The sequence below is a fragment of the Pedobacter sp. SAFR-022 genome (genome assembly GCF_051965375.1).
Classification (GTDB): Bacteria; Bacteroidota; Bacteroidia; order Sphingobacteriales; family Sphingobacteriaceae; genus Pedobacter.
Window position 1 is genome coordinate 1 of the sequence record NZ_JBQCME010000011.1, and the last position, 53,978, is coordinate 53,978.

Genomic DNA, 53,978 nt, shown 5'->3' on the forward strand with positions numbered 1-53,978 from the left:
ATAAGCGACTCTTCTAAATTCGACTTTGATACTTTCCAGATTTAAAAGAGAACTGCTTTTATTTATAGTTAGCATAACATAACACCCGCGCGTGTCCCCATCCTTTGGTTTTCCAACCGAGCCTAAATTGATTACATGCTTAGAAACACCGGCATTGCTTTCCATGATCCTGTGATAGGGTTTATGGGAATGTCCAACAAATAAAAGGTCAGCACTTGCTTCTTCCATCATTTCCAGCACATGTTTCTCCTCGGTGTCAAACAAGGTATATTCATCTACGCTCCGGGTACTTCCATGGGCCATTACGATATTTAGTTTTTCGCTATCTGATTTAAATTCCAGTCTGATGTGTGCAGGAAGTGTTAACAAGTATTCCCGATGATGTTGTTCAACTAAGTGATAAGCATACTTTTTACCTGACTCGGTTAAGCTCTGGGGCGTGGTAATTAGGTTTTCGACTTTTAAGTCATGGTTTCCGGCAAGGGTAGCAATACCTCGCCTACGAATTTCAGCAATGACTTCATTTGGCCACACGTTATAACCTATCAGGTCGCCAAGGCAGTATACAGCATCAGGGGCCTGCTTGTCCAGGTCTTCCAACATGGCTTTAAAAGCCGGTAGATTAGCATGTACATCTGAAAAAAGTGCAATTTTCATTATTGTATTATTTCCAATGTCTTAGAGGGATAGTATTTTTTTCTGAAGTAAAAAGCAAGGTTCACCAGGGCGATCAGTGCAGGAACTTCTACTAAAGGTCCAATCACTCCGGCAAATGCCTGACCTGAATTGATTCCAAATACGCCGATGGCTACTGCAATAGCAAGTTCAAAATTGTTTCCTGTCGCGGTAAAGGCAATAGAAGCGCTCTTGGAGTAATCTGCCCCAAAATAACGTCCGGCAAAAAAACTCATGACAAACATGATGGAAAAATAAATGACCAGTGGAATGGCAATTCTAACTACATCCATTGGGATGTCTACAATTAGTTCTCCTTTTAAACTGAACATGATCACAATGGTGAAAAGTAAAGCAATAAGGGTAATGGGCGAAATCATAGGTACGAAGACATTATTAAACCATTCTTTTCCCTTAAGACTGATCAGCGCATATCTTGAAAAAATTCCAAGCGCAAAAGGCAACCCTAAATAAATCGCAACACTTTTAGCTATTTCACTAATCGTAATATTAACCTCCAAGCCTTTCAATCCAAAATAAGGAGGCAATACCGTAATAAAGATATAGGCAAATACACTGTATAATAATACCTGGAAAATGCTATTCAATGCAATCAGGCCTGCTGCATATTCCCGGTTTCCTTCGGCAAGTTCATTCCAGACTACCACCATGGCAATACATCTGGCAAGGCCAATCAAGATCAGTCCCACCATATATTCCGGATAGTCTTTTAAGAAAATAATGGCTAGAAAAAACATCAGTATTGGCCCAACTACCCAATTTAATATCAGCGAAACGCTTAATACTTTAGTGTCTTTGAATACTTCACCCATTTTTTCATAACTCACCTTTGCAAGCGGAGGGTACATCATCAGGATCAGTCCAATGGCTAAAGGAATGTTTGTAGTGCCACTAGAAAAGGAATTGATAAAACCGGAGGATGTAGGCACGAAATATCCTATGCTCACCCCGAGAGCCATTGCAATAAATATCCATAAGGTTAAATACCGGTCAAGGAAACCAAGTTTTTTTCTTTCGGCCACAGGGGCACAATTATTTGCGCTCATTAAATCTTTTGGTTTATATGTTCGCTGATAAAGTCAGCCGAGTAAACTTTGATCAGGTCTCTTACCCTTCTGAATTCGTCCATGACTTCTTCCGCAGTTCCAGTCGCTTTTGCAGGATCCGGAAAGTTCTGATGAAAGCGCTCCACCTTGCCAGGAAAATAAGGACAGGCCTCGTTTGCATTATCACATACGGTGATCACTGCGTCGAAGGGAATAGATAGATATTCATCCACGTGGTTGGAGGTATGGGATGAAATGTCAATATGGTCTTCTGCCATCACCTGCACCGCTTTTGGATTTACACCATGGGTTTCTATTCCTGCACTATAGATATTGGCTTTACCTTCTGCATAATGACGCAGATAACCTTCAGCAAGCTGGCTTCTGCAGCTATTTCCTGTACACAGGACTAATATATTTTTCAATTTTCTTTAAATTATAGTTTGACTTCTTCTTTCTAATAGTACGGTATTCCGCCAAATGCCATGTTGTTTTCCTATCTTTTCCCTGACACCAAGAATCCTGAAACCAGCTTTTTCATGGATTTTTAAGCTTGCTGCATTTTCTGGAAAAATTCCAGCTTGCAACGTCCAGATGCCTTCCTGTTCACTTGCTTTGACCAACTCATGGAGTAGATTAGATCCAATACCTTTTCCACTGAATGCCGGATCAACGTACACACTCACTTCTGCAACCCCGGCATAAACGCATCTGGAAGAAACAGGAGTTAATGCTGCCCATCCACGCACAACACCATCATGATCATCAACAAAGCGACAGGTTTTTAAATGTGAATCGTCCCATTCCTTAAAGGACGGGGCCGTGGTTTGAAAAGTAGCATTACCGGTTGCAATGCCCTTTTCATAAATTGATTTAATCTGCTCCCAATCTGAAGGATATAAATTCCTAATACCCATATTCTTTTAGTTAGCAGCAGCCACCTCCTGGAGTGCATGTATTTGCAGCGCCTGCCAGGTTTACCATTTCAAGTTTTTCTTTTTTTTCTGGAATACCGCATTTGTCCATGGCAAGGCAAGCAGTGGTTTTAGAGATTAAAACAAAGTTATCTCCATCATAGGCTAAGTCATATTTACCAATGGTTTCCGATTGGTATTCTACTTCTATATCCAGATCTTCCATACCAATAACCTGCTCTGACAAGGAAATAATATTTAAAAGTTTTCCTGCTTTCAAACGGTGCTCATAGTCATTGGCGTCCCAAAGCTGGAAATTTGCTACTTTCTCATGGCGTACAGTACCGCCACAGTCGATAAAGTCTTTTGTGATCACACCAACTTCGGTAACATGAAAATGTTCAGGCACAACCTGCCCGTTCTCTAATTTAAAATTAACACTTTCTCTTTCAGCCAGGATTCCTTTAATTTCTGATAATTTCATAATGGTCTATTTAATATTGCAATTTAACGATTGATTTAGCCTTTAAAAAAACTAACAGCAGTCAGCTTCTTGTTTGTAAGCGCCTAAAAATGCGCCCATTTGGGTCTCTATTAGTTTCCAGGTTACCGGATTGATACAATAACATACACTGACCCCTTCAATGGTACCCTGAATAATTCCGGCATTCTTAAGCTCTTTTAAATGTTGAGATATAGTTGCCTGAGCAAGACCGAGTTCTTCTACCAGGTCGCCACAGATGCAGGTATTAGAAGCAAGAATCCTCTGCAAAATTGCAATACGGGCAGGGTGGGCCAATGCTTTTAATAACGTCGCCAATTGGTTTTGTTCGGTGCTGAATATTTCTGTTTTAGTAAGTCCCATAACTATGTATTGCAATATTACGATATATAAATTAAAGCCTGCAAGTAATTTCTAATTATGCCATATGAACCATTCTCATTATATCCTCGTTTTTCGATAATCTATCTTAAGCATAAACCGATGCCCTTAAACAAATCAAACCTATCCTCATTAACCCTGAAATATCTTTTCTCTTTTTGCAGATTATCATAAACCCATTCCATTAATCAAAATGATTTTTCTATTTTTGATAATGAGTTTTTGATAATAAAAATAACATGAAAATAGGCTACGCAAGAGTAAGTACCGCAGACCAAAATTTAGATCTTCAATTCAATGCGCTGACAGATTATGGATGCACGACAATATACCAGGAAAAGATATCCGGCAAGAATACAGACAGACCCGAACTAAAAAATCTTTTGGCGACTCTTCGTAAGGGTGATCGGGTGGTCGTTTGGAAATTGGATCGTCTTGGTCGTTCTCTTCGTGACCTGGTAGATCTGGTTGCTGTGTTCAATGAAAAAGGAGTTAATTTTGTTAGCCTATATGATCACATTGATACTACAACAGCTACAGGTAGATTTACATTTAATATTTTTGCTTCATTAGCAGAGTTTGAAAGGGAAATTATCCGGGAACGTACTAAAGCGGGGCTCGTTGCAGCAAGAGCAAGAGGTAAAAAGGGAGGCCGTCCTTCAGGCTTATCCCCTGAAAAGCTTCAGTTGGCAATGACTGCTTTGGATCTTCATGATACGGGGAAATATTCCATTTTGGAAATATCCAAAAGGCTACAGATACCCATCGCTACCTGCTATCGATACATTAAATATGCGAGAATGGACACGGTTAATTGATTTTCACGCAAAAACATGCACAAGATCGCGGACTAGAACCTATCTTATAATTATGAAAAGTATAATCTTTATTCTGCTTATTTTGACTTGTAACGTTAACCGCGTTAAAAGTCAGAATATTATTCCTGAGACCCCAACACAGGTTAGTGTCTTTCCTCCAACCAAGCAAATTGACTATAGAATTCCAATCATCAAAGCTCTTGGAAAGCATATGGATATTGATCGTCTTTTAAAAAGTCCGAAAAATCATGCACATGTGTTTTCTATTAGCCTTGCGTTTAATGCAGAAGGGAAAATTGACTCTATATACTTCAATGAAAACATGTCTAGCAATTTAAAAGAAATTATTAATTCAGGTTCAAACCTTTATAACCTCTCCAAAGCACTCAATTCCATAAAATTTAACAATGAATTTACTAATAAGATAGCTTTATTGCCTATCGTGCTTAAAAGATGGGAAGACCAGGAAATTGACAATGCAGGTGAATTTTTAAGTGATTTATCAGCATTATGGCCTAGATTAAAATTAAAAGACAAATCCAAGCAGGTAGTTTTCCTTGAACCATTCGTTAATCATTATTCGACGATTAATTAGCATTACACTCGTTTGAGTAGAGACACCACTCATAGCTTGACTTTTTTAGGAATTGTTCATAAACAACACTACATTCAATAGCTAATCTAAACCTTTCATGAAAATGGTGGGAATAATGGAGAATGCAAAAAATAGTCACAAGCTAGAATTGTCTACAAAGGGAAGAACTCTCTTTTTGCCGTACGCTGGTACGGGCTATTAATAAGTACCATCTTAAAAAACGAGGGAATAATGAAAATAAAATGAATGGAATAAATTTGCCTATTTATAAAAATGAAAGGGCAACTAGAATGCTGCCCTTAATCAATTAATGCTCACGGTGATTGGCAACTTAAGCAGCTACTCCTGTCATTCTTCTGCATTCTTCCGCACAAGCCTTACAAGCATCTGCACATTCCTGACAATGCTGGGTATGATGATTACTACACTCATCTCCGCATTGCTGGCAAATATCTGCGCAAATACGGCAAATGTCTTGAGCAAAAGAGCTACCCATACTCATCAATTGAGCGGCAGAGTAGCAGATGGCTGCACATTGCATATCAAGCTCAATACACCGCGCCATCATTTTCACGTCTTCTTCCTGAGTGCATGAACTTGCACAATGATTGCAAATTGAAGCACACTTTAAGCATGCATCAATACAGTTTTTCCATTCATGGTATCCCATAACTTTAATTTTTTAGGGTTATAAAAAAAATTCCTATATAGATAACATGGTTATTTCCAGGCGGTTTCATTTTGTTTAAGAAAAGCTTTAATCCCGTGATATGATGCTTGTTTAAACGGTAGAAGAATAAGAAACTGGTTCTCGTATTCAAATAAGGAGGAATAGTGATAAATTAAATTCTCAACACCTACTTTAAGATTTTGCACATCATTTTATTAGTATTATATTTGCAATACGGAAATGGTGTCCTTCCGATTCAACCGCTTTTTTCAAAAGCTGATGGCGCCTACAATAGAAATTCCAGCAGGTGATAAAATCTGCCGGTCAAAGTATTGTAGGTGAAAAAATTAAAAATAAATTCTCAACTCTTATTGCTGGCAGCTATCTTAATTGCGCTTGTCTTACTTTGTCTGTCTGCCAAAGTGAGGTCAGTGTTAGCAATGGTCCTGCCGGTTGAAACTGAATGGTTCTTGTGGATAAATCAGCACCATAATGCATTCTGGGATACGATCATGTACTGGGCCAGTGATAAGCGTTTTTGGCTTCCTTTTTATGCCTTCATTATTTATTGCCTCTTCCAGAATTTCTGCAAAAAAAATTGGCAGGTTCTTATTACCATTGCGCTACTAGTTGCTAGTGCAGATCAGATTGCTTCAGGACTGATTAAAAACACCGTTAAGCGTCTACGCCCTTCCCATGAACCGAATCTAACTACGATCATTCATTTAAGTAAAGCAGGTGCGGGTGGGATGTATGGATGGCCATCCGCTCTTTCATCACCTATCTTCAAAAGCATTCTTTCCGCTGGTTCGGCATTTACCGGATCATTGCCGGAGCAACGGTTCTTGTACTCATTTACTTTGGAATTATTCAATAACGGAAAATTAACATAAAACTATGTGGTGGATCTACGCGCTATTATCAGCTTTCTTTGCTTCCCTTACGGGCCATCTTTGCAAAAGTCGGCGTAACCAATGTCAATTCTGATTTGGCTACTGCCATACGAACGGTGGTAATACTGATTGTAGCCTGGGGGATCGTAATGGCCAGAGGCGAACTTAAAGGAATTACGGAACTGTCAAAGCATAACCTGCTATTTCTTTTTTTATCTGGCCTTGCCACCGGCTTGTCCTGGATATTCTACTACAAGGCTTTGCAGATCGGGAAAGTGTCCCAGGTCGCCCCTGTTGATAAGTTGAGTGTTGCCCTAACTATTATACTTGCAATGGTGTTCCTGAAAGAAGCCCTTACCCTGAAAGTATTCTTTGGTGCCCTGCTGATCATTGGGGGAACACTGGTTTTGATCTTTTGAGAAACTCAATTATTTGTAAGCAACCGAAATACTAAAAATCAATATAAAACAAAAAACTATGAAATTAACTAAAATTCATGCCCGTGAAATTTTGGATTCCAGGGGCAATCCGACAGTAGAAGTAGAAGTCACTCTTAACGGAACAACAGCAAGGGGTATTTCTCCATCCGGGGCAAGTACGGGTGAAAAAGAAGCCGTAGAGCTTAGAGATGGTGATCCAGAGCGCTATAATGGTAAAGGCGTGGAAAAAGCAGTAAAAGGGATTAACGTCGAAGTCGGCAAATCAGTCACCGGCTTATCCTTTGAGGGTCAGCAGGCCTTCGATGATCATATAATTGGTCTGGATGGAACCGAGAATAAATCAAGGCTCGGCGCAAATGCGATGCTTGCGGCCTCAATCGCCTTCGCCCGGGCTTCGGCCGTTGCAAAAGGGATTCCCTTGTATAGGCAGCTAGTGGAAAGGGAAGGTTACGTAATGCCCGTACCGTGCATGAATGTCATTAATGGGGGAAGGCATTCTGATAACAACATCGATTTTCAGGAATTTATGATTGCCCCTCATAACGCCCCCTCGTTTAAGGAAAGTATCCGTATGGGCGAAGCTGTTTTTCATTCCCTGAGAAGTCTGCTAAAAGCGAAAGGCTATTATACCGGAGTTGGTGACGAAGGTGGGTTTGCGCCAAATCTGAGTTCTAATGAGGAAGCCGTCCAAATCATCATGGAAGCGATACATATTGCCGGTTTTGCTCCAGGCAAGGATATTTCCCTTTGTCTTGACCCAGCGACCAGCGAAATGTGGAATAATGGAAAATATGAATTTTATAAAAGTTCTAAAGAACGGATCACAACAGATGAAATGATTGGCTTTTGGGAAGGATGGTTAAAAGAGTACCCAATTATCCTGTTGGAAGACGGGTTGGGCGAAAACGATTGGGAGGGATGGAAAAAGCTGACCAGCCTTTTGGGAGACAAAGTGGAATTGGTTGGAGATGATATATTCTGCACCAACCCGAGTATTATCCAGCAGGGAATCGACCAGGGCATTGCAAACAGCGTACTGATTAAATTGAACCAGATCGGTACAGTTTCCGAAACGCTAAAGGCCGTAGAACTAGCCCAAAAAAACGGTTACAATTGCTTTATTTCTCACCGCAGTGGTGAAACTGAAGACACGACAATTGCGGATCTGGTTGTCGCTACCGGTGCGGGGCACATCAAAACAGGAAGTGGCTGCCGCTCTGAAAGGGTATCTAAATTTAACCAGTTGCTTCGGATAGAAGAAGAACTTGGTGATAGGGCATCATTTGCAGGAATCAATACTTTTTATAAAAAATTATAAATCAGCCGCTAACCTACAATGAAACATAATAAATTTTTATTTGAACACCTTTCGGTTTTTAAATATGCGGTTCGATGGACGCTGCTTATACTTCCTGTTGCCATTGCAATAGGAAGTATGGTTGCCTTGTTCCTTTGGCTGCTAGGCTGGGCCATTCACTTTCGCTTTCAGCATACCTGGCTCATTTTTCTGCTACCTTTAGCAGGTATTGTGATCCACCTGATTTATCAGTCAGTTGGTAGGTCCTCAGAAAAAGGAAATAACCTGATCATGGATGAAATCCATAGGCCGGGTGGTGGAGTGCCCAGGCAGATGGCGCCAGTAATCTTAATAACTACAGTGATTACCCATTTGTTTGGCGGATCGGCTGGAAGAGAGGGAACCGCGGTACAAATCGGAGGAAGCATCGCAGGAATGTTTAGCCGCTGGTTTAAGCTAAATGAGGTAGACACCAAGATGCTCCTTACCGCGGGAATTGCAGCCGGGTTTGGGGCGGTGTTCGGAACACCGCTCACCGGTGCCATATTTGCAATGGAAGTTCTGGCCATTGGAAGAATAGAGTACAAGGCTTTACTTCCCGCATTAATTGCCAGCGTGCTTGGTGATCTTACTGTCTCTGCCTGGGGCATCCATCATACCGCTTATCACATCGATCTCATAGAGAAAAGTGCCTACTTTCTATCTGAATACCTGCCGGTAAACCTACTCCTGCTTAGTAAGGTTATTCTAGCATCCACATTGTTTGGTCTGGCCAGCTACCTGTTTGCTGTAATGGTGCATGAGATCAAGGCCTTTTTTTCTAAAGTATGTAAGATCCAGTGGCTTATTCCTGTTATCGGTGGTCTGATTATTATAGGCTTGACTTACGCCATCGGGAAACCGGATTACTTAAGTTTGGGCGTGGATAGCGAATACCAAGGAGCCGTTACAATTCCCTCTGCTTTTCAGCCTGGCGGAGCAGATACTTGGAGCTGGTTATGGAAGACCATTTACACAACTTTAACATTAGGAACTGGATTTAAAGGTGGTGAGGTAACGCCTTTGTTTTATATTGGCGCAACATTAGGCAATGCACTTTCGACCTTATTAAATGCTCCAGTTAGTTTGTTTGCTGCCCTTGGATTTATTGCTGTTTTTGCTGGTGCAACGAATACACCCCTTGCCTGTACGATTATGGGTATAGAACTTTTTGGTAGTGAATACACCATGTTTTTTGCGGTAGCCTGTTTTACAGCCTATTTTTTCAGTGGCCATTCAGGTATATATTCTTCACAGCGTATTGCGGTACCCAAAATATTTACGGGAACATAAAATATTGACTTATCCTGTTCCTGTGGATTATCATAAAGAGGTGAAATTTTTATAAGATCCTTGACCAATGCAATCAGCAATTTATATCAAAAAACAACGCTATATCGACCGCTTTCCTTCCTCTCTTTTCTAAAGCATCAAGTACAGATGATTTAACTGCCTATGTTGTTTTAATAAGGTAGAGCAGTAAAAGTATACTAGCTATGAAAACTAAAGCGGTTAAAACTTTAACAAAAAGTGTTGAATGGTAATACACCCCCTGATTCAATTGTTCTTTCGTTGAATTATATCTTAAGTAAGAACAAATGATAGTAATTGCTCCCAGGGCAACTAGAAAAATCCCGATAATGCGGGAATCTCCGGTTTGGTGCAGGGGCACTTTACTCCCCAGTGCGGCACTGATCTGCTTGATAAATAGCGAGAATTTCATCACCACGAAGCCAAATCCCATGATACCAATACTGGTTCTGATCCAGGCCAAAAATGTTCTTTCATTAGCCAAATGGTCTCCTGCATGCTGTTTGGTGTTTTCCTGATCTTGAATTTTCATCTTGTTCTGTATCGGTATATTACAGCAATATATTTGCATGCTATGTCAATATCGATGCCAGTTTGGAGATGATAACCCTGGTATCCCGGATGCAAGTAAGCCTGTTTGATTCAGTGCCGGCAGGATAGCAGGTAACTGCAATTTCTTCGATAAACGATAAGCCTGATAGGTCAATAGATTCTTTAACCTCTTGTTCAATGCTTTTCATTAGGATCATGATTAATCGGGGTTGATATGTTCTGATTTTATGAGCTAATTGCTCTATTCCCCCCTGCCTCTGGTTCTTTCTGATTTTAACTGACGATTTATCAATAGGTGTACAAGTTAGATGTTCCAAAAAGCATCCAGTGCCTTTAAAGAACTGCAAAAAATCTTCTACAGATTTAAAATCGCCAAATACCTCACTAAATGCAAGATAAATTGTTCGAAACAGATTAGTATTTCCCAGGTAAAAATGTTTATCGCCACCTCCAGGAGCTTCAGAAACAAAGAGCAGCAGCACTTTAGCTGGCTGATATTGCCTCGAAATTTCGGTAACACTATACATTATAGTTGTAGCTTTTAGCGAAGCGCATAAATAGTTCCGCCAGAGCGTCCTGCTGACCATGAAGCTGAATGAAATGAAACGGCCTTTCGATAACCATATCCTTGATATCTATGATGCGGCATTCATTATTCTTGAGCTCTTTCAATATGGAGTGGATAGATAAAAAAGCCAGGCATTTGCTGTGAATCAGATAGGATTTAATGCTTTCGGTACTACCTAACTGCATTTCTATATTTAAGTCCCCCACCTTTATCTGGTGTGCTTTTAAAGCATATGCAATAACATCTAGTGTACCAGAACCAGGTTCACGAAGTAATAAATCATAATCCTTCAACTCATTCGGTTTGATCATTTCCTTTTTCATGGCATAATTGTGACCAGAACACACCAGCACCAGCTCGTCTTTTAGATATTGTTCGTATTTAATCTGTGGGTTCCGGGAGATGCCTTCAATGATTCCAAAATCTATTTCCCTAGCAATCAAACGCTGCTCTACATCTTCTGTGTTTCCGGTAACCAGTTGAATTTGTATATCCTTAAACTTATTGTGAAACTGTGCCAATACAGGTGGAATGATATATTGTGCCACAGTACTGCTGGCACCAATCCTTAATATTCCTTTATGCTGTTTAGTAAGTAGATTCATATCATATTCCAGTTCCCGGTAGGTTCCAAAAATCTGTTCTGCGTAATGCACCAATAATTCGCCGGCTGGGGTGAGGCTGATTTTTTTGTTTCCACTGCGTTCAAATAATGACATTTTGAACTCCTGCTCTAATTCTTTAATGTGTTTGGTTACAGCAGGCTGACTGATAAATAACTCTGCCGAAGCCTTTGTAAAATTCAGCCTTTTAGCGACAGCATAAAATACTTGCAAACGGAAATCTATCATACACAGTTTTAGTAGATAAGCTAAAATAAAAACAATTTGTTTCAACAGGTACTGACATCATAACCTTATGTTATCATCAATAACTTTTTATGCTTTTTCTGATGTGTAGACTAAATGCACATTTGTAACAGAAAAACATTGATTATGAATAAGGAATCAACAGAAAAAGAAATCAAACAAGCACTTATATATACAGCCAGGACAACGGCTATCATTGCGTTTCTATTTGTTGCTTGTGGAACCATTTTCATCTGCACTTTATTTTTTAATGGGCAGCCAGATGTAGAATTGACAGCAAAAACCAAACAGGATGTGGAAACCGGTATAGCTGCTGTTAACGTCAAAAGCCAGGTTGTACCTGCTGATGCCTGGAAAGCGCCTGATGAAAATACGATTCCGGCGGATACCAAGTACGGCCAGATGATCAGGTATGGCAAAGAATTAATAGCACATACGAGCAAATATTTTGGGCCAAATGGATCCATAGCCCGTATTACAAATGGTATGAATTGTCAGAATTGTCACCTCGACGGTGGAACCAAACTGTTCGGAAATAATTATGCTGGTTTTATTTCCAGTTTTCCTAAAATGAGTGGCAGATCAGGAAAGGTTGAACCTGCATCGGCACGTATTGCAGAGTGCTTCAATCGAAGTCTTGCAGGCAAAGTACCAGACGAATCTGGTAAAGAGATACAGGCAATGCTGGCTTATATGAAATGGCTTGGAACAGGTGTAAAAAAAGGGGAGAAAGTGTTTGGAACGGGAACCGAAAAATTAAAATACCTGGATAGGGCAGCGAATGTCAAACATGGAGCGATTTTATATACCAGTAAATGTCAAAGTTGTCATGGTGCAACTGGTGAGGGAATACTCGAAGAAGACAAACTAACTTATGTTTATCCGCCATTATGGGGCAAACACAGCTACAATGATGGCGCAGGGATGTATAGACTCAGTAACTTTGCGGGGTTCGTAAAGAACAATATGCCATATGGTGCCAGATATGGAGATGTGCAGTTAAGTGATGAGGAGGCCTGGGATCTAGCTGCTTTTGTGAACTCACAGCCAAGACCACATAAAGATCAAAGAAAAGATTACCCTGATTTGTTAAAAAAACCTTTTGATGCGCCATACGGACCATATGCCGACAACTTTTCTGAAAATCAACATAAATATGGTCCATTTGCACCAATTGTAAACTCCGAAAAACAAGTAAAATTAACAACTAAATAAATTGTCAAAATCTAAAATCATGAAAAAAATAACCTTAATCTGTACACTATTTTTGCTGATCACAGCAACCTCGGCCACTTTTGCCCAAACTACACCTGCTAATTTTACAGGTGCAAAAGCCACCCTGAAAAATTATAAGGCACTGTATGTAATCAATAACGGTGATGAAAAAAAGATTGCAGGAACACTTCGAAACCTAAAAAATGCACTCGACGATCCCAGGTTAAAAGGGAAAATCAATGCAGAACTTATTGCCTTTGGAGATGGCGTAGCTGTTTACCAGAAGAACGGATCTTTTGAAAAAACATTATTAGAACTGCAGTCCAGAGGAGTAATTCTTGCACAATGTGAAAATACCGTCAGAGAAAGGAAGATCGAAAAAAATACCTTATTTGATTTTATCAGTTATGTGCCCAGCGGCAATGGTGAAATCATCATCCGTCAATATCAGGGATGGGCAGTTGTACATCCTTAAACCAAATAATTAAAAAATCATGAAATATATAAATCACACCTTTTTAGCCACAGTTGCATTTTTATTGCTTTGTGGAAATGTTAAGGCCCAGGATCATCGCTTTGATCCGCCCTGGAATACTCCACCTGAAAGTAAAGTTCAGTTCACAGTACCTGGAGTAGACAATGTGCCTGATCTTTTTGGAGACATTAATGATCCCCAACTGGTGGTTTTCTTTGCCGGTAACCAGTTTATGTGCATTGACGAATTAATTGCAGCCTTTAAAAAGTCATATCCACAGTATCTGCGGGTATTTGCCGAAACGCTTCCCCCAGGCATTTTAGCCCAACAAATAAAAACCGGTAGCATTGTGGTGGGCAACATGAGAATTACCTTAAAGCCGGATGTTTATACAGCTGGTAAGAACCGGATAGACATGACCCCTGAATGGTTTAGCAAAACGACTTTATATGCTAGAAACAGGTTGGCAATCATGGTCCAAAAAGGAAATCCGAAGGCATTGAAGTCACTCAAAGATTTAGCAAATAAAGAGCTGAGGATCAGTATGCCAAATCCAGAGAATGAAGGGATCGGTAAACGTATTGAAGAAGCCTATGTGAAAGCTGGAGGAGAAACATTAAAATCTACCATCATGGAAGATAAAGTTAAAGATAAGACTACTTATCTTACCATGATCCATCATCGCCAATCACCAATGAGGATACTATACAACGAAAGTGACGCCGCTCCAGTATGGTATACTGAGGCCTACTATCAGAAAATGATTGGCCATCCTGTTGAGCTCATTGAAATTCCTGAAAAAGAGAATATCCATGCGCAATATATAGCCGGACAGTTAAAAGATGCGCCACATCCGGCCGCTGCAAAAGATTTTATGGATTTTTTGATCAGTCCGCAGGCTGCTGCCATCTACAAAAAGTTTGGTTTTGATTTACCTTAAACATAAACACAATGAAAAATATATTTTTAACCATATTGTCAGTCGTTGCTGTAGTGACCATTGGGAATGCACAAATTCCAAATGATACTTTATATGTCTATGGTCCCGGTGGGCCGCTCGGACCGATTAATGAATGTGCGAAGGTTTTTGGAAAGCAGCATGATATCGTAATTAAAGTCACTGCCGGGCCAGATAATGAATGGATGCCGGATGCAATGAAACATGCAGATTTGTTCTTTGGAGGCGCAGAATACATGCTTTCAAAATTCATGTCTGACCACCCAAACATGATAGTGGCGAACTCTCGGACAGAGTTATATAAACGTGCTGCAGCGATCCTGGTACGGCCCGGCAATCCTAAAAACATCAAAAATCTGGGCGATCTCTGTAAACCAGGTGTGAAAATTCTTGATGTGAATGGGGCTGGGCAAATGGGGCTTTGGGAAGATTTAGCAGGTCGACAAGATCTGATTGCAAACATACAGCAGCGTATAGCAGGTACATTTGCAAATTCGGCATTGGGTATTGCTGCCTGGAAAAATGATCCTCAATATGATGCCTGGATAACATTTGGCTCCTGGCATAACCGTTTACCAGACCTCACCTCAATGGTTAAGATTCCTGTTACACAAACAGTCTATAGAGGTACACCTGTAGTGAAGAGTAGCACTGGTACGCATAAGTCGGAAACTGAGCGTTTTATCAAGTTTATGCAATCCGATAAAGGACATCTCATTTTCAAAAAATGGGGTTGGGAATAAATAATGTCTAAAACTTATCTTCTATAACATGAAGTTATGGAAGATAAGTTTTAGTAATTTGATCCGGGTTTTTTAGTTATGGATCTTTGAATCAGAAAACAAAGACAATGAAAACCATAACACAAATCAAAGACAATTCAAATTCTTCTAAAATAAAAGCGAGTAACCTGCTAAACTTAAATTTATACACCCGTAAAATTATCTTCACCCTGGCAGTTTTGCTGTGCCTCTTTCCATTTATGTCGCCTCCTTTAGCCTTATTGTTAGGATTAGTATTGGCGCAACTAATGGAACATCCCTATCTGCATTTAAATCACAAGGCTACAAACCTGCTGCTAAAAATTTCTGTTGTCGGGCTAGGATTTGGAATGAATGTATTCAGTGCAATGAAAGCAGGAAAAGAAGGCGTAATGTTTACTGTAGTCTCTATTTTCGGAGTACTTATCATTGGTTTTATCCTGGGAAAAGTATTTAAAATAGAACGTAAAACATCTTTTTTGATATCAGCTGGAACGGCGATCTGTGGTGGAAGTGCTATTGCTGCATTGTCGCCTGTAATGAACGCAGAAGAAAAACAGATCTCCGTTGCAATGGGTACTGTTTTTATACTCAACTCGGTGGCCTTATTTCTTTTCCCTGCTATCGGACATGCGCTTAACTTGTCACAGTCACAATTTGGTATGTGGTGTGCCATTGCTATCCACGATACCAGTTCTGTTGTTGGGGCAGCCAGTAAATATGGTGAACAAGCACTACAGATAGCCACAACTGTTAAGTTAGCCAGAGCACTATGGATTGTTCCTGTAGCGTTTGGTACATCTTTCCTGTTCAAAAGCAACAATAGCAAAGTTAGTATACCCTATTTTATAGGGCTATTTATCCTGGCAATGATCGCCAACACCTACTTACCCTTTATTAAGCCTTTTGCGCCCTACTTTGTAGCATTAGCAAAAGTAGGCTTAACTTTAACATTGTTCCTGATAGGAAGCGGACTCTCATTTACTATCTTGAAAGCAGTGGGGGTAATGCCACTGTTACAAGGCGTAATTTTATGGATAGTAATTTCAAGTGCTGCATTGTGGGCAGTAATATCTTTGGTTTAAATTACATTAGTTACTGATCATCACCAGCTTTTTTGAAAGATCATCAATAAGAATCACATGTTTATAATCGGCGCCACTTGTTCCTACACTCTTAATAATCCCCGAGGATTGACCGCTAAAAGCTCCTTTTTCATCGGTCTTAAAAGAATTGATGACATAATCAGCGTTAAACGTATCATTTGAGGAGTTGGTTAACGCTAAAGTATACGAAGTATTTGGCTCGAGTTTTTTAAAGTCCTGTACGACAAGATCAGTCAAGCCTACGCTTCTTACGTTTAGCATGCCTGATGACATTGAATTATCCTTATTCATCAATTTAATCACCTGACTTTTGTCTGCAAGATTAAGCGGGGTTAAATTTTCTTTTGAGGCATTTGCAGGGCTGGCATTAGCAGCGTACAACAATGCTTGCGGACATTGTCCAATAGCAATGGTTTTTACAACGGCCATTTTTACCAGATCAACCACTTGTACCTGGTCATCATTTTCCAATCCGACATATGCAAATTTACCATCTGCTGAAGTCCAGACGCCATGTGGCAATGATCCTGTCGCAATGCTATCAGTAAGCTTGAAATCTTGTGAAACACTAAATACTTTTAAGCTGTTTTCTCCGCCAATGGTTGCCAGCATCACAGGTGAATTATTAACTAAAGTAAAAGTGACATGGTTGGTAATTGGACCTGTATTTAGTACTGTATGTATAGTATTTGTCTCCGTGCTGATGACAGTGATCTTCCCTACATCCTTATGTGTCAATGCAATCCATTTCCCGTCAGGACTACAGAATATATTTGGAGAAAATGGACTAACTACTGGAATACGCTTTACAATAGCATAGGAAGTTGAATTCACTACATCCACTTCTGCAGTAAAGCTGGAACAAATATAAGCCCATTTTCCATCTGGAGTAAAAGCAACCATTCCCGGGCCGTCGGCTACTGGAATTTGTTTGATTTCAATCAGTTTATTTGCATCGATTACGCTGATATACGATTCTCCTCTTACCGATATCCATGCCTGTGATCCTGAAGGGTTAAAGGTTGCCTCATGCGGTGAACGTCCGATATAAACAGTTTTTAATACTTTATTTTTTGCTGTTGAAATAAAGGTTACTGAATTTGATCCAATGGAAACCGCTGCTAGTAATTGCTTTTTAGGGGAATAACCCAGGCCATGAACCAGGGCCTGTCCCTTATATAGAGGACTTAAGATATCAGGTTGGGGTTTACCAAGAACAATATTTCCTAATAAAGTTTGTGTTGAGGGATCTAAGACAGAAACCGTATTAGATATCTGATTGCCTGTATAAACCCTGTCTTGGGCATAGATTGATTGTGCTTTTGATTGTAGGGCAAAACTGGATATAAATATCGTAAACAAGGATATCTTTTTCATATGTTAATGGGAGGTTGTAAATGTCTTCATTTGTTGGATTTCTATCTGTTCATCTGAGATAATATTCTCGGCCAGTCTTTTTACATTTTTATTTTTTCCATACCGCAACTCAACTTTAGCCATGTCGATGGCAGCCTGATGGTGAGGAAGCATTATTTTTGCAAAGGACAGATCAGTATCCGACAATTGTTTTTCTTCAGGCATTTGCTCCATCATCACTTTCATCATCTTCTGGTTAGCGTTTTGATGTTGGTTGCCTGTAGCGATAAATCCTTCAGGATGGCTAAGCAGGAGTTGCATTTGCTGAATCTGAGTTTGTTGCTCAGCTTTGATACTTTTAGCTAGCTGAATCATTTCTTTATTTTTTCCGGCCTTAATCTCTTCTTCTGCCATATCAATAGCTCCCTGGTGATGTGGGATCATCATTTGTATGAAATCTCTGTCTGCAGATGTGGTAGCTGATATTTCATCCATCTTCATCATCATATGGTCCATTTGCCCAAGGAAGACATTTTTTTTAGTTGCCATTTGCATGTGTTCATGTTGTGCTCGTGCAGAGAAACTAGCAAATAGTAAAAGTATAGACGTGAATCTGATCATGGTTTGATGTAGAATATTAAATGTGATAAACTGTTTATGCCAGACAAGCCTTATGCGATAACCGCAAGATCCTGAAATTTGTTCTTATTGAGCTATATTACATCTACATCAATTGGCGAGATAAAATTAACCATGTAAGTTCTTCTGTCTAAATCATGCTCCATGGGTTGCGTTTTGCCATTTTGATCTGTCGCTCTAGCCATTAAACTATATCTTCCAGTCTTAGCAGGAACCACCCATTCAAATTCAAATAGCTGCCAGGCGAAAGGGATAGCAGGACCAATTAATTTTGCTGGTTGCCATGAATTGCCTTTATCCGTGCTTATTTCTACTTTCGATAGGTTACTATCACCTGACCATCCTGCACCCCTTACTTGATAAGGTTTTCCAGCCGGCACCGCTTCAAACAATACCGGCCTTGATATTTCAGACTTAACCAATGTAGTGGTTACGGGCGTCAAGGTAGGTAGTCCTTCAACACGCTTCCAGTAAGCATATTCAATCGTCTGCCAATAGCCATCAAACGGCTTTTCAGATGCAGTAATTTTCATCAGCCATTTCACAGATGCCATACCATACCATCCTGGAATAATTGCCCTTGCCGGGAAACCATGTTCAGCACTCAATGGTTTTCCATTCATTTCATAGGCGATGATGATGTGATCCTGCATTGCTATATTTAACGGAATGCTCCGGGCGAATTTGATTTTTCCTGGTGATTTCGGCTCTTCTGTAATCATCCCCTCATCATTCCCTTCCAAAATAATGTCTACCGTACCCACCTTTATCCCAGCCTTTTTTAACAATACGGATAAAGGTACTCCTGTCCATTCAGCATTGCTGATCCCACCTTGTTCCCATCCTAAACCCTTCACTTTTGGGGCGAGGTTAGCACGTCCGTTTCCGGCACATTCTATAGTAGCCATTACCTTTTTTGCAGGAAGCTTTTTAAGTTCGCTCAGATTGATTTTTATGACACGATTGGTGTTGCCGCCAATCTCTAATTCCCAATTTGCAGCATCAATATTGGGAATGTTAAAATGACTCCTGATGAAGAACTGGTTATTTGGAGTAATCCTGTTTTTTAACGTAGGAAATGGAAACTCCATATTTAATGGCTTTTTCTCTCGCGTGATAAGTCCTGGAAAGTCATTGTCTTCTCTGGTTTGTTGACTCTCCTTCGCCGAAGCCCAGGATGGTATTGTTGCGCCAGCTATCACCGGGATAATTCCAGTAACAAAATTACGTCTGTTTAACGTGTAGTTTTGTGATGTTTTGTCGTTTTTCATTTCAATAAATGTAGGTGATTACAATATAGCCAAAAATCTCTCATAGGATAACTTGTATTCTTCCATTTTCTTGATGGTTGAGAGGAAACAACTGTAGACTTTACTTCATCGCTGGCCTGCTAGAAAAGACACAATAATTCTATAACTGTTTATCAAATACTCATCTCAATTTCTATCAAAAAATGGTGGAATACTGGAGTATTCAATATTTGGCGAAAGCTAGATCGGCGTCGAACAAACCGCAATTTCTCTCTTTTGCCGTAAAGCTTCTATTGAGGTCAGACAGCCAGGCCGTCTTCTTAAAAGAGGATTTAATGATATTTCCGCTTATAAGTTTTTATGTTAGATATGTCACTGTTGGAGAACAGCTAAACTTTAATGGTATTTTAGTCCAATGGATATAGTAAGGTCTTTATGTTATTTTATAATCGCTGGCATATTTGAAATTGGGGGTGGTTACCTAATTTGGCAATGGCTAAAAGAAGATAAGCCATTTTGGTACGGTATACTTGGTGGGATAATTCTTGCTCTTTATGGAGTCGTTGCCACTTGGCAAACAGCCAACTTTGGAAGGGTATATGCTACATATGGAGGTGTGTTTATAGTTTTAGCTTTAATATGGGCGTGGAAAGTAGACGGATTTAAACCTGATAAATATGATATAGTAGGCGCTTCAATTGCTTTGATCGGCGCCTGTATTATAATCTACGCTCCGCGAAATTAATCGCAAATTGTATTCAACTCTCTCGAGACTTATTTATTAATGCAACCATTGCATGGAATGTGTCTTAAAGCATTATCATGAAGCCGTCATTGAATTTAGAATGAGTAAACACCTTTAAACGGTATCCAGATCAGATTGCTACAGGCTAATCTTTTGAATCCTTACCGCGTTTAAAATAGCAAGCAACGCAACACCAACATCAGCAATTACGGCTTCCCACAGATTTGCAACCCCTCCAGCCCCAAGTGCTAAAACAATAATTTTTACTGCCATTGCTAAAATGATGTTTTGCCAAACGATGTTCCTTGTAATCTTACCTACTTTAATAGCCGAAACTATTTTAGAGGGCTGATCATTTTGAATAACAACATCTGCAGTCTCGATCGTTGCATCGCTTCCTAGCCCACCCATGGCTATGCCAACATCAGCTACAGCAACTACTGGAGCATCATTCACACCGTCTCCGGCAAACGCAATTTGTAAACCCTGATCTTTCAAGGATTGTACTTTCTCAACTTTTCCTTCAGGAAGAAGATCCCCATATGCTGCATCGATTCCAATTTGTTTTGCCACCGCATCCACTACCGATTGTTTGTCGCCAGATAACATTATTGTTTTTATATTCAAGTCGTGCATTGCCTTGATAGTGGCAGCTGCATCTTCTTTAATTTCATCAGCAATAGTGATGTAACCGGCATACCTATTATCAATTGCTATCACAACAATGGTGTACACGATTTGCTCAATTTCTGGTGGATAGGAAATGTCAAATTTCTTGAGGAGTTTCAAGTTCCCTGCAAGCACTTGTTTGCCATCAACTTTTCCTTTTAAACCATGACCAGCTATCTCTTCAACCTCACTTGCGGTTAAAGTGCCTAAGTCCTCCCCTGCATACTCTACCACTGCTTTTCCAACCGGATGGGTAGAATTTTTTTCTAAAGCCGCTGTTATTCTTACCAATTCCTGTTCGCTAATACTTTGGGCAACTACTTGCTGAACCTTAAATACCCCTTTGGTGAGTGTTCCGGTTTTATCCATCACAACAGCATTTACTTTGGTCATAACATCAAGAAAGTTTCCCCCTTTAAAAAGAATTCCGTTTCGGGAGGCTAAGCCAATACCACCAAAGTATCCCAGGGGAATTGACACCACTAATGCACAAGGGCAGCTTATTACTAGAAATACAAGTCCCCGATACAACCAGTCTCTAAAAACGTAACCTTCTACAAAAAAATAGGGAAGTGCAACCAACGCTAAAGCAAGAAAAAATACAATGGGAGTATAAACCTTGGCAAAGCGTGAAATAAAAAGCTGTGTCTGAGACTTGCGAGCAGTAGCATCCTGTACCATTTCAAGGATCTTGCTAAGCTTACTGTCCTTGAATAGGGAACTAACTTTAATCTGCGCTACAGTATTTAAGTTGATCATTCCCGCTAAAATTGGTTCGTCTTTGTACTTGGTGTCTGGTTTACTCTCGCCAGTTAAAGCTGCTGTATTAAAAGATGCATTCTGGGAAACTAAAATACCATCTAAAGCCACCCGTTCTCCGGGTTTGACCTGTATTGTTTCTCCAAGTGACACTTGTGAGGGCGTTACTATCTGGTCAACTCCATTTCTAAGTACGGTAACTTCATCTGGTCTGATATCCAGTAGCGCTTTGATATTACGTTTTGCCCTACTAACAGCCGAATCCTGGAACCACTCGCCGATTTGGTAAAAAACCATTACTGCTACACCCTCTGAATATTCACCGATATAAAATGCTCCCAGGGTAGCTACACTCATTAGGACAAATTCATTAAAGATATCTCCCCTCCGTGCTTTGCGAAATGCAAGATTAAGTACGCTTCTGCCAGCCAGCAGATAAGCAATGGAATTAACAGTGAAGCCAATGGGGTTGCTTAGTTTATAATTAAAACCAAATTCCAAAATCAATTCGGTGGCCAACATTAACAGGGCAAGGATTAAATCCCAATGTGCAAGCACTCCGTTTGTTTCAGTGTCTTGTTGCCCGTGATCATGCCCGTCATTCTGAGAATGTGCACTTTCTTGGTTAATTGGATTTGGCATAGTTGCCAAATCATTAAGCTGCTTATTTTTAATTTCTTCCATTATTGTTGTTTTAAAAACTCCTCCATGATCTAAGTCAACAGGGGGTAGTTATGAAGTATTCTAATTCACAAAGTTACCTAAGCATTGCATGCAATAGGATTGCATTATCTATTTGAACAGCCAGGACACACACCCTTAACAATAAGACTTAACTCTGCAGGGACAAAACCTTCAGGAAGCTTTAATTCCGGTACACTTGTATTAGGCAGACAAGTGGTCTGTTTGCAAATGTTACAGTTAAAATGTACATGGAGGTCATGATGACCTGTCGTACTGCAATCCTCTACGCAAATCGCATACTTAGTTGCGCCACTTCCATCATCAATTGCATGAACCATTCCCTTCTCTTCAAAGGTTTTGAGTGTTCTGTATATGGTGATTCGATCAGCGGGGTGGAGTTCACTTTCCAATTCAGTCATAGGAGTGGCCGATGATTGTTTAAGCAAACAATCCAATACCAGCATGCGCATAGCAGTGGGTTGGATTCCCTTTTCGATCAGCATTGTTTCAATATTGGGACTCATATTTATTAGTTTATTTGCAATACAGATTGAGACTGGTTTTCAGCAGGCCAAATACATTAGTGGTGCTCCTCGCCACCTCCTGAAGCTTTGGACTGAATATAAAAAGCACCTTTAGTTACAATTAATGCATTTGATGGAATAGTTGTCAATGGGATGATCTCTATATAGCCTAAATCGGAAACGCCTGTGGCTACTTCAATAATCTTAAAATGAAACTCTTTGTCCCGCACTTCTTCCTTTTCTGAATCGTTTTTTTCGCCTTCAGCATGCTCTTCATTTTTGATCATTGAACTATCTACTATGAAAATATAGCTTTTGCCCTGAGCACTTACTACTGCGTCAAGCGGGACAGCTTGGGTAGTTTGATTTCCGACATCAATTAATGCGGAAACATACATGCCCGGTATCAGGTTCCTATTTGACCGGTTATCAATACGTGCATGGGCAATCACCGCTTTGCTATCATTTTCAAAGGTTTTATTAATGCCATAGATCTTTCCTGTGATTTGCTGGTTATTTTGATTTGTTAAAACAAAATCAACCTGCTGTCCGGACTTAACCTTAAATAGGTCCTTTTCATATACCAGAAGGTCACAATGTATTCGGCTGTTATCAGTGATGTTCAATAAAGGTTTATTTATATCGGCGAAGCTTCCAGTAGTTGCCATGATATGACCAACTACACCGCTTATTGGAGCTGGAACTGCAATCTGGGTGATGACAGCACCCTTATCCAAGGCTTTAAAGCTTATTCCCATTTGTCCAAGTTGACGCTTCAGTGTCCTAAAGCGGGACTGTTCTGCAAAATAGGTAGCCTCAGCTTGTTGAAAGACTTTGCCAGTACCGGCTTTTGCATCCATCAGTTCCTTTTGCCGTTCATACTCTTTCTCAGCAAAGGAAAGTGCACTTTTCGAAGCGAGATAGTCCTGCTGCACCTGGGCAAACTCAGGATTCTCCAGCGTCACTAATGTTTGACCCTTTTTAACGTAATTACCTTCAAGCACGTGGATCTTTTGTATCAGCCCACCTATTAATGGGTGAACTTCCGCATTGTTTTGTGGAGGAACTTCCAGGTGCCCGTTAGCCTTGACCACACTTTTCAGATTTTTTAATTCAATCTTTCCAAGGGTTATTCCTACAGCTTGCATCTGTTTTTCAGTTAAAGATAAAGCGTCTGTATGTTCCTCCTCTTCAGATTCAACCTCAGTTGTTGGATTACTACCTTTACATGAGATTATTAATAGCACAGCTAGCATCAATAGCGAACTGATCAGGTATTTATATAGTTTAATAGTTACGGCTTTCATTATAATTTTCCTTTTAGATAGTTGAGTTGAAGTGTTGCTTGATTAAGAAGATGAATCGCTTCCAGATATCCCATTCGAATATTGATAACATGGGACAAATTTTGAAGATGTTCGACATACCCAATCTCACCTTTTTCGAAAGCAAACTGAGATATTCTTAATATTTCAGCAGCTTCATCAAGCGCTGAAGACTGATAATATTCCAATGCGGCAAGCTGTTTAGATACTTCATTGCCCTGCTTTCGATAATCTGATTCTAGCGTGTTTTGAAGATTAGCAAGATCAGCTTCTGCAATCTCTTTTTGAATAGCAGCAACCTTGACTCTGGCACGCTGTGCGCCTGAGATTAAAGGAATACCAACACCTAGCTGAAATCCAGCGATACGTGTCCCAGGAAAATATTCCCGGTTTATATTAGCGGGGTTAAAGCCACTTACTAAAAATTGGTGAGAGTAGCCAGCCACAAGGTCAGGCAGCAACTTTCTTTTCTCCAGGCGAATGCGATCATTACTTAGCCCGATTTGTTGCTGTTGTTTTAACAGCGATAAATTTGACTTTAAAGAATCCAGCATTAGTACACTTGGCTTCAATGGCCTTAGTGCTTCAGCTATAATCAATTCTACGCTGCCAGTTAGCTTGTGCAATTCTGCCTGAGCAATTTGTAAGTCGCTTGCAGCCTGCTTTTGCAGCATTCGAATTTCTTTCTGTCTGCTTTGAGCAGCCAATTTTTCCAAATAAGAAGTTTCTCCTGCTTTATACCTTATACCTGCCCTTTGATCGAAGTTGCTGTAGATACTATCTAGTGACTTAAGTAGTGATCCTTTTTGTTGAATAAAAGCAAGCTGCTGGTAGGCTAAACTAATATCACGAATCAGGACTAGTTTTGCTAAATCAAAGTTCGTTTCTGCAACCTTGCGTTCTCCATTCAGTACCCTTTTCTGGGCTGAGTAAACTGAAGGAAATTCTATGGTTTGGCTTATGTTTAAGCTGTTGTCATTTCCTCCCCCGGCTGTTGGGTCTTGTGATATGCTCAGCTGGGTTTTGTCCGGATCGAAAGCAGTACCCTGAAGAACCCGCGCTTGATTTACAGCCAGGTTTCCTGCCTTTAAACCTGGGTTATTTGCTAATCCTATGTCAATGACCTGCTGTAAGGACTTCGGGGTTTGCGCAGATGCGTTTTCTGTCACCATACTGAAAGCCAACAGCAAAAATAATGGTAATAAGCCACCTTTAATGCCCGTCTTAAGATTACGCTCCTGTTTTTCAAAAATCAGCACATACAGGGCTGGAAGAATAACTAAAGTCAGAAGGGTTGCAGTGATCAGCCCACCAATGACAACAGTTGCAAGTGGCTTTTGAACTTCGGCTCCCGCTGTATTGGAAAGGGCCATTGGTAAGAATCCAAGGGATGCAACTGACGCAGTCAATATGACTGGTCGCAGGCGCACAAAAGTTCCTTTTCGTACCCTTTCATAGATGTCAGTAATACCTTCTGATTTTAACTGATTAAAATATCCAATCAGTACAATTCCATTTAAAACAGCAACACCAAACAGGGCAATGAAGCCAACACCTGCGGAAATACTAAAGGGCATACCTCTTAAGGTTAATGCAAAAATACCACCAATAGCAGATAATGGCACGGCAGTAAAAATAAGCAAGGTCTCTTTTACTGACCGGAAAGTAAAATAGAGCAGCGCGATAATTAAAAGTAACGCAGCAGGTACAGCAATTGTGAGTCTTTCTTTTGCCTTATTTAGATTCTCGAATTGACCACCATAGGTGGTATAATATCCCGAAGGTAACTTCAGCTCTCTTGATAGCTTTTGCTCAATCTCAGTTACAACGCTTTCGACATCTCTTCCTCGCACATTGAATCCGACATAAATTCTTCTGCGGCCATCTTCATGGGAGATTTGAGCGGGTGCATCCTTAAGTTCTATTTTTGCAACCTGATTCAATGGAACCTGATTGCCGGAGGGTAGCGAAATGTAAAGATTTTCAATGTTGCTGATATCTTCTCGAAGATTGCGTTGCAGTCTCACCACTAAGTCAAAGCGCTGATCACCTTCAAAAACCACTCCTGCTACATTTCCTGCAAAAGCTGTTTGTAAAACAGCATTGACCGCTTCAATCGATAGTCCATACTGGGCTATCATGTCTCTGTTATAAGTGACCAAAATCTGGGGAAGACCACTTACCTTTTCTACGATCGGCTCACTTACGCCGTCAACATCTTTAATAAGGGATGCAATTTTATTCGCGTTTTCCGATAGCACTTCAATGTTTTCCCCGAAAATCTTTATTGCTACGTCCTGCCGAATTCCAGTCATTAGCTCATTAAAGCGCATTTGCATTGGTTGTGTAACCTCCACATTAATACCTGGTATTGCCGATAGTGCTTCTTCAATTTTTTCAGATATCTCAGCCCTATCTTCAGCACTTGTCCATTCCTCTTTTGGTTTCATAGAAAGCATCATGTCTCCCCGTTCAATAGGCATAGGATCTGTTGGAATCTCTGCGCTCCCAATACGGGTTACAGCTTGCCTTATTTCCGGAAACTTTGCTATCAATATTTTTTCTGCTTTGCTAAAGGTTTCAATTGTACGGGTTAATGAAGTACCCTGCATCATGCTAATTTCCACCGTCAAATCCCCTTCTTCAAGTGTTGGAATGAATTCTCCGCCCATACGACTGAATACCCAGATGCTTATAGCAAGAATTACAACCGAAATCAACACCACAATACGCTTCATCCTTAGCGTTAGATCTAGCACTGGTCTGTAGATCCGATGAAGAAGATCCATAATCCGGTCGGATAAATTGCGCTTATGTACAGTCTTTTTACTTAGGAATAAAGCACTCGCCATTGGCACATAAGTGAGCGAAAGAATAAATGCCCCTAGAATAGCAAAGGCCACTGTTTGCGCCATAGGCTTAAACATTTTCCCTTCAATACCAACCAGGGAAAATAAGGGGAGATAAACAATCAGAATGATAATTTCGCCAAAGGCTGCACTATTTCTAATTTTAGAGGATGCCGTATAGACCTCCTCGTCCATCTGCCTTTGATTAAGCTTTGCAACACCATTCAGGTGAAAATTCCCTGTAGATATCCGGTGAACGATACTTTCCACAATGATTACAGCTCCATCCACAATTAATCCGAAATCAATCGCACCAAGACTCATTAGATTTCCCGACACCCCAAATAATCGCATCATGGCAAGGGCAAACAGCAGTGCCAGGGGAATAACTGAGGCAACCACCAGACCCGCTCGAAAGTTTCCAAGGAGCAGCACGAGTACAAAAACTACTATCAGACCACCTTCTATTAAGTTTTTCTCAACTGTTCCAATAGCCCGTCCAACCAGTTCAGTTCGATCAATAAAGGGTTCAACAACCACACCTTCTGGCAAAGACTTTTGAATCTGGGCCATTCGATCTTTAACATTCTTTATTACTTCATTGAAGTTTTCGCCTTTAAGCATTAGAGTAATACCAGCTACAACTTCGCCCTCTCCGTTTCGAGTGACAGCCCCATATCGGGTAGCGCTTCCAAACTGTACCTTCGCTACATCACGAATGAGCACCGGAGCACCCTTGGTATTGGATATCACTATCTTTTCTATATCTGTAAGGGTTTTAACCTGGCCAAGACCTCTGATGAAATAAGCACTATTTTGCTGCTCAATATAAGAGCCTCCGGTATTTGCGTTATTTTTCTCTAAGGCATTGTAGATGTCTGTAACAGTAAGTCCAAAAGCATTTAACTGGTCATTATTAACAGCCACCTCGTACTGCTTAACATACCCACCCCAGGCGCTAACTTCAGCCAGGCCCTTGGTGCTTGTTAGCTGTCGGCGGATGATCCAGTCCTGGATGGTTCTTAAGTCAGTTGGCGAATATTTGGTTTCATAACCAGGCTTGGTATGAACAACGTAATGGTAAATTTCTCCAAGGCCAGTACTTATCGGCCCCATTGAGGGTTCTCCCATTCCATTAGGAATTTGTGATTCAGCTTCCTTTAGTCGTTCGGAAACTTGTTGCCTTGCCCAATAAATATCAGTATCGTCTGTAAATACCACAGTGATAACAGAAATACCTGAACGAGAAGTGGAGCGCTGCTCGACAACATTGGCAATGTTGCTCAAAGCAAGCTCAACAGGATTTGTGATGAATTGCTCAACTTCCTGAGCCCCAAGATTGGGTGCCTGGGTAATTACCTGCACCTGGTTATTTGTAATATCCGGAACAGCATCAATAGGTAGCTTTAGAGCTGAATAAACGCCCCAAATAATCAACAGCAGTATACCCACAGCAATCACTACCTTATTCCGGATGGAATAAAGAATAATTTTATCTAACATGAATAGTTATGATTAGTAAATAAGAAAGTATCTCAAAAAGAGATCATCAAGAGAATGGCCTAAGCAATTCAGAGCAGAAGTTTAGCTCAAACGGGGAGGTTGCCATACGGCAAACATACTTTCTATTACTTTTCCGGGAAGGTGCTTTCCGTACAAGCGGTCCGGACCTTGAGGTGACTTAATTGTAAAAGTATTAAATAATGTCAGCGTCGGGCTTGTACAGCAAGAGCACTGGCAAAAAGGAGAACAAATATCTAATGTGTGCTTTGCTGTATTATCAGTACTACTAATTTCAACCTTCCCTTCATCAGAAGAAAGGTCCAAATCCGTACATGGCATCAGGCATAAAACCAGTACCATAAAACTTAATATGTAGCTAAGTATCCTCACTCGGTAGCAAATATAAAATTTAATGCTCACAAATTATGTTCTTCAACAGTAAACAAAAGTAAGGGCATGTGGTATGCAATGATATTGCAAATAAATATCACTTCTGAATTTTGCATATTGTATTATCAAAAAAGGGTCTATTTATGAGAAATTAGTGTTAAGTCACTAATATGAACACTGGGCGGCAGATAACCACCGTCTCAGACAGCAAAAAGAAGAATTAATACCTGTGCCCAGGAAAAAAGCGGACTAAAAAAGAAAAAATGTTAAGGTGCTTTTGGCGGTGGCTAAATACCAGTAAGGAATGATCTTTTTAAACATAAAGAGACGTGATAGCTTTTGGTGACCTGGTTGATTGGCTTTAAAGGGGACTATCTTTTTAATCCGTTTTTTCGATTCTGGTCCTGTTCATTTTTCTTAGAAAACATTTCTCTTAACTGCTCCTGCCTTTTATGCTCATATACCCTATGTTCAAATTTTGAAAGAAGCGTAAGATCCCGGCTTTCCATTCCTCGTACTTGCGGCTTAAATTCCGGCTTAATGGCTTCCCGCTGCTCCCTTTTTAGGTTATCATTAGCTTTTTCCTTCTCCTTAGCGGCCCCTGTCAGTTTATCAAGCATATTAATCTTTTTAGGCTCCTGCTGCATCAGCTGACTATACCGCTTTTCGCTGTCCTTAAACCGTTCAAATTGCTCTTTGACATCTTTTACAGACCAATCAAAAGTGCTTTTTTTGATGCCTATTTGAAGCCCGGCATTTGAATAGATGAAACGGTCCTTTTCTTCCTTGAACCCATTTTTCTCCATGATACCAGAAACATTGCCTCCCATATTTCCCCGTTGCAGTTCAGCTTTAATTTCCTTAATGGCACTTTCTATCCGGAGGTTATAATCCTTTACAAAATCGTGCTCTCTCTTTTCTTCTGGAGTTGGCTGTAAACTTTCCTTTTTTACCCCGGCTGAATGTGTCTCAAATTTCGGAGCTTCAATGTTTCCTTTACCTGGTGCGTCTGCTTTGAAAAGGCTTGCATCCTTCTGCTTTTGTACATGTTCTTTCAGGGCCGATTTAAGGAGATGTGGATTAACATTTCTAAGCAGCTCAACCTTTACCCTGTTTTCTTCTAGTGCCTTGCTTATCTCGCTCCATTTATAGTCTATAGCGGAGCCTTTTACAGAAATATTATCTTTTTTAAAGCTGATACCCGATATCCCGTTTTTATTCTCTGAAAGTTGAACATCTACTCCTCGCCTCTCTAGTTCCACCTTCAATTTTTCAGGACTATCAATCTCTTTTTTAGATAGTACTTCCTGCAAATGCTTGCGGATTTCATTTTTCTGTTCTTGGATTATCGGATTTTTATCTCGGACTGCCTTATTTTGTTTTTGCTGTTTATTGGTCTGCTTTTCCTGTTCATTTACATACCGGAAACCTTTCTCCTCCCTTGCATCATAGACAACCGTTCTGCCCTGCGTTGGTCTTAGGCCCTGCTCCTTTTCTACCTTGTCACAGGCAACTTGCAGCCGGTCCTTGATCCGGTGATCATTGAGTAGCTCCCCGTCCATACTCACCCGGTTGGCAACAACATGATAATGGTCATGGGCCTTGTCCTTATGCTGCACCACTACGTACTGGTGATTATCTTTTTCAATGCCGATATCTTTTAAAATACTGTCGATCGCCTGCTCCGCCTGAACGCGGCTTAATTTTTCATCCGGATGAAAATTAATTTGCACATGAAGCACCGGTTTCTGAACCGTTTTCCGCTCATCGGCTAGCTCTCGCATTTGCTTCCCCATTTCCCTGCTTGAGCCGTAAACCTGGTTAAAGTCGAGCACTTTCGCGCGCATCTGCTCCGGATACTTTTTAGCTTCCTGAAGGGCGTAAGATATCGCCTTGGAAAATCCGTTTCCAGTATTAGCGTTTGCGGTAGGCATAGCGAATTTTTTCTATAAGTTCTTTTAATGTACCACTCACCTCGGCTGGGATAATGCCGGTGGAATTGGCGTGCCGTGTCAGCTGGTTGAGGTTATTTGCAATCCCGTTCAAAGTCTTTTTTTCTTCCCCATCTACCTTTATAATACTGCCCGAAAGCAGCACCTTGCGGGCATATTCGCTCACCGAAATGCCGGCCTCTTTGGCTTTGTCCTGAATGATTCTTTTATCCGAAGGGGACACCCGAAGGATAATGTTGGTCTCTTTTTCCATCTTCAAAAACTTTGGTTTTTGTTTGCTTCGCTTGGACATAAGCAGCGCGTTTTGTCCTTGCGTTGCACTTCCAAAAAGTAGCGCAGCGTTAAGCTTTTTGGCGAGGGTTGGTGGTGGATATAATGGAGTGAAACGAAATGTATATACATCTGCCCCCCCTCGCTTCTTTACGCTAAACCCTAAGGTAGGGAGAATTTAGGATTTGGCAAAATCCTAAAGACGAAGCTGGCTTAGGGGCGGAAAAGCATAACCGGGAGGTTATGTCTTTGGAGCAGACCGAGAACAAAAAATGCCCGTCGAGGGCATTTTGGGTTGAAGGTCAACTATCCATATATACGAATATCTGTATATTCGTATATATGGATATCTTAACTGATAAGCCTGATTTGGCTTCAAATCAGGCGGTGTGTTTTAACTGCGAAAATGTACTTACAAGCAAGGACCAGTATGATATGGTTTTATGCTCATGTGGAGCTATGGCTGTGGATGGGGAATACCATTTAAGGATTATAGAAATCAAAGAAAATCCAGCTCATAATGGTGGCTTACCACCTTTGGCTAAAAATGGATTTATAATGAAATTTTAACTTGTCTTATTTATCCGATAATTAAACGCAGCTGCGCTTAATTATTATCATACTAATTGCTGGTAAGTCAAAACACAAATCCTTCATCTATTGTCTTCCAATAATAGGATTGTAAACCTCACGAAGTTTAGATTCCAATGCAGGAGCAATCATATCATAGTTAGTAACATCTAATGGAATCCATCTAACTCTAAATTTCCTTCCATATAAATTAGTTCGGCTTTTAAGCTTCATTGCAAAGGTAGTAGCATCAATATTCTTAATAATGTGTTCATTGATCCTATTTCCTACTTTTCTACTTTTACCTATGTATATAGGTATCCAGTTTTTTAAACTTTTATGTTTTGATACACGTATTCTTTTGATACCAGGAACCCATGAAATTGGGAATTTTTTCCAGTCATCTGAGAACTGTGACATCCAATCATTAACACTCAAACTTGTATCATGGTAATGCAATTCAAAAATATAAAGGCCATTGCGATTATATGTAGAATCACATATTTTGGAAATTTGCTCGGATAATTCAAACTCTTGTATAGTTACAAATTCGAGTTTACCTGCAATTTCATCTAGTTCAATATCGATCTTAGATAAAAACTGATCTATTTCAATAATTCTATTTAATGCTTTGTCTAAATTTATTTTAGTTTCTAAAGCTTCCTGGATTTCGCTCATATTCGAATTTAATTTATCAAGTTACTACTGATATCCCTTACGAGCTGGTTTTGGACGCTCATCCTCTCTTGTTCGTAAGTACCATATTTCATTGTTGTTCTTACTTATGCCTTTTATTGCTCCCAATTCAGTCAATAAAAGGCGCAATTCATCATCAGTAAACGCACCAGTTCTTTTACGCAAGGTCGAAAATTTCCGATCTGTATATGTCTTGTGATTTAAAAGTTCTAATAGATAGCTTTTTGCTTCCTCCTTACTAAGATTCTGAAGGCGATGCATTTCTATGTTATGATTAAACTGACCCTTCTGCAGTAGATAGTTGATACATCCAGTAGCTATAGCACCAATAAGAACACCAGATAAGGTCCAAAAGGGAGCATCGGATCCTGAATTAAAATTGAATAGATTAATGTCAAGTATAAAGGTTAACATATAATAATTATGCTATTTTATCATTAATAATCTCAACTTCACTCTCTTTAAACCAACCATATTTAAGTAGATTTAATTTGACGGTGACTGGATTATCTGAGTATGCAACTATAGCTAAGCTATCTTTTGCTCTTGAACATGCTACATAAAAAAGTCTTTTTGTTCTGTCTATTCCAGTCTCCTTTCCCTCATCCATATTTTTTTGATCTCCAGGGCTTAATTCACGAGAACCAAATAATTTGTCATAGCTGAAAAGAAATCCTTTTGCCTCTTCATCATCTATAATAACCATTACCCGGGAATATTCAAGGCCTTTAACTCCTTGATGAGTACCAAAATTTGATTTTTCACTTAAATACCTCTCATAATAAACTATCTGTGAAAATGGAACCTCTAATGCCCTTTCCCATGCTTTTAAAGTAGTATCAGTACTGATTTCTTCATCTTCTTCATTCAAACTTTTAATAGAACTTACATTATTGCTTGCTAACGGATAAAGTGCCTCTGGTATAGGAAATAAGCCTGAATCTTCAATATTTCTTACTATCTGCATAAGACTGGGATCTTGGTTACCATTCCATAAGGCACATAAGTCCCGGCATGCTCGATTTGTTAACTTTAATGTTTCACTTGGGTCATTGCTTTCTATCAGTTTATTTCTTTGCAACAAAAGCGAATGGCTTTTTACAATTTTAGCAAGAGTAAACTTGTCTCCATCCTGGTGAGCTTTGATAAGTGGCAGTATTATTCTGGTGAAAAATCCAATAGTAGAATTTGATCCATCGAGAAGACCTGTTTTTATTTTATCCTGTTCATATAGTGGTTCAAAAAACTCAAAAAAACCCATTCTCCTAGCAGCCATATGATGTTCCAGGATCAGCATTTTTACTTGATTAGAACTTAATGACCAAAGAGGATCATTAGTTGCTATGGCCATTTTTTTTGCTACCTCACTTTCTATAAAAGCCTTATTAGCATCCCGGGTTGATATAAAAAATTTAACTATACCTTCTTGTTTTTCTGGCCTTGGAACTTGTATTTGGTTATCTACTGTTTTACGAATATCATTTACAAGGTTAATAATTCGTTTATTTGACCTATGGTTCATCACTTTTGAAGGTGTAATCCATTCAGTAGGTAGATTTTTGTCAAGATTTTCTTTTCCATCGGAATAAATGCGTTGCATAGTATCACCAAATAAACCCAAGGAAAAAATTTTGCTTTTACGCTTTTGTAGTGCAAACAATGCGTCTATTAAATCTTTTTTTGTATCCTGGCTTTCATCAACAAGAATAATAGGGAACCGGCAGGCAACTATATCCTGCATTAGATGCTTATTTTCTATAAAATCAGCTGTAATTGCTATAACCTCAGAATGATTCAATGAATCTTTAGTAAGATTATCTCCATTTGGATTATACGTAAATCTTAGAATATTAGGCAATGAATTAAGCCTTCTAGTTTTTGATTCAATTTTGCGGGCTCTTTCAACAGATGTTTTGTTCATTAAATTCTTGCTTTTACCTTGAGCAATAGCAATTTCTGCAATTTCCTTGGTTAAATTTATCCTTAACCAAGCTTTTATATCTGAAGTTAAGTGGCTAATAAGTTCCCAGCTAAAGCTGTGGATTGTACTTACATGAAAAGCCATATCATAATCTAAGCGGTGAATAATTTCATCACAGGCTGCATTCGTATACGTTATAACAGCTACTTTTTGGCGTCTAAGTTTGAAGTATTCACCATATAACTCCTTAAAACGAGTTAACACATTCACCAAGGATCTCGTTTTTCCTGATCCGGCTCCTGCGAAGAGAAAAAAACTCTTTGGAGAATCCGGGTTTAAACAACTAAAGATTTGATCGTCTACCCCGGCATCCCGATCATTACCTGCATTGAATTCACCCATTTCAGATTGTCAATATAGATTTATCAGCAACCAACTTTTTTTCAAGCCAACTAAGCCCCTCTGCAATATATTCAGGAGCAGTTAATTTTATCGGTTCTGCTAAGTAAAGAAGTTCTAAAGCAAACTCAGCCTTTTTAGCACTACTAGCTGTTATTGCCTCATACATTTGCTTAGCAGAGTTTGCTATATCAGTGTCTTTAGCTGCAGTTGTCATTTTTTTCAACAAACCCGTACATTCACTCAATTCAGCAAATATTTGACGGTTAGTCATAACTAATGAATCCTCAAATGTGTAAGGATAAACTTCTACTACGCCCAATTCACCCTTTATCTTAATTGGAAGTTGGTAGGAAACTTTTACAAAGGACCTAGCGTCTGCTCTACCCCCTACATCTAGTTTCAAAAGTTTATCAATGCTAGAAATTTTCGGTATCCAGTTTTTCAGCGTATTATTTCCAGAAAGAAGTCCTTTACCTAAATCCGGCTGTACTTTTGATTTTCCCTCAGTTGAATCTATATCAGTAATGATCAAACAGAATATACTTAAGTTTTCTACCAGTTGTTGTAATGTATGTGCATGACTACCACCAATTTCTAAAATTGATAAGTAACAGTTGTCCAACTTACTATGGTGCTTAATAAAATACGGAACCAGCATTCGTTCAGCTGGACCTTCTACCATAATTACTGCATCAGCAAAAAACAGATCACAATGGGTGGTTTTTAAATAGCGTTTAGCAAAACGTGTTGTAGCATCATCAGTTCCAAACGTTTTCGAAAGATTTACAACTGTAGACGTAGTACTTTTACCTGAAATAGCTTCTGCTCTTTTGAAATAGCGTAGTGAAGTAAAACTTGCTTCATGTGCAATGTGGCTAGAGTGTGTGCTAATTACTAATTGAGTTCTAAATTTGGAACTGCGGAGTTCTTTGTGGTTACGAAGCACATCATATGCTTTATTAATAAAAACCTGTTGTACCTGAGCATGTAAATGTGCCTCCGGTTCCTCTATTAATACTAGATGAAGAGGCTCGAAGTCAGCTGATTCCTTGCTTGCATTATTGATATAATTTCTACCTACCTGCATCCACTCATCGCGAAAACGGATGAGTTTGAAAATGATTGATATTAAATTTTGATAACCTAATCCATTGTATTTCTCTGGAAGAGACAAACCATCATCAAGAGCATATTGCACTGCAGATTCGTGATTCAACCCATCCAACGTGTTAAAACGGCTTGAAAGATTAATTGTAGGATTTCCAAATCCAGGATAGTTTAAGAGTTCGAGTTCTTTAAGAGAGGTGCTAAAACATTCTTTTAAATTTTGGTCAAATATTTTTTTTGCATCATTTATCGCTCGAAGTGCTTTGATGTCATCACTAGATGGGTTTACTGTAGGGTTTAAGTGTTTGTCGTAATAATTTCTTAATTGACTTGAAAGATTTTTGACAGTGGCAGTATTCTCCGAACTATCAGAATTTACGTCAGAGAATCCCCTTTGAGCATTGATAATATCTACTTTAATCAAACCACTAAAAGCATCTCCTTCCACAGGCAAATCAAATTCGCTTAGAACTTGCGGTACTTCTCGCTGATCTGGATCAAGTAAATATGTATGAACAGAGAAATACCTATTTAAATTACTTTTTTCGTCAAGAAAATCCCACAAACTAGTTGGCCATATTTTAAAATCGTCAACAACATCGTTTTCTAAGAGCGCGCTTGAAGTTTTGTATGATGAAGTAAATTCTTTAAATAATTCCTCCATATTTGATGGTTCATACCGTAATCTTATTCCTAATAAGCCCCCAGTCCAATCGAGAGTAGGAATTAAATGATGGATATAATGGAGTTCGGAATTTTCAACTTTTAACCAGATATCTAAAGATGGTAAACTCTGTAACCATGAGTCTAGGCTTAAGTCTATTTCATCGAATTCAGTAGCAAGATGCCATTTTTTGCCAATTTCATTTATAGCGGTCCAATTAGATAGTGTAAAATCTCGTGTAGTGAATTTGCTCTTATACTTAAAAAAAAGTATGAGAGCATCCATAGCCGTCGTTTTTCCACTATTGTTTGCACCAACAAATAATGTTTGATTTTCAGAGAAATCAATTCGACAATCCTTTAGTTTTCGAAAATTCTGTACATGTACAAAGCTTATTTGCATTCTGAGAAGCATTAATTTAAAAAATAAATATACTATTTCTCATCTATATTAATTGATACTGCTAGGCTTCTTTCAGATTTTATCTACGATGAGAATCTTGAATAAATTATTAAGGCTAATAAACACTTTAATGAATTATATTATTATTTAAACCTTCGTATTTACAGTAACAATAATTAGATAAAACACATACTTTTGATATAATAGTAGCTCTTAGCAATGATGCTGTCCATTCAGGAAACCGAGTTCAAGCTTTGATCCTAGCTGATATTAAGTCATCAGCATAATAGGCTAACAGGTTAATAAGATTTATATTAAATATTAAGAGGATGTGCCCGCAAGCACAATATATCCAGGCGTTATATTATATGGGGTAGGGTTGCTGAGAGTACCCGTCTCCTTCGTAATCAATAGGTAATGATTCGTACGTAAAATAGCAGATCAGTATGTCTGTTCTTCTATTACGAATAATTTCACTCGGTTTTTGCTTGAAAGATAGCTCTATCAAATATCTGCCGGTTTGCACGATTTCTAAGAAGGACAAATTTAACGAATATCACTTCATCCATTATTACCTTATGTTATAATAGTGAGATGACAGTATAATAGAAAATTCCGTTACTTTATTTCAGATAAATATTTATCCAATGCTAAAATGGCGATATCTTTTTGCGTAAGTTCTTTTTCTACACCAAATGATTTCATTCTTTTGAGCAGTTTTTTTGGAATCCAAACGTTGAGCTGCCCTTCAGGCTCTTTTTCTTCTACCCTACCCTTAACGGGATTTACTTCTTGGATGGGCGTTTTTGGTTCTTCTTTTTTTAATCGGTCGGCAAGGTTGCCCAACTTATCTTTATAATTAGTCATAATCTTAAATTTATGTAAATACAAAATTACATATTTATGTATCTATGCACTAATCGAATTTACTATTTCTTCAGCTAAAGCGGTTATTTCTTCTTTGGCTTTACTATCTACTCCATTTAATACCCCTCCCGTTATTGGCGATCTGGTGAAGCTTACCCGGTCATGGATAACTGTAGTCAATAAAGGCACATCAAAGTTTTTTAAGAGTTCTTGTACCTCAGAGGTTACCCCTGACCGGGGCTTGATCATATTTAATACAATGCCCGCCTTAAGCCCGGCATGTTTAATTTGAGCTTCCCTAACTAAGGCGACAGTAGAGCGTATGGCCATCACGTCAAAAAATCCTGCCTTTGTAGGTATGAGTACATAATCAGAAATCAAGAATAATTCCGGCAAGCGGTTGGAAAGATACGGGGGGGTATCAATAATGACTAGCTGATGTGCCAAATTACGGATAGCTTCAAAATTATCTTCCTGAATGATAGAGAGCTCCGGCAGATCATGCTTGAGATCTGCTATACTTCCTTGTAGATCGGTATCCACCAGGGCTACTGTTAGCTGATCCTGAAAACAAATGGCTAGATTTAGAGCTAATGTACTTTTTCCTACGCCGCCTTTTTGATGTGCTATGGTAATTATTTTTGCCATATACAAATATACATAATTTTGTATTTATTCATTTATATATATATGTATTTATGTAAATACATATATACTAAGTATTATTTAATAGAGAGACACTTCTCATATTCGTTAAATATGTCACCCATAGTAAGCCTAATGATACTCTTTATGATTAAATATGATAGACGTAATTTCGTTAAATTTGTCCCGGATAGTTTTTCGGAGAAGGCTATGGTGTACAAAATTAACGACTTTAAGCCGCCCGCGATATAAAATCCTTGGATTGATAGATTTTCTTTCCGTTTTTCAATTTCAAACTGCCTTTTCTTGTTTATAATAGCTGTGAAGGACTTCTTTTCCGTAAATGCTTTTTTATTGATTAATAATTGTTAATCAAATTGATTATATTGAAGCCTCTGTATATTCTTGATTTACAACAATATACAGAGATACATAGGGACAGATATAACGATTAAAAGCGACAGATATAACGACTTTATGGGACAGATATAACGACTTATAGGGGACAAATATAACGGCTAATTTTCCTATGGGGGACAGATATAACGACTTTTTAGGGCATACCCAACTAATCTTGATTGCCGTATTCATTTTTTAATGCTTGTATAACATATTCCGGCACCTTTTTAATCGCAGTCTTAGACGATTTTCCTGCTTCATGAATAAAAGTGTATACTTCAATGATTTTATTCCTTAGATCGCCTATAATATCGTCTCTGTAGATAATGTGGGCAATGGAATTTATATGTTCGGTCCGAAATCCTAAATGTGCCTTTAGTAGATGAATGTTGTCTTCCTTCAAGCGGATTAGCTGCACGTCTTCTTCATGCAACGTCTTTTTATGTTTTATGACAAAATTAAATTTTGTTATTTTCCTTCCAGTGAGGGTGGTGTTAAAAATAAAGAAAACGTCTGCTATTTCTTTCAATTCTTCCTCAGCAGGCTTAATGACACGTCGGATAAGATCTTTGGTCTGCGGGTACTTATCAACAAGAGAGAGCCTTTCGCGAAATTCCTCCGGACTAATAGAAAACACCTCTTTATCTTTCCAATGGGAGATCATTTCGTATAGCTTTTGGGTATAACTATTATCAGTCAGGTACATGATGTTTTCTGCAAATTGCGTTAACCCATTAGTTGCTTTTACCAGTTCCTGAGCAGTCGCCTTGTGGATTACCACGGTTACAGTCCGAGAGTGTTTGGTTAGTACCGCACGCTCTATCAGCCCGGTCAATATTGTTTCTTCCTCAGGGTGTTTGCTTTTTTTACTTTTGGTGGCGGGTAGCACAATTTGAACGTTAAAGCTTCGTAACTCCTGCAACGCATTTTTCACGTGGGTATAATTATTGGAGTTCTTGACAATATCATTTAATGAAAATGTGAGCTTGATACTATCGTCCAAGTTGGAGAATATTTCAAGTTGACCTATAGGCATGCCTTTCGCCACCAAAGAGATTTCCTTTTGTAGCAAAGAAATTATTTTAGTTAGGATACGTTTCTGCGTAACCGTAAAATCCCATTTAGCCATCGTAATACGATAGGGCTGCCGGATAATTTTATAGTTAAGGATTTCTTCGCTTATCGCCATAATATCGATTCCGAATATAGGGATTATATTTAATTGTTGAAATACATATTTACATATTTATGTAAATATGTAAAATCTAGATAACAGCAATCCTAAACTTTTAAAATCCTATTACTATATGTTTAGACCAGTCAAAGAATAGGAGGAGGGCCTCTAGTTTAAAGGCGGTTATATCGTTTAATATAATCATTTTTGTTACCTTTTTTTGAATTTTGGTAACACATAAACTTACTTAAATTATTATCTTTACACAAACGGCAACATGGGTAAAACACATTCAGAAATTGAGAATACTCTCAAAAGAAAGAAAAAAGGAAATCTTATTTTCCCTACTGACTTTAGGGGAATGGGAAGTGAGGCCGCAATTAAAATGGCACTAAACCGCTTAAATAAAGAAAACATTATTAAAAGGATTGCTCATGGCATATATCTTATACCTAAGATTGATCCGCTTTTCGGTGCTATATCACCATCTCCGGAGGAAGTAGCAGAAGCGCTGGCAAAAAAGGAAAAAGTTAATATCAAGCCAACTGGTGCATATGCGTTGCACAAGCTCGGGTTGACTACTCAGGTTCCAACAAAACTCGTTTACCTTACAGATGGGTCACCACGAGAGATCAAAATGGGTAAGACTATTATTAAATTTAAAGCCACTACTTCTAAGAAATTAGCTATGGCAGGGCCGTATAGCAGCCTCATTATCCAGGCTCTAGAAGAACTTGGAACAGACAATATAGATGAACAAACCGAAAGTAAAATTAAAGCCTTGTTAAGGAAAGAAAGTCCGGCCCTGCTCCTGAATGATTTAAAACTGGCGCCGGCAAAGATTAATGATTATATAATTAAGCTCCTATAATGACAGATTGGTTAAACCTTACAGACGCACAGCGCAAAACAAGTATAGATCAGGCTGCAATTACTAGTGGAATAAATTCAAAATCCATAGAAAAAGACTGGTGGGTAACGCTTACGCTGAAAGCGCTGTTTCAAACTGAATATGCTCAATTCCTAGTTTTTAAAGGAGGAACGTCATTAAGTAAATGCTGGAAGGTGATTCAAAGATTCTCAGAAGATATTGATATCGTTATAGACACTGAGTTGTTTGGTATACCGTATGTAGATGAACCGACCAAGAGTTATTTATCCAGACTAAAAAAGAAGGGTTGCAAATTTACCAGCAACGAGTTAAAAAAAGCAATAGAAAAGCAGTTTATAGAACTCGGTGTTACCGAAGGAACATTAGAAATCATAGCTGAGGACGTAGATCCAACTATGACCGATAAAGATCCACAAACCTTATTCATTAAATATAAATCACTATACGATCCCAATCCCTATTTGGCTGACCAGGTCAAAGTTGAGGTTGGTGTACGTTCCAAAATTGAACCCTATACTAGAAAGGAAGTACAATCTATTTTAACAGAAGTATATCCTAATGATGTTTACCCAGAAAAACCATTTACGGTTCAAGTGGTAGAAACCCATAAGACGTTCTTGGAAAAGGCATTCCTTCTACATGAAGAATTTAAAAAGCCAAACAGACATAAAATACGTACAGAAAGAATGTCCCGTCATTTCTATGATCTGGAGAAACTAATGGATACCGAAGCATGCAAAAAAGCACTTGCTGACCAGGACCTTTATGCAACCATTATACATCACAGGGCGCAATACAACAAATTGAATGGCATCGACTACACGCTATTAAATAGAATAACTATTTGCTTTGTGCCACCAGAGGAATTTGTTGAAGGATATCTCAGTGACTATGCGACTATGAGAGAACATATGATTTATGGAGAGTCCCTAGAACCAATTAAACTGTTTGAAAGAATTTCGGAGCTGCAAAAAAGATTTAATTCTTTCGAATAGGCCGCCCAGATCCGTTACCGGTAAAACTCGTATTTAAGAATTGGTAACGTTAAAACGAATTCATGAATTTGGCCAAAATGAAATCATGAACAGCCTATTCGTACATTCCAAGAAATAGACCGTTTTTTGATGTATAATGAGACGGGTTTTTGATTCGCTTTTAGTTAGAATGTTCCCTATTATACGCCTAAACCAAGTCAAGGAATTAGTAACCATTTAGATAATATGTTTACTATCAGTTCATCACATGTTGAATAAAATAATTATGCTGATCTCCATCAATGCAAGACCTTGATATTCTTAAACAGATACTTAGCTCCATTGACTAATAATATTTACATTCAATCTCATAAGTGAATATTAATCAGCAATTTTGGTTTATTAGATACTTACACGCATGGATCAGAGCCTAATCAAACAATACTTACTTGCATCCTTTCCTCAGTTTGAAGCGCGGTTAATTGAAACGCTAATTGATAATGCCTTTTTGAAAGAATTCAATGAAGGTGATTTATTGATGAATACCGGGCAGAACATGCGTTTTACAATGCTGGTCGTTGAGGGATTGGTTAAACTGTACCGTGAAGGTGAGGATGGGAGTGAATTCTTTATGTATTATATTCATCCTGGAGGCGCTTGTGCGCTGTCTATGATTTGCTCTACAAAGCAACAAACTAGTGAAATCAAGGCAAGTGCAGTAGATAAAACTACTGTCCTGGCAGTTCCTACTACGCTGATGGACGAACTAATGAAAAATTATAAGACGTGGTACTACTTTGTTTTAGAAACCTATAGATCAAGATTTGAAGAATTACTAGTTGTTATTGATCATATATCTTTTAAAGCGATGGACGAAAGACTAGAATTCTACCTTGAAAAGCAACATCATGATCTCAATACGAGGGCATTAATGCTAACACATAGCCAGATTGCAAATGATTTAAATTCCTCAAGAGAGGTAATTTCCCGTCTTCTAAAGAAAATGGAACAGCAAAAAAAGGTTATCCTTCATCGCAGCTACATCGAATATCTCAAATAAGCTCCAGTGTGACTCAAGTCACCATTCTGGTATGTTTTACAGCCCATATTTGTACTACACTTTACAATATGGAAATCATTGCTTATTTCGCTTCTGCATTAATTGGTATATCGCTCGGACTTATTGGTGGTGGTGGGTCAATTCTCACAGTCCCTGTAATGGTATATCTTTTTGGCGTTAATCCCCTTCTTGCCACATCCTACTCCTTGTTTATTGTAGGTACAACAAGTTTGGTAGGTGCATATCAAAACTTCAGGAATAATCTGGTCAGCATCAGAACCGCCCTGTTATTTGGTCTATCTTCAATAATCACCGTATTTGTTATAAGGAAGTTCTTAGTCCCTATCTTACCTACACAATTGTTTTCTATTGGTGGCTTTCAGGTTACCTTAAATATGATGACCATGGTGCTTTTTGCGCTACTAATGCTAGTAGCTTCCTTCTCCATGATCAAGGATAAAGCAATCATAGAAACAAAATCTCCTGCCTATTCGGGACATACGCTGAGGCTATTGATTTATGGTGTAGGAATTGGTTTTGCTACGGGACTTCTGGGGGCAGGCGGTGGCTTCTTACTTATACCTACTCTTGTGATTCTGCTGGGCTTGCCAATGAAAGAGGCTGTTGGAACGTCCTTAATGATTATCGCCATGAATTCCTTAGTAGGTTTTACAGGTGACCTGGGACACTTTCAAATTGACTGGCTCTTTTTATTTAAAGTTACCGGAATAGCGCTGGCCGGGCTCTTTTTTGGAATATTTTTAAGTAAAAAGGTTGACGGATCAAAACTAAAGAGGGGATTTGGCTGGTTTGTTCTAATCATGGGTGGCTTTATCTTGATAAAGGAACTTTTACACTAAAGGCTGAAGGATTTTAATCTGTTGAGTGACAGAAGTCACCGTTATAAGGGCCTGAATCTTCCGAAATTTGTTCAATTAACAAGTTAACTTAAATTAATCATACAACATATGCTAGAACTACTCAAACAACAGTGGCCATGGTATACCTCTGGTGCCGCCATTGCCTTTATCATGGTTTTACTTTTATACTTTGGAAAATCGTTTGGTGTTTCCTCCAACCTGCGGACGATTTGTACCATAGCTGGTGCAGGTAAGAAAGTGAAATTTTTTGACTTTGACTGGACTACACAAAAATGGAACTTGCTATTCATATTTGGTGCAGTATTGGGCGGGGTGATCTCTTCCACACTCTTAAAAAATGATCAACCATTACAACTCTCAGAAGCTACCATAGCTGATCTAAAGACCATTGGGGTAGGTTTTGAAGGTGGCCTAAATCCGTCGCAATTATTCAGTCTTGATGCAATACTTTCAATAAAAGGTTTTTTAATTCTGTTAGTTGGAGGCGTACTGGTGGGATTTGGGGCCCGCTATGCAGGTGGTTGTACATCAGGCCATGCAATTTCAGGCTTAACTAATCTGCAGGTACCATCTCTGATTGCAGTTATCGGTTTCTTTATTGGTGGGCTTGCCACAACCTATTTAATACTTCCATATCTCTTCTAATCTATAAAATTCAAAAAAATGAAGTCTTTAAAATTTATAGTAGCTGGCATTTTGTTCGGCATAATAATGAGTAAATCTGAGGCGATTTCATGGTTTCGTATTCAGGAAATGTTCCGTTTTCAATCTTTTCACATGTATGGGCTTATGGGGACTGCTGTAGTATTAGGTTCTCTTGCTGTGTTCCTCATTAAACGGTTTAAAATCAATGATTATAAAGGTAATCCCATTGCTTTTCAAGATAAGGATAAAAGCTTTCCAAGATATATACTGGGAGGGACCATCTTTGGGTTAGGTTGGGCACTAACAGGCGCTTGCCCGGGTCCAATGTTCGTAAATATTGGCCATGGCTATTTTGGAATGTTGATTGTAATATTTGGAGCATTAGCAGGGACATACCTTTATGGGGTAATAAAAAATCGGCTTCCTCACTAAGGATCAGGGTTGGTGACTTAAATCACCGTATAGAAAAAGTAATTGTTAGAAATTTGTATATCAAATCAGAAGAACATGAAAATTGAACAATTTGAAGATAAGAATCTTGCTCATTACAGTTATGCCGTTTTGAGCGAGTGTCAGCGTGAGGTTGTATTGATTGATCCTGCCCGCGATCCTAAGCCATATTATGACTATGCAGATAGACATGCTTCAAAAATTATCGGAGTTATAGAAACACATCCACATGCAGACTTTGTAAGTAGTCACCTTCAGATTCAACAGGAAACCGGCGCAAAGATATTTGCGAGCAAATTGATGAATCCCGACTATACCTTTATACCGTTTGATGAAGGTGCTGTGCTTGAAGTTGGCAAAGTCAAATTTAAACCAATGAATACACCTGGACATTCTCCAGACAGCATCTCTATTGTCCTGGAACACCAGGGAGAAGACAAAGCCGTATTTACGGGGGATACGCTATTCATTGGCGATTGTGGAAGACCTGATCTGAGAGAAAAAGGTGAAGATTTAGATTTGAAACGTGAAGAGCTTGCAAAAAAAATGTACAGCTCGCTTCGAAACAAGCTGATGTTGCTTGATGATGACGTAATTGTATATCCCGCTCACGGAGCTGGCACATTGTGTGGAAAGGCCTTAAGCAAGGCTAGTAGCAGTTCTATTGGCGCTGAAAAAGCAGCAAACTGGTCTTTACAGGATATGCCTGAGTCTGAATTCATTAAAGAATTAACTGCCGATCAACCATTTATACCAAAGTATTTTCCTTACAACGTTGATTTAAATAAAACAGGCGCTCCTGTATTAAAGAATAGTTTGGATAAGGTTATAGTGGGGCAAAAAGTTGATGATCTGAAAAAAGCAGCTCTACTTGATAATCACATAACCATTGTGGATACACGAAATTCTGCAGCCTATAAAAGGAAACACCTGAAAAATTCCATTAACATCATGGATGGTGAGAAATTTGAAACATGGTTAGGTGCATTGGTTGCCCCTGGTGATAAATTCTACCTTGCAGCAGAAAACGAAAATGCTTTAAAACTCTTGAAGGAAAGGACCGCTAAAATTGGATATGAACCATTTATCAAAGAGGCATTTGTGCTGGATTTTGGAACTGAACAATCAGCTGAATTAGACTTTGAAGATTTTAAGGAACACCCTTCGGCGTATACGGTTGTTGATATTCGAAATCAGCCAGAGGCTGAAAGCCAACCTGCTTTCCAAGGTTCAATCAATATCCCATTGCCAGAGCTGAGCAACCGGTCAAACGAGATTCCAACTAATAAGCCTATTGTTGTTCATTGCGCCGGTGGCTATCGAAGTGCTGCAGGAAGCAGTTTACTGGAAAATAAGCTAAATGCTAATGTGTTTGATTTAAGTGACCGAATCAAAGAATTTATCGGCAAGCACTAATCCAATTAGGTTCGCATTCCAAAACATCAAGGTATATTTACAACTATACCTTGATGTCTTTATAAAACAATGACCGCATGAGACCATATTTTTTTTTAATCACTGTACTAGTTTGTTTGTTTTATATTAATCCAGCAAAAGGACAAAGTAAAGTGATCCATTTTAGCGGCGCTAAGGCAACTAAAAGCCATTATAAAGTATTGTATATCCTTAACAACGGTGAAGACAAAAGAATATCTGCAACGCTAAGAAACATTAACAATGCATTGGATGACCCCAGATTGAAGGGGAAACTTGAGGTCGAACTGGTTGTATTTGGTGACGGTGTGGTTCTTTTCAAAAAAGATGGAAAATACCGTGAAGTGCTTATGACATTAAGGAATAAAGGTGTGCTTCTGGCACAATGTGAAAATACCCTAAGGGAACGTAACATTGGAAAAGATGAACTATATGACTTTATTCATTTTGTACCTAGTGGTAATGGTGAGGTCATCATTCGTCAACAACAAGGCTGGTCTGTTATCCATCCTTAAACGGCATTAAATCCGGTACTTTTTGCCAATAAATAAAAAACACTACTTTTGCGCTTGATGAAGAAATTACTCCAACATATTTTTGACCTTTCCAATAGCAAGACAGCCAAGTCTTTGTCTATAGGTATGCTCGTCATTTTGTGTTTGGTATCCTCATGTTCCATTAGAAAAGGGATAGAGTCATTCTTTTCTGACGGGGCTACTACAGCACTGGGTTTCAATAAAGCTTCTAAAGCAAGTTTAATACAAAAGCAGGGCTTGAAGTTTAACTCTATCAATTGTAAGTTATTAGGGCAAGGGTTTGAGGATCAGCAGGTGTCTTTGAAGCAGGCCTCCTCACCGGTCGCATTGGTTCCACTTTTATTTTTCGTTCTACCGGAATTTCTAATTTCGCTTTTAACTGGTTTTAAAACCCCAACAGTACTCCCAGTTCCAAACTCATGGCTACGTTGGTCTTATTTACCTTTGTTTTTACAAAACAGGCTTCTTCTGATATAGAATTGTTTTAAAACAGCGCCCGCTGTTATTTACGCTGACATCAGCGAAACATCAATTCGACAATATCTAATTTCAATTCTTAGCGATGAAGTATTTTCTTCAAATGTCGCTTGTGCTGTTTATTCTATGGAGTAAATCATCACAGGCACAGCAAATTCATACCCTGTCTTTAAAGGAGGCATGGGAACAGGCAAATGATAACTATCCTGGTCTTCACGAACGAAAGTATCTGATTGAAGAGTTTAAAATCAGAAAAAAGGAAGCTCAAAGTCAGGCTCTCCCACAAGTACAGCTTCAAGCACAAAGTTCCTTTGGAACCTTGAATGGCAGTGCGGGAGCGTTTTTCCCTGTTCCTGGGGTTTTTAACGTATCAGGTAGCAATGCAATCTTGAACCCAGACTTAAATAACGTTTATAATACTTTCGGGTCAGTCTTGGTAGACTGGACAATTTTTGAGTTTGGACGGCAACGCAGTGCAGTAGAAGCAGCTCAGTATCAGGTACAGGCTGCAGAAAGTGGTTATCAAGCTACCGGCCTTTCTTTACAAAGTAAAGTAACCAGGTTATACATTGATATCTTGTACAATAGAGCAAACCTGCAATGGGCCCAGGCAAATGCTATTAGGCTAAATAACATCAGGGAGGTGACTACTAGCCTGGCGCGGGCAGGTATAAAGCCCGGAGCAGATACGTCATTGGCGGCATCATCATTCTTACAAGCAACAGCCAATCAGCAGGAATGGCTTGGCAAATTAAATGCAAGTAAGATTAATTTCACTGAAGTGGTGCCGGTGCAAAGCTTCAACCTGTCCGAAAATGGATTTCTTAAATCTGATATACAGCATCTAAAAACAGATTCGGTGCCAATTACTCATCCTTATCTAAAGGTCATTAATGACCAGATATCCTATGAGCAAACGCAGGAAACCTTAATTACTAAGGAGGCATTTCCTTCACTTTCAGTTCTGGGTGGGCTGTCAACAAGAGGAAATAGTATCAATCCGGATGGATCCATGACACCGGGACTTACATCTGGCTTTTCCAATTATGCAAACAACTACTTGATTGGCTTAGGACTTAGCTGGAATATCTCCGGAATTTACACGAGTTCATTAGGAAAAAGGCGTGTTAAGCAAACCATTAAGGGAGTGCAGGCTAAGTACGATATGCAAAAACTGCAAATGGAAACGGCCCTGTCGTCGGTTAATTCACGAATCAATCAACAAAGAATACAGCTGATTCAAAATAGGTTGGCAGAACAGGAATCAAGAAAGGCTTACGATCTATACCTGGTTAGGTATGAGGGCGGATTAATTAGCTTAACAGAATTGCTACAAATTCAATCTTTCCTGCAAATAGCCGAAAAGGAATTCATTGAGGCCCAGCAGGTCTTGTGGAATCTGCTGATTACACAAGCAGAAGTATCTGGCAATTTCAACTATTTGGCTACTCAATTTAACTAACATTATGAATATGATCAGGTTTGCATTAAAGAAGCCATTATCAATTATGGTAGCTGTTATAGCTATCACTTATTTTTCCTTTACAGCAATACGCAATATCAATGTTGATATTTTCCCAAAGGTCGAACTTCCTGTTATCTATATAGCGATGCCCTATGGCGGCTTAACGCCGGCATATATGGATGGATTTATGGCAAATGAGTTTCAAAAGGTACTCATATTTGTTAGCGGAGTAAGCGAAATTGATTTTAAAAGTGTTCAGGGTTTTACCCTGATGAAACTATCTTTCTATCCGGGTACTGACATGGCCCAGGCCTCTGCAGAAGTTTCGACCCAGGTTTCAAGAGCTATGGGGTTCCTCCCCCCTGGTGCAGTTCCGCCTCAGGTTGTTCGGTTTGATGGCAGTTCTCTTCCAATTGGTCAGCTGGTCTTCGAAAGCCCTAAGCGGTCCATTACTGAACTCCAAAACCTCGCCATGACTAAAATCAGGCCTATGTTCGTAACTATTCCCGGGGTAACTGCGCCTGCACCATTTGGTGGTAATGTTAGAACCATGGTCGTTAAGGTTGATCCAACCCTTATGCAGTCATATGGACTTTCTGCAGAGCAGGTCACTATGGCTATTGCAAAAAACAATTTTCCTTCGCCTGCCGGAAACATCAGGATTGGCGATCAAAATTTGATGAGCCCGGTTAACTCCATTGCTACCGGACCTGAAGACTTTCTTAATATTCCAATAAAGTCAAGTTCGGCAAATACCATTTTTGTCAAAGATATAGCCTCTGTAGAAGATGCAGCGGATGTCACAACAGGTTATGCCATTATAAATGGTAAGCGCTCAGTCTATTTGCCAGTCATTAAAAAGGCCGATGCCTCTACACTAAAGGTCGTAGAGAATTTGAAAGCAGCAATTCCAAAACTTAAAGCTGCCATGCCCGAGGATGTTGATATCAAGTACGTTTTTGATCAATCTGGTTATATTGAAAGTTCTTTAGAAAACCTGATACATGAAGGCATATTAGGGGCGGTTTTAACTGGCCTGATGATTTTCCTGTTTTTAGGCGATTCAAGAGGGGCGCTGATTGTGGTACTTACCATACCCATTGCCATACTCTCGGCGGTTATTATGTTATATCTGTTCGGACAGACCATAAACGTCATGACCCTAAGTGGACTTGCATTGTCAATCGGTATACTCGTCGATGAGGCCACGGTAACGATAGAAAATATCCACCAGCATTTTGAAATGGAAAAGCCAAAGCAACGGGCTATTTTAGACGCTCTTTTGGAAATCTCCATTCCGAAAATTCTTATTCTTCTTTGTATACTGGCAGTACTGATCCCTTCATTTATGATGAGCGGGATACCAAAGGACATGTTCATGCCACTATCACTAGCCGTTGCATTTGCGATGATTGCATCCTTTATAGCTTCTCAAACATTTGTCCCGATTATGGCTAACTGGCTAATGAAGCCTGAGTTACTTGTCCATCAAAAAGTAAGCTTTCAAAAAAAGAAACTAACCAGATTTGAGCAATTCAAACGAAAATATCTAATACTGACCCGTTACAGCCAAAACAGAACCTGGAAAGTTATTGGTATATATACACTACTTTCCCTTACAATTCTAGTTGCCGGAGGCCTAATTATAGGAACCGACATTCTACCGGCAAGCAATAATGGCGATGTGCAAATGAGGATTGTTGCCCCAGAAGGCACCAGGCTTGAGAAATCTGAGGATTACCTAAAAAAGGTAACCAAAATTGTTTCAGATCAGCTACCTGGAAATGCGATAAAGATCACATCTGCATATGTAGGTTTACAGCCTTCAGCTACGGCAATTAACCCAATATTTCTATTTACCAGTGGCTCTCATGAATCTGTCTTGCAGGTCTCTGTAGATCAGGATCTTTATACAGGTTCCATGACCTTACTAAAAGAAAATATCCGAAATGAAATTGGTAAACAATTGCCAAAGCTAAAGATAAACTTTGAGCCTATTGAGATGGTCGAAAAGATCATGAGCCAAGGGGCTATGACGCCTATTCAGCTTAAGGTCGCAGGTAGCCAGTTAAAAGTTGCTGAGCAATTTGCAAAGAAATTGGAGGCAGAGCTAATAAAAATGCCATTTCTGCGTGACGTTCGTATTGCTGAACCCGTTAATACCCCAGGAATTCAAATTAACGTAAACCGGGAGCTGGCCGCTCAATTTGGTTTAACTATGGAAGATGTAGCCAGAACAATGACTATGGCCACTTCATCCACGCGTTTTACAAACAAAAACCTATGGGTAGATCCGAAATCGGGTTTAGTTTTCCAGGTGCAGGTACAGATACCTGAATCGGATATGCAATCTCTGGAGAATTTACGTGCGTTGCCTTTAAAGGCTGGACAGCCTCGACCGGTACTCGAGGATGTTGCTGAACTGCGATCTGTAAAGATGCCTGCGCAAGTAAACAGGCAGGGACCAAACAGGTATGTAAGCGTGCTTGCAAATACCTATCAAACAGACTTAGGTGCCGCTTCAAAAGCGGTAACCGAAGCAATTAAAAATGTAGGAGAACCTCCACGTGGAGTAAGAGTATCCACTGAGGGTTTAATGCAACTGTTAGATGATACCCTTTCAGGACTTCAGACCGGCCTGGTGGTAGCGATGGTCGTTATCTTTTTAATGCTGACTGCATACTATCAATCGTTTGCCGTTTCAGGACTAATTCTATCTGTGGTCCCTGCTGTAATTGGGGGAAGTCTACTACTACTACTGCTTTCTGGAAGCACATTAAACTTACAATCGTACATGGGAATCATTATGTCGGTCGGAGTTTCCGTTTCCAATGCTGTATTAATGGTCAACCAGGCAGAGGTCAATCGTCTAAAATATGGATTGTCGGCACGTCAAGCTTCCTTTCTTGCTGCCTCTTCCAGGTTAAGGCCAATTATCATGACCACATTAGCGATGATTGCAGGAATGATTCCAATGTCGCTTGGCCTGGGAGATGGTGGTGACCAAGTCGCGCCACTCGGTCAGGCCGTAATTGGGGGACTATTACTGTCTACTCTAACAGTTCTGCTGATTTTGCCACACATCTATGCTCTTGTTATGAAAAACAAATCAAGGTTTAGCCCAACTCTGGATCCTGATGATCCTGAAAACAAAAGTTTGATAATACAATACTAATTCCCACCAGACCCATTCGCTAGAATTATGAAAATGATAAATTTTAAATACATGAAGGTTGCCAATTTTGCCATCCCGTTATTACTGATTATGGCGAGCTGCAGCCAGAAAAAGCCGAGCAAGCAGGTTACAGCTGATCAAAAGCCCGCCCCTGCACCGCAGGTTGAGGTAGTCCAACCTATTCTTGATCAACCAAATTATGTACTGAATCTCCCTGGAGAACTGCACCCTTTTGAACATACTGACTTGTACCCAAAAGTGAAAGGCTTTGTGAAAAGAATATTAGTCGATCGGGGTACTCGCGTAAAAAAAGGGCAACTATTAGCCATATTAGAAGCACCAGAAGTAAGTCAAAAGTACCTATCAGAGAAATCATCAGAAAACAAACTTTACGAAGATTACCTGTATAGCCGGCAATCTTATGAACGCTTTAAAAAAGCGGCCCTGAAGGCAGGATCTGTAGCTGAGATTGAACTTGATAAAGCAAGAAGTAAATTCAAAAGTGACAGTGCCGCTTATGCTTCTGCCAAAGCCAACACGGGTATTTCTGCTCAGCAAAAGCAATATCTACGGATAACAGCGCCGTTCGATGGAATTATAGTCGATAAAAATGTATCAAATGGGGCTTTAGTTGGCGACAATTCTCAGATACCAATGATCACCATCGTACAGACAAACCAACTACGCTTAACTGTCGCCATTCCAGAGAAACATTCACAATCATTGAGCGAGCATACTCCGGTATCTTTTACCGTAAGCAACTTGCCAGGAAAAGTATATCAATCTAAACTGTCCCGAAAAAGTGATTTTGTAAAGCAAGAATCCAGAGCAGTGAACGCAGAATTTGATGTACCGAATGCAAAAAATGAACTCCGGGGAGGTGAATATGCGCAGGTCAAACTGAATCTACGCAGACCATATCAAACATTGTGGTTACCTATGACAAGTATTATACGATCACAATCCGGGATTTTTGTTCAGAAAGTGATTAATGGAAAAATTGAACGGGTTGATATCAGTTTGGGCATTCAACAGGGCAATTTACAAGAAGTTTTTGGCGAGTTAAACATTGACAATCAGTACGTAAAAATTGGTTCTGAAGAACTAATAAACGGAACAAACGTAAAAATTAAGAAATAAAATGAAGACAAGTAATCAGCAAAACAGCAAAACATTGAAAAGTTATATCACCTTTTCAAACGTCAGCAATATAGTGGTGTTACTACTGGTAGTAACTTTGGTATTTAGTGCAGATGCAAAAGGCCTGGTAATTGAGGGCTTAATGAAGATCGGGCTATTCCAACCTGATGTACCTAAGGTAGAGTCCAAGTCAAAAGCTCCAGCTGCCAATACGACCTCACCAACTCAAGATGTAAAATTTATGGACAGCAAGGGTAATACCATCAACCTTTCTGATCAAAAAGGTAAGGTGGTTTTTATAAACTTTTGGGCTACATGGTGTCCCCCATGCATCGCTGAAATGCCAACCATAGATCAACTGCATGAAAAATATAAAGATAAAAGTGATATCATGTTCTTGATGGTTGATGTAGATGGGAAGGTTGACGAATCAACCACCTTTATGAAAGATAAAGGCTTCCATCTTCCGGTTCATATTCCTGCAAGTGAAATGCCCAAAGCATTATTTGCCGGAAGCATGCCAACCACAGTCATCCTTGACAAATCAGGAAACATTGCCTTTCATCATGTTGGCGGTGCAGATTATAGTAATCCTAAGATTTCAGAGTTCATAGATCAACTTGTAAAGCAGTAATGTAATAAGTTTGGAAATCCAGGTATGTCATTACCTGGATTTTTAATCTTTTTTGTATATCAGAATTCGTAACTATGTTTAGCGTCTAATGCTAGACCAAATAAGGTATTTGCTTTTATCATTATTCCCTGGAATGTTGCGAATATGACCGGAACTATCATTATTTCACAGTTCTTATAAGCTTACTTATTATCTAGCTTCTATTAATACTTGCGCAAATTCATCTGGCAAAGGACTTTCCAGTATTCCCTTAGTAGCCTTGTCAAGGTCATAAGCGACTCTTCTAAATTCGACTTTGATACTTTCCAGATTTAAAAGAGAACTGCTTTTATTTATAGTTAGCATAA

At 39.3% G+C, this 53,978-nt stretch carries 53 protein-coding genes and 1 riboswitch; of the genes, 26 read left to right on the forward strand and 27 right to left on the reverse strand.

Annotation, left to right across the window (positions count from 1 at the left end; all coding sequences use genetic code 11):
• The 6 genes from ACTHQF_RS17005 to ACTHQF_RS17030 all read right to left on the reverse strand — a co-directional run.
• Positions 1–657 (reverse strand): metallophosphoesterase family protein (locus ACTHQF_RS17005; protein ID WP_440432121.1); only part of this gene is annotated, 657 nt, incomplete at its 3' end.
• Complete coding sequence (gene arsB / locus ACTHQF_RS17010) at positions 657–1,742, reverse strand: ACR3 family arsenite efflux transporter (RefSeq protein ID WP_440432122.1); 1,086 nt, start codon at positions 1,740–1,742, stop codon at positions 657–659. The genes arsB and ACTHQF_RS17005, both read right to left, overlap by 1 nt.
• Complete coding sequence (locus tag ACTHQF_RS17015; protein ID WP_188627974.1) at positions 1,742–2,167, reverse strand: arsenate reductase ArsC; 426 nt, start codon at positions 2,165–2,167, stop codon at positions 1,742–1,744. The genes arsB and ACTHQF_RS17015 overlap by 1 nt, the downstream gene beginning before the upstream one ends.
• A gap of 6 nt (positions 2,168–2,173) precedes the next feature.
• A complete protein-coding gene (locus ACTHQF_RS17020) occupies positions 2,174–2,659 on the reverse strand; it encodes an N-acetyltransferase family protein (protein ID WP_440432124.1) in 486 nt (161 codons plus the stop codon).
• A 10-nt stretch (positions 2,660–2,669) separates the two neighbouring features.
• Positions 2,670–3,140: a DUF6428 family protein gene (locus ACTHQF_RS17025; protein WP_188627972.1), complete on the reverse strand. Its 471-nt coding sequence runs from the start codon at positions 3,138–3,140 to the stop codon at positions 2,670–2,672.
• 51 nt (positions 3,141–3,191) lie between these two features.
• Complete coding sequence (locus ACTHQF_RS17030; RefSeq protein WP_188627971.1) at positions 3,192–3,521, reverse strand: ArsR/SmtB family transcription factor; 330 nt, start codon at positions 3,519–3,521, stop codon at positions 3,192–3,194.
• 257 nt (positions 3,522–3,778) lie between these two features.
• On the opposite strand from ACTHQF_RS17030, the gene ACTHQF_RS17035 reads away from it, so the two are divergent.
• A complete protein-coding gene (locus ACTHQF_RS17035) occupies positions 3,779–4,357 on the forward strand; it encodes a recombinase family protein (RefSeq protein WP_188627967.1) in 579 nt (192 codons plus the stop codon).
• 52 nt (positions 4,358–4,409) lie between these two features.
• Positions 4,410–4,952 (forward strand): hypothetical protein, encoded by a 543-nt coding sequence (locus tag ACTHQF_RS17040; RefSeq protein ID WP_188627968.1) that lies wholly within the window; start codon positions 4,410–4,412, stop codon positions 4,950–4,952.
• A gap of 331 nt (positions 4,953–5,283) precedes the next feature.
• Here the strand turns inward: ACTHQF_RS17040 and ACTHQF_RS17045 are convergent, their stop codons facing one another.
• Positions 5,284–5,622, reverse strand: a complete 339-nt coding sequence (locus ACTHQF_RS17045) for a four-helix bundle copper-binding protein (protein ID WP_008245450.1) — start codon at positions 5,620–5,622, stop codon at positions 5,284–5,286.
• A gap of 227 nt (positions 5,623–5,849) precedes the next feature.
• A riboswitch (Fluoride riboswitch) is annotated at positions 5,850–5,918 on the forward strand.
• Between the two features lie 42 nt (positions 5,919–5,960).
• Here ACTHQF_RS17045 and ACTHQF_RS17050 point away from each other — a divergent pair.
• Genes ACTHQF_RS17050 through ACTHQF_RS17065 form a run of 4 tightly spaced genes read left to right on the forward strand, consistent with a single transcriptional unit; the run spans position 5,961 to position 9,584 of the window.
• Positions 5,961–6,515, forward strand: a complete 555-nt coding sequence (locus ACTHQF_RS17050) for a hypothetical protein (RefSeq protein WP_188627963.1) — start codon at positions 5,961–5,963, stop codon at positions 6,513–6,515.
• A gap of 38 nt (positions 6,516–6,553) precedes the next feature.
• Positions 6,554–6,934: an EamA family transporter gene (locus ACTHQF_RS17055; RefSeq protein WP_308420601.1), complete on the forward strand. Its 381-nt coding sequence runs from the start codon at positions 6,554–6,556 to the stop codon at positions 6,932–6,934.
• Positions 6,935–6,992: 58 nt separating this feature from the next.
• On the forward strand, positions 6,993–8,273 hold the full coding sequence (gene eno, locus ACTHQF_RS17060; RefSeq protein ID WP_008245454.1) for a phosphopyruvate hydratase: 1,281 nt from the start codon (positions 6,993–6,995) through the stop codon (positions 8,271–8,273).
• 18 nt (positions 8,274–8,291) lie between these two features.
• Positions 8,292–9,584, forward strand: a complete 1,293-nt coding sequence (locus ACTHQF_RS17065; RefSeq protein ID WP_055910878.1) for a voltage-gated chloride channel family protein — start codon at positions 8,292–8,294, stop codon at positions 9,582–9,584.
• A 160-nt stretch (positions 9,585–9,744) separates the two neighbouring features.
• Here the strand turns inward: ACTHQF_RS17065 and ACTHQF_RS17070 are convergent, their stop codons facing one another.
• Genes ACTHQF_RS17070 through ACTHQF_RS17080 form a run of 3 tightly spaced genes read right to left on the reverse strand, consistent with a single transcriptional unit; the run spans position 9,745 to position 11,618 of the window.
• Positions 9,745–10,134 carry a YidH family protein gene (locus ACTHQF_RS17070; RefSeq protein WP_008245456.1) on the reverse strand — a complete coding sequence of 130 codons (390 nt, stop codon included), beginning with the start codon at positions 10,132–10,134 and terminating at the stop codon, positions 9,745–9,747.
• 40 nt (positions 10,135–10,174) lie between these two features.
• On the reverse strand, positions 10,175–10,681 hold the full coding sequence (locus ACTHQF_RS17075; RefSeq protein WP_188627962.1) for a hypothetical protein: 507 nt from the start codon (positions 10,679–10,681) through the stop codon (positions 10,175–10,177).
• Entirely contained in the window at positions 10,674–11,618 is a 945-nt protein-coding gene (locus ACTHQF_RS17080; protein ID WP_440432129.1) for a LysR substrate-binding domain-containing protein, read from the reverse strand. The genes ACTHQF_RS17075 and ACTHQF_RS17080 overlap by 8 nt, the downstream gene beginning before the upstream one ends.
• Before the next feature lie 99 nt (positions 11,619–11,717).
• Here ACTHQF_RS17080 and ACTHQF_RS17085 point away from each other — a divergent pair, with 99 nt between their 5' ends.
• The 5 genes from ACTHQF_RS17085 (at position 11,718) to ACTHQF_RS17105 (ending at position 16,085) form a co-directional block, all read left to right on the forward strand.
• Entirely contained in the window at positions 11,718–12,806 is a 1,089-nt protein-coding gene (locus ACTHQF_RS17085; protein WP_188627960.1) for a c-type cytochrome, read from the forward strand.
• Positions 12,807–12,825: 19 nt separating this feature from the next.
• Entirely contained in the window at positions 12,826–13,281 is a 456-nt protein-coding gene (locus ACTHQF_RS17090; RefSeq protein WP_188627959.1) for a DsrE family protein, read from the forward strand.
• Positions 13,282–13,300: 19 nt separating this feature from the next.
• Positions 13,301–14,221 (forward strand): molybdate ABC transporter substrate-binding protein, encoded by a 921-nt coding sequence (locus ACTHQF_RS17095; RefSeq protein WP_188627958.1) that lies wholly within the window; start codon positions 13,301–13,303, stop codon positions 14,219–14,221.
• An 11-nt stretch (positions 14,222–14,232) separates the two neighbouring features.
• Positions 14,233–14,982, forward strand: coding sequence for a substrate-binding domain-containing protein (locus tag ACTHQF_RS17100; RefSeq protein WP_188627957.1), 750 nt, complete (start codon positions 14,233–14,235; stop codon positions 14,980–14,982).
• Between the two features lie 107 nt (positions 14,983–15,089).
• The gene (locus ACTHQF_RS17105; RefSeq protein WP_373284105.1) at positions 15,090–16,085 is read left to right on the forward strand and encodes a YeiH family protein; all 996 of its coding nucleotides are present in this window, start codon (positions 15,090–15,092) and stop codon (positions 16,083–16,085) included.
• A gap of 6 nt (positions 16,086–16,091) precedes the next feature.
• Here ACTHQF_RS17105 and ACTHQF_RS17110 read toward each other — a convergent pair whose 3' ends face one another.
• From ACTHQF_RS17110 to ACTHQF_RS17120, 3 genes are all read right to left on the reverse strand, one after another.
• Positions 16,092–17,483 carry a beta-propeller fold lactonase family protein gene (locus tag ACTHQF_RS17110; protein ID WP_188627956.1) on the reverse strand — a complete coding sequence of 464 codons (1,392 nt, stop codon included), beginning with the start codon at positions 17,481–17,483 and terminating at the stop codon, positions 16,092–16,094.
• Positions 17,484–17,486: 3 nt separating this feature from the next.
• Complete coding sequence (locus tag ACTHQF_RS17115; protein ID WP_262890793.1) at positions 17,487–18,083, reverse strand: DUF305 domain-containing protein; 597 nt, start codon at positions 18,081–18,083, stop codon at positions 17,487–17,489.
• Positions 18,084–18,175: 92 nt separating this feature from the next.
• Positions 18,176–19,372 (reverse strand): sulfite oxidase, encoded by a 1,197-nt coding sequence (locus ACTHQF_RS17120; RefSeq protein ID WP_188627954.1) that lies wholly within the window; start codon positions 19,370–19,372, stop codon positions 18,176–18,178.
• Positions 19,373–19,766: 394 nt separating this feature from the next.
• Here ACTHQF_RS17120 and ACTHQF_RS17125 point away from each other — a divergent pair, with 394 nt between their 5' ends.
• Positions 19,767–20,096: a YnfA family protein gene (locus ACTHQF_RS17125; protein WP_188627953.1), complete on the forward strand. Its 330-nt coding sequence runs from the start codon at positions 19,767–19,769 to the stop codon at positions 20,094–20,096.
• Between the two features lie 138 nt (positions 20,097–20,234).
• Here the strand turns inward: ACTHQF_RS17125 and ACTHQF_RS17130 are convergent, their stop codons facing one another.
• The 7 genes from ACTHQF_RS17130 to ACTHQF_RS17160 all read right to left on the reverse strand — a co-directional run bounded on the left by ACTHQF_RS17130 (position 20,235) and on the right by ACTHQF_RS17160 (position 31,004).
• Positions 20,235–22,166 carry a heavy metal translocating P-type ATPase gene (locus tag ACTHQF_RS17130; RefSeq protein ID WP_440432145.1) on the reverse strand — a complete coding sequence of 644 codons (1,932 nt, stop codon included), beginning with the start codon at positions 22,164–22,166 and terminating at the stop codon, positions 20,235–20,237.
• A 146-nt stretch (positions 22,167–22,312) separates the two neighbouring features.
• Positions 22,313–22,732, reverse strand: a complete 420-nt coding sequence (locus ACTHQF_RS17135) for a Fur family transcriptional regulator (protein ID WP_188627951.1) — start codon at positions 22,730–22,732, stop codon at positions 22,313–22,315.
• 56 nt (positions 22,733–22,788) lie between these two features.
• Positions 22,789–24,039, reverse strand: a complete 1,251-nt coding sequence (locus tag ACTHQF_RS17140; protein WP_188627950.1) for an efflux RND transporter periplasmic adaptor subunit — start codon at positions 24,037–24,039, stop codon at positions 22,789–22,791.
• On the reverse strand, positions 24,039–28,409 hold the full coding sequence (locus ACTHQF_RS17145) for a CusA/CzcA family heavy metal efflux RND transporter (protein ID WP_188627949.1): 4,371 nt from the start codon (positions 28,407–28,409) through the stop codon (positions 24,039–24,041). The genes ACTHQF_RS17140 and ACTHQF_RS17145 overlap by 1 nt, the downstream gene beginning before the upstream one ends.
• An 81-nt stretch (positions 28,410–28,490) precedes the next feature.
• A complete protein-coding gene (locus ACTHQF_RS17150; protein WP_440432136.1) occupies positions 28,491–28,829 on the reverse strand; it encodes a DUF6660 family protein in 339 nt (112 codons plus the stop codon).
• A gap of 341 nt (positions 28,830–29,170) precedes the next feature.
• Complete coding sequence (locus tag ACTHQF_RS17155) at positions 29,171–30,733, reverse strand: relaxase/mobilization nuclease domain-containing protein (protein ID WP_188627948.1); 1,563 nt, start codon at positions 30,731–30,733, stop codon at positions 29,171–29,173.
• Positions 30,714–31,004: a plasmid mobilization protein gene (locus ACTHQF_RS17160; protein ID WP_188627947.1), complete on the reverse strand. Its 291-nt coding sequence runs from the start codon at positions 31,002–31,004 to the stop codon at positions 30,714–30,716. The genes ACTHQF_RS17155 and ACTHQF_RS17160 overlap by 20 nt, the downstream gene beginning before the upstream one ends.
• A 359-nt stretch (positions 31,005–31,363) precedes the next feature.
• Between ACTHQF_RS17160 and ACTHQF_RS17165 the strand changes: the two genes are divergently transcribed.
• Positions 31,364–31,591: a DUF7695 domain-containing protein gene (locus ACTHQF_RS17165; protein WP_188627946.1), complete on the forward strand. Its 228-nt coding sequence runs from the start codon at positions 31,364–31,366 to the stop codon at positions 31,589–31,591.
• A gap of 87 nt (positions 31,592–31,678) precedes the next feature.
• Here the strand turns inward: ACTHQF_RS17165 and ACTHQF_RS17170 are convergent, their stop codons facing one another.
• From ACTHQF_RS17170 to ACTHQF_RS17200, 7 genes are all read right to left on the reverse strand, one after another.
• On the reverse strand, positions 31,679–32,269 hold the full coding sequence (locus ACTHQF_RS17170; protein WP_188627945.1) for a hypothetical protein: 591 nt from the start codon (positions 32,267–32,269) through the stop codon (positions 31,679–31,681).
• 24 nt (positions 32,270–32,293) lie between these two features.
• Entirely contained in the window at positions 32,294–32,701 is a 408-nt protein-coding gene (locus ACTHQF_RS17175; protein ID WP_188627944.1) for a hypothetical protein, read from the reverse strand.
• A gap of 7 nt (positions 32,702–32,708) precedes the next feature.
• Positions 32,709–34,610, reverse strand: coding sequence for a UvrD-helicase domain-containing protein (locus tag ACTHQF_RS17180; RefSeq protein ID WP_188627943.1), 1,902 nt, complete (start codon positions 34,608–34,610; stop codon positions 32,709–32,711).
• Between the two features lies 1 nt (position 34,611).
• The gene (locus ACTHQF_RS17185) at positions 34,612–36,783 is read right to left on the reverse strand and encodes an ATP-dependent endonuclease (RefSeq protein WP_188627942.1); all 2,172 of its coding nucleotides are present in this window, start codon (positions 36,781–36,783) and stop codon (positions 34,612–34,614) included.
• Between the two features lie 618 nt (positions 36,784–37,401).
• Positions 37,402–37,650, reverse strand: a complete 249-nt coding sequence (locus ACTHQF_RS17190) for a hypothetical protein (protein WP_188627941.1) — start codon at positions 37,648–37,650, stop codon at positions 37,402–37,404.
• Between the two features lie 42 nt (positions 37,651–37,692).
• The gene (locus ACTHQF_RS17195; RefSeq protein WP_188627940.1) at positions 37,693–38,298 is read right to left on the reverse strand and encodes a ParA family protein; all 606 of its coding nucleotides are present in this window, start codon (positions 38,296–38,298) and stop codon (positions 37,693–37,695) included.
• Between the two features lie 565 nt (positions 38,299–38,863).
• Positions 38,864–39,883 (reverse strand): replication initiation protein, encoded by a 1,020-nt coding sequence (locus tag ACTHQF_RS17200; RefSeq protein WP_188627939.1) that lies wholly within the window; start codon positions 39,881–39,883, stop codon positions 38,864–38,866.
• A 262-nt stretch (positions 39,884–40,145) separates the two neighbouring features.
• Between ACTHQF_RS17200 and ACTHQF_RS17205 the strand changes: the two genes are divergently transcribed.
• The 13 genes from ACTHQF_RS17205 to ACTHQF_RS17265 all read left to right on the forward strand — a co-directional run bounded on the left by ACTHQF_RS17205 (position 40,146) and on the right by ACTHQF_RS17265 (position 53,631).
• Positions 40,146–40,739, forward strand: coding sequence for a DUF6088 family protein (locus ACTHQF_RS17205; protein ID WP_188627938.1), 594 nt, complete (start codon positions 40,146–40,148; stop codon positions 40,737–40,739).
• Entirely contained in the window at positions 40,739–41,755 is a 1,017-nt protein-coding gene (locus ACTHQF_RS17210) for a nucleotidyl transferase AbiEii/AbiGii toxin family protein (RefSeq protein ID WP_188627937.1), read from the forward strand. The genes ACTHQF_RS17205 and ACTHQF_RS17210 overlap by 1 nt, the downstream gene beginning before the upstream one ends.
• A gap of 397 nt (positions 41,756–42,152) precedes the next feature.
• Complete coding sequence (locus ACTHQF_RS17215) at positions 42,153–42,794, forward strand: Crp/Fnr family transcriptional regulator (RefSeq protein WP_051759900.1); 642 nt, start codon at positions 42,153–42,155, stop codon at positions 42,792–42,794.
• Positions 42,795–42,862: 68 nt separating this feature from the next.
• Positions 42,863–43,654, forward strand: coding sequence for a sulfite exporter TauE/SafE family protein (locus ACTHQF_RS17220; RefSeq protein ID WP_037440931.1), 792 nt, complete (start codon positions 42,863–42,865; stop codon positions 43,652–43,654).
• A gap of 108 nt (positions 43,655–43,762) precedes the next feature.
• On the forward strand, positions 43,763–44,320 hold the full coding sequence (locus ACTHQF_RS17225; protein WP_037440934.1) for a YeeE/YedE family protein: 558 nt from the start codon (positions 43,763–43,765) through the stop codon (positions 44,318–44,320).
• An 18-nt stretch (positions 44,321–44,338) separates the two neighbouring features.
• The gene (locus tag ACTHQF_RS17230) at positions 44,339–44,752 is read left to right on the forward strand and encodes a DUF6691 family protein (protein ID WP_037440937.1); all 414 of its coding nucleotides are present in this window, start codon (positions 44,339–44,341) and stop codon (positions 44,750–44,752) included.
• 75 nt (positions 44,753–44,827) lie between these two features.
• Positions 44,828–46,186: an MBL fold metallo-hydrolase gene (locus tag ACTHQF_RS17235; protein ID WP_188627936.1), complete on the forward strand. Its 1,359-nt coding sequence runs from the start codon at positions 44,828–44,830 to the stop codon at positions 46,184–46,186.
• 77 nt (positions 46,187–46,263) lie between these two features.
• Complete coding sequence (locus ACTHQF_RS17240) at positions 46,264–46,719, forward strand: DsrE family protein (RefSeq protein WP_188627977.1); 456 nt, start codon at positions 46,264–46,266, stop codon at positions 46,717–46,719.
• A gap of 57 nt (positions 46,720–46,776) precedes the next feature.
• Positions 46,777–47,217, forward strand: coding sequence for a hypothetical protein (locus ACTHQF_RS17245; RefSeq protein ID WP_037440944.1), 441 nt, complete (start codon positions 46,777–46,779; stop codon positions 47,215–47,217).
• Positions 47,218–47,302: 85 nt separating this feature from the next.
• Complete coding sequence (locus ACTHQF_RS17250; protein ID WP_083401144.1) at positions 47,303–48,679, forward strand: TolC family protein; 1,377 nt, start codon at positions 47,303–47,305, stop codon at positions 48,677–48,679.
• A gap of 4 nt (positions 48,680–48,683) precedes the next feature.
• Complete coding sequence (locus tag ACTHQF_RS17255; protein WP_037443541.1) at positions 48,684–51,857, forward strand: efflux RND transporter permease subunit; 3,174 nt, start codon at positions 48,684–48,686, stop codon at positions 51,855–51,857.
• 51 nt (positions 51,858–51,908) lie between these two features.
• Complete coding sequence (locus ACTHQF_RS17260; RefSeq protein WP_170844865.1) at positions 51,909–52,997, forward strand: efflux RND transporter periplasmic adaptor subunit; 1,089 nt, start codon at positions 51,909–51,911, stop codon at positions 52,995–52,997.
• Position 52,998: 1 nt separating this feature from the next.
• Positions 52,999–53,631 (forward strand): TlpA family protein disulfide reductase, encoded by a 633-nt coding sequence (locus tag ACTHQF_RS17265; protein ID WP_051760163.1) that lies wholly within the window; start codon positions 52,999–53,001, stop codon positions 53,629–53,631.
• Positions 53,632–53,978: the final 347 nt, after the last annotated feature.

What these genes read in the sequence shown, in the direction of transcription:
- ACTHQF_RS17180 (WP_188627943.1), bottom strand. Translation starts at nt 34,610, where the DNA reads ATGGGTGAATTCAATGCAGGTAATGATCGGGATGCCGGGGTAGACGAT.
- arsB (WP_440432122.1), bottom strand. Translation starts at nt 1,742, where the DNA reads ATGAGCGCAAATAATTGTGCCCCTGTGGCCGAAAGAAAAAAACTTGGT.
- ACTHQF_RS17260 (WP_170844865.1), top strand. Translation starts at nt 51,909, where the DNA reads ATGAAGGTTGCCAATTTTGCCATCCCGTTATTACTGATTATGGCGAGC.
- ACTHQF_RS17195 (WP_188627940.1), bottom strand. Translation starts at nt 38,298, where the DNA reads ATGGCAAAAATAATTACCATAGCACATCAAAAAGGCGGCGTAGGAAAA.
- ACTHQF_RS17200 (WP_188627939.1), bottom strand. Translation starts at nt 39,883, where the DNA reads ATGGCGATAAGCGAAGAAATCCTTAACTATAAAATTATCCGGCAGCCC.
- ACTHQF_RS17110 (WP_188627956.1), bottom strand. Translation starts at nt 17,483, where the DNA reads ATGAAAAAGATATCCTTGTTTACGATATTTATATCCAGTTTTGCCCTA.
- ACTHQF_RS17175 (WP_188627944.1), bottom strand. Translation starts at nt 32,701, where the DNA reads ATGTTAACCTTTATACTTGACATTAATCTATTCAATTTTAATTCAGGA.
- ACTHQF_RS17090 (WP_188627959.1), top strand. Translation starts at nt 12,826, where the DNA reads ATGAAAAAAATAACCTTAATCTGTACACTATTTTTGCTGATCACAGCA.
- ACTHQF_RS17215 (WP_051759900.1), top strand. Translation starts at nt 42,153, where the DNA reads ATGGATCAGAGCCTAATCAAACAATACTTACTTGCATCCTTTCCTCAG.
- ACTHQF_RS17070 (WP_008245456.1), bottom strand. Translation starts at nt 10,134, where the DNA reads ATGAAAATTCAAGATCAGGAAAACACCAAACAGCATGCAGGAGACCAT.
- ACTHQF_RS17020 (WP_440432124.1), bottom strand. Translation starts at nt 2,659, where the DNA reads ATGGGTATTAGGAATTTATATCCTTCAGATTGGGAGCAGATTAAATCA.
- ACTHQF_RS17205 (WP_188627938.1), top strand. Translation starts at nt 40,146, where the DNA reads ATGGGTAAAACACATTCAGAAATTGAGAATACTCTCAAAAGAAAGAAA.
- ACTHQF_RS17225 (WP_037440934.1), top strand. Translation starts at nt 43,763, where the DNA reads ATGCTAGAACTACTCAAACAACAGTGGCCATGGTATACCTCTGGTGCC.
- ACTHQF_RS17185 (WP_188627942.1), bottom strand. Translation starts at nt 36,783, where the DNA reads ATGCAAATAAGCTTTGTACATGTACAGAATTTTCGAAAACTAAAGGAT.
- ACTHQF_RS17030 (WP_188627971.1), bottom strand. Translation starts at nt 3,521, where the DNA reads ATGGGACTTACTAAAACAGAAATATTCAGCACCGAACAAAACCAATTG.
- ACTHQF_RS17075 (WP_188627962.1), bottom strand. Translation starts at nt 10,681, where the DNA reads ATGTATAGTGTTACCGAAATTTCGAGGCAATATCAGCCAGCTAAAGTG.
- eno (WP_008245454.1), top strand. Translation starts at nt 6,993, where the DNA reads ATGAAATTAACTAAAATTCATGCCCGTGAAATTTTGGATTCCAGGGGC.
- ACTHQF_RS17035 (WP_188627967.1), top strand. Translation starts at nt 3,779, where the DNA reads ATGAAAATAGGCTACGCAAGAGTAAGTACCGCAGACCAAAATTTAGAT.
- ACTHQF_RS17255 (WP_037443541.1), top strand. Translation starts at nt 48,684, where the DNA reads ATGAATATGATCAGGTTTGCATTAAAGAAGCCATTATCAATTATGGTA.
- ACTHQF_RS17040 (WP_188627968.1), top strand. Translation starts at nt 4,410, where the DNA reads ATGAAAAGTATAATCTTTATTCTGCTTATTTTGACTTGTAACGTTAAC.
- ACTHQF_RS17140 (WP_188627950.1), bottom strand. Translation starts at nt 24,039, where the DNA reads ATGAAAGCCGTAACTATTAAACTATATAAATACCTGATCAGTTCGCTA.
- ACTHQF_RS17250 (WP_083401144.1), top strand. Translation starts at nt 47,303, where the DNA reads ATGAAGTATTTTCTTCAAATGTCGCTTGTGCTGTTTATTCTATGGAGT.
- ACTHQF_RS17045 (WP_008245450.1), bottom strand. Translation starts at nt 5,622, where the DNA reads ATGGGATACCATGAATGGAAAAACTGTATTGATGCATGCTTAAAGTGT.
- ACTHQF_RS17240 (WP_188627977.1), top strand. Translation starts at nt 46,264, where the DNA reads ATGAGACCATATTTTTTTTTAATCACTGTACTAGTTTGTTTGTTTTAT.
- ACTHQF_RS17125 (WP_188627953.1), top strand. Translation starts at nt 19,767, where the DNA reads ATGGATATAGTAAGGTCTTTATGTTATTTTATAATCGCTGGCATATTT.
- ACTHQF_RS17145 (WP_188627949.1), bottom strand. Translation starts at nt 28,409, where the DNA reads ATGTTAGATAAAATTATTCTTTATTCCATCCGGAATAAGGTAGTGATT.
- ACTHQF_RS17155 (WP_188627948.1), bottom strand. Translation starts at nt 30,733, where the DNA reads ATGCCTACCGCAAACGCTAATACTGGAAACGGATTTTCCAAGGCGATA.
- ACTHQF_RS17025 (WP_188627972.1), bottom strand. Translation starts at nt 3,140, where the DNA reads ATGAAATTATCAGAAATTAAAGGAATCCTGGCTGAAAGAGAAAGTGTT.
- ACTHQF_RS17130 (WP_440432145.1), bottom strand. Translation starts at nt 22,166, where the DNA reads ATGCCAAATCCAATTAACCAAGAAAGTGCACATTCTCAGAATGACGGG.
- ACTHQF_RS17210 (WP_188627937.1), top strand. Translation starts at nt 40,739, where the DNA reads ATGACAGATTGGTTAAACCTTACAGACGCACAGCGCAAAACAAGTATA.
- ACTHQF_RS17245 (WP_037440944.1), top strand. Translation starts at nt 46,777, where the DNA reads ATGAAGAAATTACTCCAACATATTTTTGACCTTTCCAATAGCAAGACA.
- ACTHQF_RS17115 (WP_262890793.1), bottom strand. Translation starts at nt 18,083, where the DNA reads ATGATCAGATTCACGTCTATACTTTTACTATTTGCTAGTTTCTCTGCA.
- ACTHQF_RS17105 (WP_373284105.1), top strand. Translation starts at nt 15,090, where the DNA reads ATGAAAACCATAACACAAATCAAAGACAATTCAAATTCTTCTAAAATA.
- ACTHQF_RS17165 (WP_188627946.1), top strand. Translation starts at nt 31,364, where the DNA reads ATGGATATCTTAACTGATAAGCCTGATTTGGCTTCAAATCAGGCGGTG.
- ACTHQF_RS17065 (WP_055910878.1), top strand. Translation starts at nt 8,292, where the DNA reads ATGAAACATAATAAATTTTTATTTGAACACCTTTCGGTTTTTAAATAT.
- ACTHQF_RS17160 (WP_188627947.1), bottom strand. Translation starts at nt 31,004, where the DNA reads ATGGAAAAAGAGACCAACATTATCCTTCGGGTGTCCCCTTCGGATAAA.
- ACTHQF_RS17235 (WP_188627936.1), top strand. Translation starts at nt 44,828, where the DNA reads ATGAAAATTGAACAATTTGAAGATAAGAATCTTGCTCATTACAGTTAT.
- ACTHQF_RS17220 (WP_037440931.1), top strand. Translation starts at nt 42,863, where the DNA reads ATGGAAATCATTGCTTATTTCGCTTCTGCATTAATTGGTATATCGCTC.
- ACTHQF_RS17085 (WP_188627960.1), top strand. Translation starts at nt 11,718, where the DNA reads ATGAATAAGGAATCAACAGAAAAAGAAATCAAACAAGCACTTATATAT.
- ACTHQF_RS17265 (WP_051760163.1), top strand. Translation starts at nt 52,999, where the DNA reads ATGAAGACAAGTAATCAGCAAAACAGCAAAACATTGAAAAGTTATATC.
- ACTHQF_RS17100 (WP_188627957.1), top strand. Translation starts at nt 14,233, where the DNA reads ATGAAAAATATATTTTTAACCATATTGTCAGTCGTTGCTGTAGTGACC.
- ACTHQF_RS17190 (WP_188627941.1), bottom strand. Translation starts at nt 37,650, where the DNA reads ATGACTAATTATAAAGATAAGTTGGGCAACCTTGCCGACCGATTAAAA.
- ACTHQF_RS17135 (WP_188627951.1), bottom strand. Translation starts at nt 22,732, where the DNA reads ATGAGTCCCAATATTGAAACAATGCTGATCGAAAAGGGAATCCAACCC.
- ACTHQF_RS17230 (WP_037440937.1), top strand. Translation starts at nt 44,339, where the DNA reads ATGAAGTCTTTAAAATTTATAGTAGCTGGCATTTTGTTCGGCATAATA.
- ACTHQF_RS17095 (WP_188627958.1), top strand. Translation starts at nt 13,301, where the DNA reads ATGAAATATATAAATCACACCTTTTTAGCCACAGTTGCATTTTTATTG.
- ACTHQF_RS17170 (WP_188627945.1), bottom strand. Translation starts at nt 32,269, where the DNA reads ATGAGCGAAATCCAGGAAGCTTTAGAAACTAAAATAAATTTAGACAAA.
- ACTHQF_RS17120 (WP_188627954.1), bottom strand. Translation starts at nt 19,372, where the DNA reads ATGAAAAACGACAAAACATCACAAAACTACACGTTAAACAGACGTAAT.